Below are 56,344 nucleotides of genomic sequence, written 5' to 3'. Positions count from 1 at the left end.
GGAAGGAAGGGTCCACATGTCTGCGACGCCGGGAACTGCCCGACGAGGCTTCATACCGACCCCGGCCGGCCCGGTGCTGGTGCCCGGCCGGACCTGCTGGCGGCTTGAGAAGGCCGACCGTATGGCGGTCATCATCGACGCCGCCGCCTATTTCGCCCGGATCAAGGCGGCGATCCTCCATGCCCGCCATACGGTGATGCTGATCGGCTGGGATTTCGACACCCGGATCAAGCTCGAACCCGACGACCCGATGCCGGACGTCCCCAACGAGCTGGGCGATTTCCTGTCCTGGATCGTCCGGGTGCGGCCGGATCTGACGATCAACGTGCTGAAATGGGATTTGTCGGTCCTGAAGATGCCGTTCCGCGGCCGGACTCCGCTGGTGCTGCTCGACTGGATGAGCAGCCGGCGCCTGCGCTTCCGCCTGGACTCCGCCCATCCGCCGGGCGCCTGCCACCACCAGAAGATCGCCATCATCGACGACGCGCTGGCCTTCTGCGGCGGCATCGACATGACCACCGACCGCTGGGACACCCCCGACCATCGCGACGGCGATCCCCGCCGGGTGCGGCCGAACGGTCAGCCCTACGGCCCCTTCCATGACGTGACCACGGCGGTCGACGGCGACGCCGCGCGGGCGCTGGGCGACTTGGCGCGGGAGCGCTGGCGCCGGGCGACCGGCGAGGAACTGATCCCGCCGCCGCCGGTCGAGCCCTATTGGCCGGAGAATCTGGAGCCCGACTTCCGCGACATCCCCGTCGCCATCGCCCGCACGGATCCGATGGCCGATGATGAGGGGCGTGACAAGACGGGCAAGCGCGGCGTGCGCGAGATCGAGGCGCTGTATCTGGCCGCCATCGCCGCCGCCCGTCGGTTCATCTATCTGGAAAGCCAGTATTTCGCCTCCCAGCGCATCGTCGGTGCCATCGCCGCCCGCCTGGCGGAGCCGGATGGACCCGAGGTGGTGGTGGTCAACCCGGAGCGCACCCCCGGCTGGGTCGAGGAGGAGGCGATGGGCAGCGCCCGCTCGCTGCTGGTCCAGCGCCTGCGCGAACGCGATCCGCAGGGACGCTTCCGCATCCTGGCGCCGGTGACCGCGGGCGGGCAGGGCATCTATGTCCACGCCAAGGTGCTGGTGGTCGACGACCGGCTGCTGCGGGTGGGGTCGTCCAACATCAACAACCGCTCCCAGGGGCTGGACAGCGAGTGCGACCTCGCCATTGAAAGCCCGGACGGCGCATGCCCTGACGGCGAGCGGCCGGAGGTCTGCCGCGCCATCCGCTCCGTTCGCACCCGCCTGATGGCGGAGCATCTGGGCGTCGCGGTGGAGGAGGTGGAGCGGACGGAGGAGGCGACCGGGTCGCTGACCGCCACGGTCGACCGGCTGATGCGGCCCGACGGCCGTTCGCTCCGCCCGCTGGAGCCGGAGCCGCTGAGCGAGGCCGAGTGCCGGCTGGTCGACGATCGCCTGCTCGATCCCGACCGGCCGGAGCCGATGGCGGCGACCATCCTGCGCGGGGCGACGCTGTTCGGCGACGTGAACCGGACGGCGTGGCGCGTCGGTGCCGGGGTTGCCGCGGGGGCTGCGATTATGACGGTGGCGGCGGTTGGATTGGCGGTTCTGGCCCGCCGGAACGGGCTTGGGAAAAATTTTCGGGAAGGGTGAATTCTCTGCTTGCGGGCCGCGATCCATCCCGCTACATAAGCGCTCCCCGCGGCGCCCAACGCGGTGCGGGGAAAGCGCTTGTGGCGGAATTGGTAGACGCGCTAGGTTCAGGTCCTAGTGGCTGAAAGGCCGTGGGGGTTCGAGTCCCTCCAAGCGCACCAACACTCCAAGTGTTGGTGAAGAGGTGCAGAAGTATAGTGGGGCCATAGCTCAGCTGGGAGAGCGCTACAATGGCATTGTAGAGGTCAGGAGTTCGATCCTCCTTGGCTCCACCACTTCTGAAGGTTTGGGTTTGTTTTAGGTCTTGTCTGTCGGGGTGAAGCCTTGTAAAAGGCGCCGCTCCTCAGCGCGGGTGTAGCTCAGTTGGTTAGAGCGCCGGCCTGTCACGCCGGAGGCCGCGGGTTCAAGTCCCGTCACTCGCGCCACTTTGCGGGCGTAGCTCAGGGGTAGAGCACAACCTTGCCAAGGTTGGGGTCGAGGGTTCGAATCCCTTCGCCCGCTCCATGACTGGAGCGACAGTTTTTGGGTTCCCGTGGTCTCGTAGCTCAGCGGGAGAGCACTACGTTGACATCGTAGGGGTCACTGGTTCAATCCCAGTCGGGACCACCATTCTGAAGGCTGCCAACCGGAACGGGTTGGCAGCCTTCGCCATTTCCGGGCATCTGCCGGGCTCCGTCGAACCGTCCTGTCGGAGCGCCCCATTGGAGCGCCCCTTCGGGACCATGATGGCCGCGCCGTGGCGGGCAGCCCGTGCCATCCTGAAAATCTCCGCAGGTCTCAAATCCCCGCGGGCGGCCTGGGTTGGCTGGGCATGACCGGGATCGGACCACCGGCAACGGGAGGTGGCGCCGGCAGTGTCCGCAGCGACGCCTGGGCCGCGTCGCGCAGCGGGGAAAATCTGTCCGCCGGAAAACGGCGGATCAGCGTCTGGTAGGACGCACGCGCCACCTCCGTGCAGTTCAGAATGCGGAACTGGTCGCCCTGGCGCAGCAGGACGGCGGCCTCGTCCGTCATCGGATGGCCGGCGATGGAGGCCGCGACTCCGTACCATCGCCCATAGGCGGACCACAGGTCGCGCACCGCATCGCCGTCGCATTGGCCGGCGGTCAGCGCTTTTTCAAGGGCTTGGCGGTAATCGCTGTCGGGGGCCTGCGACAGTTGCGCGCAGCCTCCCAGGGCGAGCAGGCCAAAAGCGGCCACGGCCGCCGCAAGGACGGACGCCTTCGTTCCGGACATGGAACCTCCTCAAACACGGATGCGTGGCGACCGTAGGACATCAGGGTTAAACCAGCGTTCATGTTTGTAAGCGCCGGTTTTCAATCTCATCACTGCCGTTAACCATAGATGGCAAACGAATTAATGGTTGTTCCCGGCGATCACTCGAAATTCACGCGGAGTTTCCAAGTAAAACCCCACATGAATAAAAATTTATCCAGTCTTTAATCGAACGGAACCATTAAAACCTCGTAAAACCTGGGTCGTGCCTATGTCTATCCGGGTACCCCAATCTGTTGACACGTCGCCTTTCGATAGGTTCTTTTGAGGCTGTGATAAGCATGTGACATGGACGCAATTGCGTAAAAATCAATGCTTTATCTGCGCTTGCTCGACAATGGAGAATCCAATGCAGGCTTTGCTGATTGAGCCAGCCGATCTGATCGCCGATGCCATCGGCAAGCAACTCGCCCTGTGCAAGGTTAACCATGACCGCCTGGACCTGAATGGCCTGCGCGATCTGGTGGGCGGGCATGGCTCCGCCGACATCACCCATGATGCGATCATCATCGGCGATGTCGGCGATACCGAGGCCTGCGTCGCCATGCTGCGTGCCCGCAACGTGACCGCCGCGATCATCTGCCTCATCGAGCGGCGCTGCGCCAACACCACCGCCGGCATCCTGCGGGCGGGGGCCGACGACGTGCTGGTGAAGCCGGTGGTCAGCACCGAGATCCGTGCCCGCCTGGAGGCGATCCGCCGCCGGTCCTACGGGCTGACCAGCAATGCGGTGACGGTCGGCCGCCTGACCGTCTTCCTCGATGGCCGCGACCCGGAGGTGGATGGCGAGCGCCTGCGCCTTAGCCAGCGGGAGCATGCGATCCTGTCGGTGCTGGCCCTCAACCACCGCCGCGTGGTGTCGAAGGAGCACATCTACGAGGAGGTCTACGGCCTGTCCGGCTCCGATCCGCTCGACAAGGTGATCGACGTCTATATCTGCAAGCTGCGCAAGAAGATCGACACGGCGACCGGTGGCGGCCGCTACATCGAGACGGTCTATGGCCGCGGCTACAAGTTCGAGGCGCCGCCCGACCATGTCGCTCCCGACCGCGCCAAGCTGATGCTGGACCGCTGGTCGAACGCCGGCGCGCTGGCCGCCCCCCGCGTGCCCTTCATCCCGCCGGTGGTGCCCCGCGCCGCCACCCGTGTCACCGCCCGCTGACGATCTGCCGCCACCCGTCCGCCGAATACACCGCCCCTCCCGAACGCTTCAGATTTTTTACCCCGGCTTAAACCGGTCCGGTCATCCTCGAATTCGCCGCTCGCGCCCCCGCTTATGAAGATCGGGAAGGCCGGCGCGACCGGCCCCGGCGTCAGAAAGGCGCCATGCATCTCGCGAATGGAGATACCCATGGCCTCGATTCTGACCAATGCCTCGGCAATGACCGCCCTGCAGACGCTGCGTCACGTCACCGGTGACCTGGCGACCACGCAGGACCGCATCTCGACCGGTCTGAAGGTCAACAACGCCAAGGACAACGCCGCCTACTGGTCGATCGCCACCACCATGAAGGCCGACGTCGCCGGCTTCAAGGCGGTCAAGGAGTCGCTGGAACTCGGCTCCGGCACCACCAACACCGCGTCGGTGGCCGCCAAGAACATCGTCGAGAACCTGCAGACGCTGAAGGCGCGCGTCATCGCCGGCCAGACCAACGGCGTCGACAAGTCGCTGATCCAGAACGACGTCGACCAGCTGGTCAAGCTGATCAAGGGCGCGGCCGCCGACGCCTCGTTCAACGGCGACAACCTGCTGCGCGTCACCTACTCCAACGACGGCACCGCCAAGGACCGCAACGTCTCCATCCTGGCGTCGCTGAGCCGCAGCGACGGCACGGTCGATCCCAGCTACATCGATTTCCAGCGCCAGGACATGCGCGTCGAATCGATCGTCGGCAAGGCCACCATCGAACAGCAGGTCGACTCGACCAACGCCAAGAAGGCGTCGATCGACATCAAGTTCGGCGCCCCCGGCGACACCTTCATCGCCGGCCAGAATCTCGGCCTCGGCGCCGTGAGCCTGACCGTCACCAAGGAAGACGGCAGCAAGACCGACGTGTCGGTCGATCTGTCGTCGCAGATCTACGACACCAACCTCGCCACCACCCAGGGCAACATCGCCACGGCGATCAATGCCGCCCTGACCGCCGCCGGCGGTGACTTCCAGGTTGCCTTCACCGGCGACAATCTGGCCTTCACCGACCAGGACAAGAACGGTGACGGCAACTTCACCGCCCAGGTGTCGGGTCTGTGGGTCGGCTCGAAGGAAAGCGACGCCTTCGGCGGCCTCGCCGACCTGACCCAGGTCGACGTGGTCAACAACTCCAAGAAGTCGCTCGAAGTTATCAACAAGCTGCTCGACAACGCCATCGGCAAGGCGTCGGTCATCGGTTCCATCGAGAACCGCGTGTCGGTGCAGAACGACTTCGTGTCGAAGCTGACGGACTCGATGAACAAGGGCATCGGCGCCCTGGTCGATGCCGACATGAACGAGGAATCGAGCCGCCTGCAGGCCCTCCAGGTCCAGCAGCAGCTCGCGACCCAGGCCCTGTCGATCGCCAACCAGGGTCCGCAGAACATCCTGTCGCTGTTCCGCTAAGTCCCCTCGCGGGCGGCGTCATCGTCCGAACCCCTGGACGATGACGCCGCCCCGTCGGCCATGCCCGTTCATCCCGTCTGCGGCAATCCGGAGCGGGCATCGCCGGCGGCCATCCGCGTCCGTCACCCGAGTGCGATCGTTTCAGACGGAATCGTCCGAAACGTGAATCGCACGAAGAGTTAGAAGACCAAAACCCACCGCAGGGGTGCGCCCATGAGCATCGCCGCCTACCACCAGACCATCGCCGAGTGCGACGATCCGCGAAAGATCGAGTACCGGGTGTTCCTGCGGATCACCCTGGCGCTGGAGAACAACCGCAGCGCCGACTGGCGCTCCGCCGCGTTGAAGGACGCGCTGTGGCGGAACCTGGAGCTGTGGAACACCCTGCGCGCCGACCTGCTGGAGGACGGCAACGCCTTGCCGGAGGCCTTGCGCGCCGGTCTGGTCTCTCTGTCCTTCGCGGTGAACCGCAACACCCAGCGCGTCCTGCGCGGCGAGGGCGGCATCGACCTGCTGCTCCACATCAACCGCTCGGTGATGCAGGGGCTGCAAGGGGCGGCCCAGGGGTCGGCGCAGCCCGCGCGGGAACTGGCGACGGAGGAATTGTCCTATGGCACTTAAGCTGCGCCTGAAGCCGTGCGAGCGGGTGGTGATCAACGGCTGCGTCGTGCAGAACGAGAACCGCCGCTACACCCTGACGATCTCCAACTTTGCCCAGATCATCCGGGGCAGCGACATCCTTCAGGAGGAGGATGCGGTGACCCCGGTGCGCCGCGCCTATTTCCTGATCCAGAGCATGCTGCTCGATCCCGAGGTGGCCGCCAACGGCAGTGGTGCTGCGGCCGAGATGATGGCTCAGCTCTACACCACCTTCGTCCGCCCCGACATGCAGGACCGCATCGCCCGCGCCATGGGCCACATCGGCGAGCGCGACTATTACAAGGCGCTGTCCGCCCTGCGTCCGGTGATGGAGTATGAGGGCACGCTTCTCCCGGTGGCTCCCTCCACGCCGGCGCCGTCCATCCAGGCGGGCGGCATCGGCACTCAAGCCGGCCACCATCCGGGCCACCATCCGGGAGGTTGACGCCATGCCCACCCCCGTCACCGGCGTGGCCGGCCCGTCCGGCGAGCGGTCCACCGCCAGCGCCGACATCATCGCCGAGGCGCGCCAGCGCCAGGCCGACCGTCTCCGCGCCGCCCAGGCCGAAACGACCAAGCCGGCCGAGGTGGTGGAGCGCACCGCGAAAACCGATGGCGCGGAAACCGAGGCGAAGCGGCACGCCTCCCGGCCCTACCGCGTCACCCTCGCGCCGGGAAGCTCCCGGCTCTACACCGAGGTGCTCGACACCGCGACAGGGGAGGTCATCATGCGCATCCCCGCCGGCTACGGCTCCGAGACCGATGCGGCGGACGACAATCCCGCCATTCCGCGCGAAAGCGACGGCAAGACCGGCGAGGTCGAGGCATGACGACGCTCGTCGATCTGCGGGTGGTCAACAAGAACCATGACCGCTACGAACAGGCGATCCGCAGCCGTCCGGCGGTGCAGCGCGCCATCACCTACTTCCAGGACAACATCGGCAAGATCACCAGCACCGAAGACTTCATGAAGGACGACAAGCTCTATCGCTTCGTCCTCGATGCCTTCGATCTCGGCAGTCAGGCGAAGTCGCGCGGGCTGATCCGCAAGGTGCTGGAGGAAGGTGTCAGCGACCAGTTCTCCACCGCCAACCGGATGAGCGACACCAAGTTCCGCGAGATGGCGAAGGTCCTGGGATTCGCCGAGAACAAGGGCGAGAACCTGAAGAACCCGGCCGTCGTCCAGGCCATCGTCGACCGCTACGTCGCGGTGACGCTGGAGGTCGAATCGGAGGACAGCAACCCGGCGGTGCGCCTCGGCCTTTATTTCCAGAGGCGCTCGGCGAACATCGGCAACTGGTATCAGGTGATGGCCGACAATGCCCTGCGCAAGGTGGTCTACACGGCATTGGGGCTGCCCGAACAGACGGCTCTTCTGGACGTCGACAAGCAGAAGGCCCTGCTGGAAAAGCGGATGGACATTGCCGACCTGAAGAAGCCGGACAAGGTCGCCAAGCTGCTCGACCGCTTCGCCGCGATGTACGACATGCAGAACGGTGATGCCGGCGCCGCCGCCACGCCGTCGATCGGGCCGATTTCCCGCAGTGGGCGGGCCTCTGTCATCTCCATCGATCCGTCCATCACCATGACGCTGATGAAGTTCCCGCGCTTCTGACCGGGCTGCGGGGCTCACCCGAGCGGGAGGAGTCCAGCCGTGCAGCCGCCAGCCGGCCCCGAACAGGACCGCATTCCACAGGACCGCAGGTCCGGTGACTTGCGAGACCGCAGGTCCCGCGACCGCATCCGCCCGCCCGCCACCACCGGTGCCACCGCCGTGCTGCTGCACGGATCCCCCTCGGAGGAGGATGCCGCGCGGGACGCGCTGCACATCCTGCCGTTGTCGATCCTGCCGCTGGAAACGCCGGGACTGCGCCGGGCGCGGCTGATCAAGAATGTCCGCTTGGAGACGGTGGCGGAGCTGTTCAACGACGCCCAGACCGGCAGCGGCCAGATCGGCATCGGCCAGCTGTCGAAATGCTTCGGCGGCGATGGCTTCGGTGGGGACGGCCCGGAATTCCGCCGTGACCTGCGCAAGATCGTGCAGATCGGCGAGGCTGCCAGCTTCGATGTCTACAGCCTGCGGCTGGAGCTGCGCCGCCTGAACATCGACGTCGAGGAAGCGGGCGCGCTCCGCCTGTCGGCCGCCAAGCGGGCCGAGCTGACCAGCTACATGCGCGTTTTCACCCGGCCGCTGGTCGAGCATGTCTATGGCGTGCAGGGCACCGACATCGGCAGCATGGACGAGCTGGTCCGGCTGTTCGCCCAGCCCGATGTCGAGGAGGCGCGGCGCCGCTTGCAGCTGACCGCCGACCGGCTCGACATCCCGTTGCAGGAGATCCCGGCCTTCCTGGAGGAGTATGCCGACATCTTCCTGTCGCTGGCCTATTTCAAGCGCTGCCTGGACGATATCGTGCCCGACTTGCAGGGCTTCCTCGGCTGGATGGCTGAGCTGTATCAGGCGAGCGAGGTGCGGCGCGATGCCCGCCAGGGCCGCATGCTGGACGAGATCGGCCATGACCTGACCGACATCGCGACCTCGATCACCGGGCGGTTCGAGAGCTTCGACAGCCGCTCCCGCGACTTCTGGCGCGACATCAACCCGGAAAGCTTCCGCAGCATCCGCGACCTGATCGTCACGCACCATCTCACCATCGGTGGCGTGCTGTGCGGTCTGGCGGTGAAGATGAATCTGTGGAAGCACCGCTTTTCCCGCGGCGGCGGCCCGGTGCGCCGGCTGGAGTTCATCCGCTCCGAGATCCTGCCCGGCCTCGCCCATATCAAGACCATCGAACAGGCATCGCGCAACAATATGGGGCGGTGAGGAGGCTGTCTCAGTTCCCCTCGTCGGCGGAGGGGGTCGGTCGGGACACCACGTAGCTGCCGGCCGCGACCATCACCAGCCCGACGCCGCCGAGCACCAGATAGCCCGGCGAGGACAGGGTGAGGATGGTGAAGCCCGAAGACATGCCGGCCACGGCGAAGATCTTCGCCCTGACCGGGATGGCGCCGCGGTCCTGCCAGTTCCGCACCGCAGGACCGAAGCGCGGATCGTTGCGCATCCGCTCCCGCAGTTCGGGATTGCCGCGGGCATAGGCCCAGCCGGCGACCAGCAGGAAGGGGACGGTGGGCAGGATCGGCAGGAACGCTCCGGCGGTGGCCAGTCCGACCGCGCCATGGCCGACGAGGAGCCACAGCCGCCGCCGTCCCTTTCCCATGCCGTTGCCCTTGCCTTCCTCCACCGCCCGCCTGCCCGAATTGGAATTCCGTACTGTTCATTGAACCGCGCCCGGCGCTCCCGCGCAAGTGGGGGTGGTCGGTCACACCGCCTTCCGCGCCACCCCCGGCGCACCGGCCTTCGCCGTCGCCTCCATGCTGTAAAGCTTCGCCAACAGCTGCGGCGCCGGCTGTTCGCCCGCCGGTGCGGCAACCGTCATCGCGGTCTCCGCAGTCGGAACGGATTTGCGGCGCAAGGCTTCCGTCAGGGATTGGGAAGAGGGCAGGGACGGATCCGCGCCGTCCCCGGCACCGCTCATCCACGGCATGGCGCCCGCCGGCGCGCCCTCCGCCACGGCGGTCTCCGTCCCATCCTCCAGCAGGCTGCCGATATGACCCAGCACGCTGTCGCCGGTGATCTCCTCGAAGGCGACCATGGCGGCGCTGCCGATCAGGCCGGGCAGGCCGCCGAACAGGAAGCCGCCGGCCAGACGCGCCGGGATCGAGATGTCCTCCCCCGTCGCCTCGCGGTAGACCGACCCGACCACGGGCAGTTGCTGGAGCGGGTTGACGGCGTCGAGCAGGTCGTCGAAGCCGACGCTCATCCTGTCGGCCAGCGTTTCCTCCGGTTCGGCGGATGCCTTGCGCTGGGCGGTCGGCGGGGTGACGGCCTGGGCGGCCAGTTTCGTATTGACGCTCATGCTTGGTCTCCGATGGCGGCGAGAAGCGAGTCCAGCCGCGCGAAACTCTCGGCGGAGGGGGAGGGGTCGTCCTTGCCCTGGCGCAGGAACTCTTCCAGCTGCGGGTGCAGGTCGATGGCGGCGTCGGTCTCCGGATCGGTGCCGCGCTTGTAGGCGCCGAGCCGGATCATCTCCTTCATGCCGTCATAGCTGGCGGCGAGCGCGCGGGTGCGGCCGACGATGCGGTTCTCCCGCGCGTCGTGGCAGCCGGGCAGGCTGCGCGACACGCTGCGCAGCAGGTTGACGGCGGGATAGCGCCCCTGTTCGGCGATCTTGCGGTCGAGCACCAGATGCCCGTCGAGGATGCCGCGCACCGCGTCGGCGATCGGTTCGTCATGGTCGTCGCCGTCGACCAGCACGGTGAAGATGGCGGTGATGTCGCCGTCTCCACCGCTTTCCGGTCCCCATTCCGGACCGGGCCCGGCGCGCTCCAGCAGGCGGGGCAGTTCGGCGAAGACGCTGGGCGGGTAGCTCTTGGCGGTCGGCGGTTCGCCGGCGGCCAGCCCGATCTCGCGCTGGGCCATGGCGAAGCGGGTGACGCTGTCCATCAGGCAGAGCACATGCTTTCCCTGATCGCGCATCTCCTCCGCCACCGTCATGGTCAGCAGCGCCGCCTGCCGGCGCATCAGCGGCGGCTCGTCCGACGTGGCGACGATGAGGACGGAGCGCGCCAGCCCCTCCGGCCCCAGATCGTCCTGGATGAATTCGCGCACCTCGCGGCCGCGCTCGCCGATCAGGCCGATGACGATGGCGTCGGCCTCGGCATGGCGGGCGACCATCGCCAGCAGCGTCGATTTGCCGACGCCCGACCCGGCGAAGACGCCCAGTCGCTGCCCTCGGCAAAGGGGCACGAAGCTGTCGATCACCCGGATGCCGCTGTCCAGCCGCCTGCCCACCCGGCGGCGGGCACAGGCGGCCGGCGGCGGCTGGCGCAGGCCCCGCGGATGCTCGCCATTCAGCAGCGGCCCCTTGCCGTCGATGGGCTCGCCCAGCGCGTTCACCACCCGGCCGAGCCAGCCGGGACCGGGCCTGAGCGTGAAGGCGGTGTCGTCGGTGACGGCGGCGCAGCCCTCCGCCACGCCATCCAAGTTGTCGAAGGCCATCAGCAGCGAGCGGCCGTTGCGGAAGCCGATGGTCTCGCACAGCACCCGCCCGCCGCGGACGGTTTCCGCATGGCATTTGTCGCCGACCGACAGCACGCGCTGCAACCCGTCGACCTCCAGCGTCATGCCGGCGGCCGAGCGGATTTGCCCGCGCCACTGGCGGGTCGGCAGCCGGTCGAGTTCCGCCGCCAGGGTGGCAAGTGCCGGCATCGGTGCAGTCTCCCTCATGCCTGTCGATGACGGGCAGAGTAGAGCAGCGAATTTAAATCCGGTTTTAAACGGGCGGGATCATCGTCCGGCGCAGTGTTCCGGCGAGTTGTGAGGGAACGAGGTCGCAATGGATTTGGGTAAAATCGGTTTCTTTCAGCTCGCCGGCACGCGGCTGGACTATCTGGCGCAGCGGCAGAAGCTGGTCGCCGAGAATGTCGTGAACGCCAACACGCCCGATTACCAGGCGCGCGACCTGAAGCCCTTCGACAGCGTGATGGAGGGCATCCGCCCGGTGGAGACCGCCCGGACCTCCGGCCTGCATCTGGCGAGCACCCGCTCCACCGCCGGCTTCCGCGAGGAAGGCAAGGCCGCCCTGTGGGAATCGACCCCCAGCGGCAACGCGGTGTCGCTGGACCAGGAGATGATCAAGGGCAGCGAAACCCGCGACGCCTTCGCGCTGACCACCAGCCTGTTCCAGCGCAATGTGCAGATGCTGCGCATGGCCTGGAGAAACGGTTAAGGACGGAGACGGGCCATGATGAACGATGTCCTCGGCGCCACGCTGAAGATCGCCGGCGCCGGCCTCCAGGCGCAATCGACCCGCCTGCGCGTGGTGGCGGAGAATCTCGCCAACGCCGACAGCACCGCCACCGCCAAGGGTGGCGATCCCTACCGCCGCAAGACGGTGTCCTTCGACAGCGTGATGGATCGCGGCGTCGGGGCGGAACTGGTGCAGGTCAAGCAGATCGGCCGCGACCGCAGCGACTTCCAGCTCGCCTACGACCCCTCGCACCCGGCGGCCGACGACAAGGGCTATGTCAAGAAGCCCAACGTCCAGCCGCTGGTCGAGATGATGGACATGCGCGAGGCCGGCCGCGCCTTCGAGGCCAGCATGAACGTCATCGAACAATCGCGCGCGATGATGACCCGCGTCGTCGACCTGCTGCGCAGCTGAGGAGCCGTTCCATGATCGAGATGTCCGTCGGCCGCGTCGCCGCCGCCTACGCCGCCAACCGCAGCCCGATTGCCAGCGGCGTCGCCGAGACTCAAGCCGCCACCTCTCCACTGTCCTCCGCCAGCCAGACCGACGCGGTGGCCGCCAGCGCCGAAAGCGATTTCGGCGGCTTCCTCGACAGGTCGATCTCGCAGGCGGTCGACACGCTGAAGGAGAGCGAGCGGGTATCGCTCGCCGCCGTGTCGGGCAAGGCGAGCGCGCATGACGTGGTGCGCTCGGTGCTGGCGGCGGAGATGACGGTACAGAGCGTCGTCGCCATCCGCGACAAGATGGTCCAGGCGTATCAGGAGATCATGCGCATCGCGGTCTGAACGGGTGCGCTTGAGGAAGGATCCCCCATGAATCAGGCCGACGTGCTGGAGGTGCTGCGCAGCGGCATCTGGACGACCCTGCTGGTCGCCGCCCCGCCGCTGATCGTCGCGGTGGTGGTGGGCGTGGCGATCTCGCTGGTGCAGGCATTGACCCAGGTGCAGGAGATGACGCTGACCTTCGTACCAAAGATCGTCGCGATCCTGGTGGTGACGGTGCTGGCGCTGCCCTTCATGTACGGCACGCTCGCCACCTACGCCGACCGGCTGAGCGACCTGATCGTCGCCATCGACTGACGCGATCCATTGATGCGCCTTTCCCGGTTGCGAGCGGTCGTGTTCCCCCTTCTCGGGCTGCTCGTGAGCCCGGCCGGCGGTGCGGCGGCGCCGCCGGCCAACCTCTCGCAGATCGGCGTGTGGAGCACCGCGCTCTATGTCCCTCCCAAACAGCCCGCCCAACCCGTCCGCAAAGCCCTGCCGCCGGAAGCGCAATGCATCGCCGCCATCCTGGATGCGGAGAGGGCGGCCGGCATCGGCGACCATCTGCTGCTGGCGATGGGCTTCACCGAATCCGGGCGGAGGACGGAGGACCGGCTGTTCACCGCCTGGCCCTGGACGGTCAACACCGAAGGGCAATCCCATTACTTCCCGACGCGCGACGCGGCGATATCCTTCGTGCGGGAAACCCAGGCGCGCGGCGTCCAGTCCATCGACGTCGGCTGCCTTCAGGTGAACCTGCGCTGGCACCCCGACGCCTTCCCCGATCTGGTCACCGCCTTCGACCCGGTCGCCAACGCCCGCTATGCCGCGTCCTTCCTGTCGGCCCTGCGGCGCGACCATGGCTCGCTGGAAACCGCCATCGCCCGCTACCACTCCGCCCAGTCCGAGCGCGGCGAGGCCTATCGCCAGCGGGTGACCGGCAACCTGCGCTGGGTCGCCGGAGCGCTCGGCTATCTGGAGGCGCTGGCCGCCGGCCCCGGCAGTGACGCCCCCGTCTTCACCGCGGCGGAGCGCGGCCGTCTCAGCTTCCTGTCCGGCCTGTTCGCCGACGGTCCTGCCCGTCCGCTGCTGCCGAGCCAGTGACCGCTCGGGCATACGACGGCGTGCGCGGCGTGCGCGGCGTGCGGTGTCGGTCGTCCGGCGGCCCCTGCGCCGCTGTCAGCCTGCCCTTTGCACGGCGGGTGACGGCAGCGGCGCCGGCTTCTTCCGCGAGGCCGACAAAACGGTGATGGCCCCGGTCAGAATCGCCACCCCCGTCCACTGCATGGCGGACAGCGTCTCGTCGAACAGCAGCCAACCCAGCACCGCCGAGACCGCCACGCTGAAAAGCGCCATGGTGCTGACGACCCCCGCCGCCGCGTGCTTGTAGGCCCTGGTTTTGCAGGCGTCGGAAACCACGCTCAGCAAGCACAGGCCAAGCAATCCGGCGGCATGCGCCCCATCGGGGACGACGAGTTCACCCATCGCGATCGGCGCGGACAGGATCATCGAGAGTCCGGCGAAGTAGAGAACGATCAGATCGGGCCCGACGGAGATGGTCGCGGCCCGGACGGCGACAAAGGCGGTGCCGGCGCACAGGGCGGCGACAACCCCCACCAGAACGCCGGCCGATGTGATCGTGCCCAAGTCGCTGGGCGCGCCGCTGGGCGCGGTGATCGTCAGCGACAGCCCGGCGAAACACGCGATCATGCAGGCGACCGCTTTCAGCGGCAGATGTTCTTTCAGGAAGATACGCGAAATTATGGCGACGAACACCGGAGTGGTCCAGGTGAGCAGCATTGCGATGGTCAGCGGCAACATCGACAAGGACAGATACATCAGCGCCAGACCAGCGAACCCGACGACGCCGCGGAACACCAGGAGACGCCAAATCGGTGGCACCAAGGGGGTTCCAACCATTCGGACGGCAAAAAACATGATGATCGCAGCGGTGGCGGAGCGCAGAAAGACCTGTTCGGACACCGGGATCGCACCCGACAATCCCTTTATCAGGCCAGCCGAGAGGCCGAATGCCAAGACATGTCCAAGCATCCATCCGGACGCGGCCAACGTGTTGTCTTTCATTGGAAGAAGAGCCTCATTGGATGTGCGGCCATTTGGAGCGTGAGCGTGGAGGGGTGGTTTGACAGTCGGCGCCGGTAAACGTCTTCCCTCATGGGAAACTTCTACGAAAGCCAGAATTCCTTCTGGTGGTGATAGCGACCGACCTGGGGATTTTTCTCAGTGATTTTCGCATTCCATAATGCCTTCCCCGTATCGATCTTTCCACCCGTGAGCCAGGTGAAGGTTTCCAGATCAGTTTCATATTCGCTGGGATATTTGTATGAGAAAACTTCCTTCACCAAAATCGGGTCGATATCGTCAAACATAAGATCAAATAACTTTCCTCTCGGTTCCAGATCGATGATGAGATGAATGCGGTTGATATTTGAAAAATTGGTTACGGCATGCACGCGCCAGATGTCGAAAACCCAGGGGTGTCCGGCTTCCATATGGACATCGGTTCGGTCTTCCGGCCGGAGAACATTGCTTGTTTCCCAGATGTGGACCAGAACCTTCGGATCCGTGACAATCGGAATGTGGAGCCTGACTTTGTTATGCCAATTTGGTTGCAGATCGCGATGAGGCGTTATCTTGTGATTCGGCGGAATGGACGCGAAGCGCGTCCGATGAGGAGGCACTCCAAAAGAATAAACAACCTCTCTGGTGTACGGCAATTTGAGCAGATGCTCCGTCGGAATGAACGGAGGCAGAAGAGAGTTGTTCTGGCCTCCGGTGTCGTCAAGCAACGTCCCGTTTGTGCTTATCAGCGGAATGACGTCATGGCCGGTTTTATGGAATTCTTGCCGACTCCACGCTCTTCCATCCAATGAATTTATTTCTTCTAATATCCTTGCGCAGTCGATTGAAACCTGAAGCTTCTTAAATTTATAAGGAAGATGCATTTTACACCTTTTTTGAGAGTTAATAAAATTTCCAGGACGCATTCCATTCATGACGCGTACTTTTGGTAGAATAATTTTCCCGAAACTTCAACTTAACCAAAGTCGTATCGAATCGGAAACTCATATGTCTTTGCGCATAATTTCCTGTTCGCCAATGACCCGGCCTGCCCGCTGCCGCCGGTGCGACAGCGGGGCGCCACCGGTTTAAATCCCGGTTTTACCGCAGCCCCCTATCGTTGCCGGACCGCGTCTCTTCCACAAACCCGCCCCTCCACAAACCCGTCAGGACCCCCATGACCCTCACGGATCACGTCCGCAGCCGGTTCGGCCTGATCGGCGACATCGGCCTTGCGAACCGCGACGTGCTGTTCGCGGTCGGCATCCTGCTGGTGCTGGCGGTGCTGTTCCTGCCGGTGCCCTCCTGGTTCCTCGATCTCGGGCTGGCGCTGTCCTTCTCGGTCGCGGTGCTGGTGCTGATGGTGTCCTTGTGGATCCCGCGCCCGCTGGATTTCTCCTCCTTCCCCACGGTTCTTCTGGTCGTGACGATGCTGCGGCTGGCGCTGAACATCGCGTCCACCCGTCTGATCCTCAGCGAGGGGCACAACGGCCACGCCGCCGCCGGGCACGTCATCCAGGGCTTCAGCCAGTTCGTGATGGGCGGCAACTTCGTCATCGGCGTGGTGATCTTCTGCATCCTGGTGGTGATCAACTTCGTGGTCATCACCAAGGGCGCCACCCGCATCGCCGAGGTCGGCGCCCGCTTCACGCTCGACGCCATTCCCGGCAAGCAGATGGCGATCGACGCCGACCTCTCCGCCGGCATGATCGATGAGGCCGAGGCGCGGCGCCGCCGCAAGGAGCTGGAGGACGAAAGCACCTTCTACGGCGCGATGGACGGCGCCTCGAAATTCGTGCGCGGCGACGCGGTGGCCGGGCTGGTCATCACCGTCATCAATGTGCTGGGCGGCATGGCGATCGGCATCGCCCAGAAGGGGATGAGCTTCGAGCACGCCGCCTCGATCTACACCACGCTGACGGTGGGCGACGGGCTGGCGACGCAGATCCCGGCGCTGGTGGTCTCGCTGGCCGCCGGCCTGCTGGTCACCAAGGGCGGCAACATCGGGTCCGCCGAAAAGGCGGTGATCGACCAGCTTGGCGCCTATCCGAAGGCGCTGCTGGTGGCGTCCGGCCTGCTGGGGGCGCTGGCGATCACGCCCGGCCTGCCGATGGCGCCCTTCCTCGCCATCGGCGCCGCCTTCGCCGGTCTCGGCTGGTACGCGCCGCGCCGCAAGGCCCGCGCCGCAGCGCTGGCCAAGCTGGAGGAAAGCCGCAAGGCGCCTCCCGCCGTCGCGGAGGAGGCGGTGGAGGACATGCTGAAGGTGGACGAGGTGAAGGTGGAGGTCGGCAACCACCTCGTCCCGCTGATCCTCAACAAGAACGGTCCGCTGACCACCAAGGTGAAGACGCTGCGCAAGCGCTTCGCCACCGAATTCGGCTTCGTCCTGCCGTCGGTGCGCATCAAGGATTCCAGCTTCCTGGCGCCCAAGAGCTACGTCATCAGCATCATGGGGGTGGAGGCGGCGAAGGGCGAGGTGCGGCCCAAGCACCTGCTCGCCATCGACCCCACCGGCGGCGCCGTTCCCGACATCGCCGGCGACGCGACGCGCGAGCCGACCTTCGGCCTGCAAGCCAAATGGATCGACCCGGCCCGCCATGAGGAGGCGGTGGCGAAGGGCTACACCGTCGTCGATCCCGAAAGCGTCATCACCACCCATTTGACCGAGGTCATCAAGGACAACCTGTCCACCCTGCTGACCTTCGCCGCCCTGCAAAAGCTGATCGACGGTCTGGGCCGCGAGTACCAGAAGCTGATAAACGACATGGTGCCGAGCCAGATCTCGCTGGTCGTGCTCCAGCGCGTGCTGCAGCAGCTTCTGTCGGAACGGGTGTCGATCCGCAACCTGCCCGCCATCGTCGAGGCGGTGGCGGAGGCGGTCGGCTGGACCCGCCACATCACCCTGATCACCGAACATGTGCGGATGCGGCTGGGCCAGCAGATCCACCAGGGCTTGGCCGGCCCGGACGGCTTCGTCTCGGTCATCGCGCTCAGCCCGCGCTGGGAGCAGGCGCTGCTCGACAGCATCGTGGTGGAGGGCGACGACCGCCGCTTCGTCATGCCGCCCAGCCAGGTGCAGGAGTTCCTGACCGCCGTCCGCCTGAAAATCCAGAAGCACGCCACCTCGCAAATCTGGCCCGCCCTGCTGGTGGGGGCGGAGGCGCGGCCCTTCGTCCGCTCCCTGCTAGAGCGGGTCAGCCCGATGACGCCGGTGCTGAGCCATGCCGAGCTGCACCGCAAGGCGGCGCTCAAGACCGTCGATCAGGTGTAGCCGCCGATGGATACCCTGAGCCAGTTTCTGACGCTGGAGATCTACCGTGGCCTGCTGGTGCTGGCACGGGTGGCGGCGGCCATCGGTCTGCTGCCGGGCTTCGGCGAGGCGGCGGTGCCGATGCGGGTGCGGGCGGCGCTGGCGGTCATCGTGACGCTGGTGCTGCTGCCGGGGGTGGAGGGGCTGCCCGACCATATGCCGGACCAGCCGGTGGAGATGCTGCGGGCGCTGGCCGGCGAAACGCTGGTCGGCGCCTATCTCGGCCTCGGCGCCCGGCTGTTCATGGCGGCGCTCCAGACCACCGGCGCCCTGGCGGCCCAGGTGGTTGGCCTCAGCAACCCTTTCTCGATGGCGGCGGCTGGGTTCGAGGGCGGGTCGGTGCTGTCCGGCGTGCTGCTGATCGGCGGGCTGGCGCTGCTGTTCGCATCCGACGTGCATTACCTGATGATCGGCGCGCTGGCGCGGTCCTACGGCTCCTGGCCGGCGGGGGTGTTCCCCGACCTCGGCATGGTCGCCCAGCGCTTCGCCGAGCTGCTGGCGACCACCTTCCGGCTGGGGGTGGGGCTGGCGGCGCCCTTCATCCTCTATGGGCTGGTGGTCAATCTGGCCTTGGGGCTGGTCAACCGGGTGATGCCGGCGATGCCGGTCTATTTCGTCGCCACCCCCGGCGTTCTGATGATCGGCATGGGCCTGTTCATGGCGAGCGCCGGCGCGATGCTGACCGCCTTCGTCGCAGCGCTCGGCGGCTGGCTGTCGGGATCCTGACGCATGGCGGAGCAGGACGACGAGCAGAAGACCGAGGAACCGACAGAGAAGCGCCTGCGCGAGGCGGCGGAGAAGGGCGACGTCCCCCGCGCCCGCGACGTGGGATTGCTGTCGGCGATGGTCGCCGCCTGGATGATCGTGCTGATGGCGGTTCCCGGCGTCGCCGCGACCCTGTCGGCGCTGCTGCTGCCGCTGATCGAGAACCCGGACGACATCCGCATCGACGGCAGCGCCATCGACGTCATCCACAGCCTGTATTGGCTGATCGGCGGCGTCGCCGTGGCCCTGCTGCCGGTGCTGGGCATCCTGCTGGGTGGGGCGGTGGTGTCGGCGCTGGGGCAGGGGCAATTCGTCGTCGCCGCCGACCGCATCCGGCCGAAATGGTCGCACCTGTCGCCGGCGGCGGGCTGGAAGCGGATGGCCGGCCGTCCGGCGCTGGTCGAATTCGCCAAGAGCCTGGTCAAGCTCGCCATCATCAGCATCGCGGCGTGGAACGCGCTGGCGCCCTACATCGCATGGACGGAGGATACTGTGGGCATGGACGTCGCCGGATTGCCCGTGCTGCTGCGGGACGTGACCTTGCGGCTGCTGCTGGCGGTCCTGCTGGCGACCGTGCTGATGGCGGTGGTGGACGTGCTGTGGAACCGCCTGGAATGGCGCCGCCGCCTGCGCATGAGCCACCAGGAGATCAAGGACGAGTTCAAGCAGAGCGAGGGCGATCCCCACGCCAAGGCCCGCCTGCGCGACATCCGCCGCTCGCGCTCCAAGAAGCGGATGATGGCGAACGTCCCGCGCGCCACGGTGGTCATCACCAACCCCACCCATTTCGCCGTGGCGCTTGAATATGAGCGTGGCCGGACCGCCGCCCCGATCTGCCTCGCCAAGGGCGCCGACCTGATCGCGCTGCGCATCCGCGCCCTGGCCCAGGAGCACGGCATCCCCATCGTCGAGAACCCCCCGCTCGCCCGCGCCCTCCACGCCTCGGCCGAGGTCGACGCCACCATCCCGCTCCAGCATTATCAGGCGGTGGCGGAGGTCATCACCTATGTGCTGAAGCTGAAGGGCGGGCTGGCGCGGCGGGGGTGAGCGGGTGGGTGGACGTGCCCCCTGCCTCACAGCAGAGGATTGCCATTGCAATGTCGTTATCCGGCAGGCGCTTGCTCGCTCGCTTCCTCCAGGAAGCCAGAATCCTCAAGCGCCAGGTTTGCCATGTTGAAGCAATTGTCTTCGCAATGGACATAAAGCAGGTTTTTGACTTTATTCATGAAGTCGATCGGCTTGAGCGGCATTGAAACCAATGCGCATATTCCCGCATCCGCAATTTTTTGCGCCATTTTCGGCGTTACCGCGGAGCAGGTGATTGCGAATGGGATTATGGACATGTGCTTTGTTTTCGGCACTGGAATTGGGGTTCTTGTCTGGCGAAACCTGACCGTTTCCAAGAGTTGAAGCGCTTTCTCATGGATTGTGTCTGCATTTATGATGACAATGTCGATCTCATTCTCTGAAAGAAGCAAGAGAGCGTCTTCGGTGGAGAATGAACGGTAGATGTGCCTGAGCTTAAGACCAGAAAGGGTTCTTCCCATCAATTCGCTGGATGGGGCATTGTAGTCAACGATCAGAGCCGCGGCAGATTTAAAATTACATGCTTTTGTGCAAATGTTGCTCTCGATACCCATTGCTGCAAGGACCCGGATGTAAAGTTGTGTTGCCGAACTTTGGAAATCGGCTATTAAGATGTAATTAAGGAGTATCGGGGAAAACACTTATCTTTCTCAGCCGAAGCAATGGGAAAACCACCCGCAGGCGCCGTCCGCGATCCATCTCCGCAACTCTCCGATAGCTGCCAGATGGATTGTTCGCTGAACACTGTTCCATGCCGTTCCATCTTCCGGCGATCCCCGCCCTGTCCCGAGGCGAGGGAGGAGGCCGTTCGCGATGGCACTCTTGCCATCCCGCCAGCCGCGTGCCAGGAACGGAGCAGCCAGCCCGTGACGTGATGGGGGATCCCGATGCCGCCGCTTTCCGCCAAGCCCGCCGTTAAAGCCGCAGCGCCCAAATCGGCTGCCGGGTCGCTGGCCGGCTTCTGTTCCTGGGCGGCTGAGGACGGCGTGCGGGTCTATCTGCGCCCGGTCGGCCTGATGCCGATCGCCGCCTGGGCCAAGGGTGCTGCGGTGCCGCTGGCCGGCGGGCGCTTCGCCTTCTCCACAGCCGAACTGATCGTCCGCGATGCCGGTTCCCGCATCGACCGCGCCTTCGCGCCGCTGTCGGAGATCATGGCCTGGGGCTGGGAACGCTCGCGCGCGGTGGCGGAGGCGCTGGACCGCCAATTGGGCGCCCTGACCCGCGCCCGCGCCCCCTTCGCCGGGCTGTCGTCCGATCGGCCGCAGATCATGGGCATCGTCAACGTCACGCCGGACAGCTTCTCCGACGGCGGCGATTTCCTCGACCCCAGCGCCGCCATCGCCCATGGCGAGGCGATGCTGGCGGCCGGCGCCGACATCCTCGACATCGGTGGCGAGTCCACCCGCCCCGGCGCCGACCCCGTCCCGCCGGAGGAGGAGGAGCGGCGCGTCCTGCCGGTCATCCGCCATTTCGCCGCGAAGGGTGCCGCCGTCTCGGTCGACACCCGCCATGCCCGGGTGATGGAGTCCGCCGCCGCGGCCGGCGCACGCATCGTCAACGACATCGCCGGCCTGTCCGATCCGCAGGCCCTTCCGGTGGTGGCGCGCGCCGCCACCCCGGTGGTGGTGATGCACATGCAGGGCGAGCCCGGCACCATGCAGGCCAACCCGACCTACCGCGACGCGGCACTCGACGTGTTCGACTGGCTGGAGGAGCGGATCGCCCGCTGTGTCGCGGCCGGCGTGACCCCGGAGCGCATCGCCGTCGACCCCGGCATCGGCTTCGGCAAGACGACGGAGCACAATCTGGAGATCCTGCGCCACACCACGCTGTACCACGCGCTTGGCTGCACGGTGTTGATCGGCCTGTCGCGCAAGGGCTTCATCGGCCGGCTGTCGCGCGGGGAGCCACCGAAGGAGCGGTTGCCCGGCTCGCTCGCCGCCGGGCTGGAGACGCTGAACCAGGGCGCGCAGATTCTGCGCGTCCACGATGTCGCCGAGACGGCGCAGGCCCGCGCCTTGTGGGAGGGGTTGCATCCCCGGTAAGGGCCGCGACTGCGGCCCCGCAGGCCCATGCCTCTCGTAGGCAAGCGGCCGGACGGCCGCGCCCGCCGACCGAGGGCAAAGATGAATCACCTGTAACCCTTTCGCGCAGCCGCCGATGGGACCTTGACCCGGCCCGGCTGCCGGGTGAAGAAACATCCTAAGCTTGTTGTTTCCGGCCTCCGGTCCGACATCCGGGCTTGGAAACGGTTCCTGCACGAGGTTCTCATGACGCGACACCTGTTCGGCACCGACGGCATCCGTGGCACCGCCAACATCGACCCGATGACCGCCGAAACGGCCCTGCGCGTGGCGATGGCGACCGCGTTGCAGTTCCGCCGCGGCGACCATCGCCACCGGGTGGTGATCGGCAAGGACACCCGCCTGTCCGGCTATCTGCTGGAACCGGCGCTGACCGCCGGCTTCATCTCGATGGGGATGGACGTGGTGCTGGTCGGCCCGCTGCCGACCCCGGCGGTCGCCATGCTGACCCGCTCGCTCCGCGCCGACATGGGCGTCGTGATCTCCGCTTCGCACAATCCCTATCAGGACAACGGCATCAAGCTGTTCGGCCCCGACGGCTACAAGCTGTCGGACGAGGTCGAGGCGGCGATCGAGCGGCGCATGGCGCTGCCCTTCGCTCCCGACCTTGCCGCGCCGGCCGATCTCGGCCGCGCCAGCCGGCTGGACGACGCCACCGGCCGCTACATCGAATATGTGAAGAACACCTTCCCGCGCGGCCTGCGGCTCGACGGGCTGAAGATCGTCGTCGATTGCGCCAACGGCGCCGCCTACAAGGTGGCGCCCAAGGTGCTTTACGAGCTGGGGGCCGACGTGGTCCCGGTCGGCGTCACCCCCGACGGCACCAACATCAACAAGGGCTGCGGCGCCACCGCCACCCAGACCCTGCAGGAACAGGTGGTCGCCCATGGCGCCCATCTCGGCATCGCGCTCGACGGCGATGCCGACCGCCTCATCATGGTCGACGAGGCCGGGCGCCCGATCGACGGCGACCAGCTGATGACCCTGATCGCCACCTCCTGGGCGCGGTCGCAGACGCTCCGCGGCGGCGGCGTCGTCGCCACCGTCATGTCCAACCTGGGGATGGAGCGCCATCTCGGCGGGCTCGGCCTGCATCTGGCCCGCACGCCGGTCGGCGACCGCTATGTCGTCGAGATGATGCGCGAGCACGGCTACAACGTCGGCGGCGAGCAGTCGGGCCATGTCGTGCTGTCGGATTATTCGACCACCGGCGACGGGCTGATCGCCGCCTTGCAGGTGCTGGCGGTGCTGATCCAGGCCGACGGCCGGTCGGCCAGCGAGGTCTGCCGCGTGTTCGATCCGGTGCCGCAGAAGCTGACCAACGTCCGTTTCTCCGTCGGGACCAGGCCGCTGGAGGACGCCACCGTCCAGCAGGCGATCAAGGACGGCGAGGCGCGTCTGGCGTCGGGCGGCCGCCTGCTGATCCGCAAGTCGGGCACCGAACCACTCATCCGCGTGATGGCGGAAGGCGACGATGCGGCGCTGGTCCACAGCGTGGTCGCCGACATCGCCGAGGCCATCCAGGCCAGCGCCGCCCGCAGCCTGGAGGCCGCACAATGAGCGACAGCACCATCACTGGCCGTGTCCTGATCGTCGCCGGGTCGGATTCCGGCGGCGGCGCCGGAATCCAGGCCGACATCAAGGCGGTGAGCGCGCTCGGCGCCTATGCCATGACCGCCATCGCCGCGCTGACGGCGCAGAACACCACCGGCGTCTATGGCGTGGTGCCGGTCGACCCGGCCTTCGTCGCCTTGCAGATGAAGCTGGTGCTTGAGGATATCGGTGCCGACGCGGTGAAGATCGGCATGCTCGCCAACGCCCCCGTCATCGAGGCGGTGGCGGCGGAGTATGAGGCGCGCGCCGTCAACGTGCCGCTGGTGCTCGATCCGGTGATGATCGCCAAGAGCGGCCATCACCTGCTCGACCCCGACGCCGTTCTGACCCTGCGCAAGCGCCTGCTGCCGCTGGCCGAGGTGGTGACGCCCAACCTGCCGGAGGCGGAGGCGCTGACCGACCTGCCGATCCGCGACCTCGACGACATGCGCCGCGCCGCCGAGCTGATGCTCAGCTTCGGTCCGAAAGCGGTGCTGCTGAAGGGCGGCCATCTGGAGGACGACACCCTCTACGACCTTCTGCTGACGGAAGAGGGCGAGACGGTGTTCCAGGGCAAGCGGGTGCACACCCCGCACACCCACGGCACCGGATGCACCCTGTCGTCCGCCATCGCCGCCGGTCTGGCCCAGGGCCTGAACACCCGCGACGCGGTGGCGCGGGCGCGGCGCTATGTCGAGACGGCGATCCTGACCGCCCCCGGCTTCGGCCACGGCCACGGTCCGCTCAACCACCTGCACACGGTGCGGGAGTTTTCGTGAGGGGCAGGGGCGGGCGCCCCGTCACGGCACCCGCTTCTTCTCCAGCTTGCGCGCCAGCGTGCGCCGGTGCATGCCGAGCCGCCTTGCCGTCTCGGAGATGTTGAAGTTCGTCTCCACCAGCGTTTCGTGGATGCGCTCCCACTCCAGATTCTTGATCGAGGTGGTGCGGACGGCCGGTGCTATCGAGGTGTCGCCTTCGATGCGGTCGAAGGCCGCCTCGATGTCGTCGGTGTTGGACGGCTTGGCCAGATAATGGCAGGCGCCCAGCTTGATCGCCTCCACCGCGGTGGCGATGCTGGCGAAGCCGGTCAGCACGACGATGCGGGTCTCCTCGTCCGCCTCGTGCAGTTCCTTCACGCATTCCAGCCCCGACCCGGTGGCGAGCTTGAGGTCGATCACCGCATAGTCGGGGTCGACCGTCTGCAAAAGCTCGCGCATCTCCTCCAACCCGGCGCAGGCATGGACCTCGTAACCGCGGCGCTCGAAGGACCGCCGCAGCGCGCGGGCGAAGGACACGTCGTCCTCGACGATCAGCAGGGTGCGCAGGATCTCTTCTTCCACCTCAGTCGTCTCCATCGGCGCCTCCCGGCGACAGGGCGGACAGCGGCAGGGTCAGCGTCACGGTGGCGCCGCCGCCCGGCCGGTTCTTGGCCGAAACCGTGCCCCCCAGCTTGCGCAGCACATTCATCACCAGGAACAGGCCGAGCCCGCTGCCCGGCCGCTTCTTGGTCGAGCGGTAGGGCTTGCCCAGCTCCTCCAGGATGGCGGGGTCGAAGCCGGGGCCGCGGTCGTTGACCGCCACCACCAGATTGTCGCCCTGGCGCAGCGCCGCGACGCCGATCCAGCCCGGCGAGGCCTCCAGCGCATTGTCCAGCACGTTGAACAGCACCTGCTTCAGCGCGAGGTCGGCGATCATCCGCTCCTGCGGGCCGACGGTGTTGTCATAATCGAAGCGGCCGGGTGAGCGGCTGGACAGCCAGTCCTCCACCAGCCCGTCGAGGAAGCCCTTCACCGTCGTGCGCACGGTGCCTTCGCCACGCGCCTCGCCCGAGGACAGCAGGATGCCCGAGACGATGGCCTTGCAGCGGTCGATCTGGTTCTGCATTTCCGCCATCTCGTCGGCCAGATCGGGATCGGACTTCAGAGCCGGCATGCGGCGCCAGTCGTTGAGGATCACCGACAGGGTGGCGAGCGGGGTTCCCAGCTCATGCGCGGCACCCGATGCCAGCAGACCCATGCGGACGATGTGGGCTTCTTCCATCGAGCGCTGGCGCAGTTCGGCCAGATAGGCGTCGCGGGCGCGCAGGTTGCGGTTGATCTGGGTGAGGAAGGGCACCAGCAGGCTCGCCGCCAGCACGAAGCAGATGAACATGCCCTGGATGTGCAGGCTGAACAGTTCGCCCTCATAGGCGGGCGGCAGGGGAAGCGGCTGGTGGGTGCCGATCAGCCAGGTGAAGCCGGCGGTCGCCACCAGCACCAGCGCCCAGGCCGACCACGCCTCCAGCAGGACGGCCCCCAGCGCCACCTGAAGAAGATACAGCGAGATGAAGGGGTTGGAGGCGCCGCCGCTGAGATAGAGCTGCAGGGTCAGCGCCCAGACGTCGATCAGCAGCTCCAGGAAAAGCTGGGTGTTGGAAACGGAGGCGCTGCGGCGGATCTGGATCAGGCTGGCGATGTTCAGCGCCACCAGCACGAAGATCACCGCCGTCATCGGCAGCAGCGGCAGGCGGATGCCCATCTGGGCATGGACGATCAGGATCGTCACGATCTGCCCGACGACGGCAAGCCAACGCAGCTGCACGAGCAGGAACAGGTTTTTGCGGTCGGTGGAGTCGCGCACGAAAGACGTCCTGTTCCTCGCCCGGTTCATCAGCACATCGACTTATATAGAGAGTTACCGGCGGGAGGGGAGATTTGGAGTCTCCGTGCGATTCACGTCTGGCGCCGCCGCATCTCGCTGCGGATGACGAACAGGACCGCGCCGATCAGCATCAGGTCGAGCGCGAACCAGGTCAGCGCATAGCCGAGATGGCTGTTGGGGAAGCTGACCACCGTCAGCCCGCCCACCGGCCAGCCGCCGGGATTGCGGGTGCCGTCGGCGTCTATGAAGTATGGGGCGACATCGTTCAGCCCCGACGCCCCGGCGATGGCGGCGACGTCGCGGGAATACCAGCGCCCGGCGGGCGGGTCGTTGCTGCGCAGGAAGCCGCCCTTCGGTTCGCTGATGCGCAGCAGGCCGGTGACGGTCACCTCGCCTTGCGGCTGGGCGTCGGCGCGGGTCGCGGGGTCGCGCCTTTCCGGCGGCACGAAGCCGCGGTTGACCAGAACGGTGAAGCCGCGGTCGCTGACCAGCGGGGTCATCACCCAGAAGCCGCCGCCCAGGTCGCTGACGGCCTGGACCAGCGTTTCACGGTCGTTCATGAGCCGGCCGGTGACGGCCACCCGGCGGTATTCGTCCGAGGCGGCGGTGACCGAAGCCCAGGACTCCGGTCCGGGAGCGGGGACGGCGGAAGCATGGATGCGGGCGTCCACCCGCTCGATCAGGTCGAGCTTCCACACCCGGCGTTCGAGCTGCCAGATGCCGAGCGACGTCAGGCCGGCGATCCCGGCCAGGGCCAGAAGGCCGAAGAGGGCCAGCGCCCAGACCGGGCGGGCCCTCTTCCCCGAACCGCCCGCGGAGGGCGCGGACGGCAGTCCGGTCACGGCATCTTGCTCATGTCGTGGCTCATGCCGGGCATCATGTTGTGGTTCATGTGGTACATCACCCACAGCGAACCCGAGAACATGATGACGACGACGATGATCGTGAAGATCATCGCCAGCATCGACCAGCCGCCTTCGGCGCGGCCGTTCATGTGCAGGAAGTAAACCATGTGGACGATGATCTGGACGACGGCCAGCGCCAGGATCACGACCGTGGTGGTCGTGGTGTCCAGCGTGCCGTTCATCACCAGCCAGAACGGAATGACCGTCAGGATCACCGACAGGACGAAGCCGATCATATAGCTGCCGAAGGTGCCGTGGGCGCCTTCGGGGTGGCCGTGATCGTCATGGCCCCCATGGCCGTGCCCGTGATCGGCGTGGTGGTCGCTGTGCGCGTGGGTGCTCATCGCAGCGCTCCCATCAGATAGACGTAGGTGAAGACGCCGATCCAGATGACGTCCAGGAAGTGCCAGAACATGCTGAGGCACATCAGGCGCCGGCGGTTGGCCGGGATCAGGCCGCGGCGGGCGACCTGCACCATCAGCGTCACCAGCCACACGCTGCCGAAGGTGACGTGCAGACCGTGGGTGCCGACCAGCGTGAAGAAGGACGACAGGAAGGCGCTGCGCCACGGGCCGGCGCCCTCATGGATCAGGTGCGCGAACTCGAACAGTTCGATGCCGAGGAAGGCGAGGCCGAACAGCAGCGTGATGAACAGCCAGCCCTGGGTCTGGCCGGTGCGGCCCTTCTCCATCGCCAGCATAGCGAAGCCGTAGGTGATGGAGGACAGCAGCAGCATGGAGGTGTTCAGCGCCACCAGCGGCAGGTCGAACAGCTCCTTCGGCGTCGGGCCGGCGGCGTAGCTGGTGCCCAGCACGCCGTAGGTCGCGAACAGCACCGCGAAGATGAGGCAGTCGCTCATCAGGTAGATCCAGAAGCCGAGCGCGGTGCTGGCTCCCTCGTGGGCGTGCTCGTCCGTCACATGGAAGACGGGCGGGGTGGCGCCGCGCGGGGTGTCGTGCCCCGCGTGGCCGCCATGCATGGCTTCAACGGTCGTCGTCATGCTTTACACCTGTCCGGAGAGCAGACGGGTCCGCTCGCTCTCGGTCCGCACCACCTCATCCACCGGGATGTGGAAGTCACGGTTGTAGTTGAAGGTATGGTTGATGGCGACCGCCAGCAGGCCGATGAAGCTCAGCGCCGCCAGCCACCAGATGTGCCAGATCAGACCGAAGCCGAGCGCGGTGCTGATCCCGGCCAGGATGATGCCGGTGCCGGTGTTGCTGGGCATGTGGATCGGGCGGAAGCCGTCGAGCGGACGGGCGTAGCCGCGCTTCTTCATGTCCCACCAGGCATCGTTTTCATGGATGACCGGGGTGAAGGCGAAGTTGTAGTCCGGCGGCGGCGAGGAGGTCGCCCACTCCAGGGTGCGGCCGCCCCACGGGTCGCCGCTGACGTCGACCAGCTGCTTGCGCTTCAGGACGCTCACGGCGATCTGGATCAGGAAGGAGCCGATGCCGAGCGCGATCAGGACAGCGCCGAAGGCGGCGATCTGGAACCAGATCTGCAGCGACGGATCCTCGAACACGCGCAGGCGGCGGGTGACGCCCATCAGGCCCAGGACATAGAGCGGCATGAAGGCGAAGTAGAAGCCGATCACCCAGAACCAGAAGGACATCTTGCCCCAGAACGGATCCAGGCGGAAACCGAAGGCCTTCGGCCACCAGTAGTAGATGCCGGCGAACAGGCCGAACAGCACGCCGCCGATGATGACGTTGTGGAAGTGGGCGATCAGGAACAGGCTGTTGTGCAGGACGAAGTCGGCCGGCGGGACCGCCAGCAGCACGCCGGTCATGCCGCCGATGACGAAGGTCAGCATGAAGGCGATGGTCCACATCATCGGCAGCTCGAACCGGATGCGGCCGCGGTACATGGTGAACAGCCAGTTGAAGATCTTCGCACCCGTCGGGATCGAGATGATCATCGTCGTGATGCCGAAGAAGGAATTCACGCTCGCGCCGGAGCCCATGGTGAAGAAGTGGTGCAGCCACACCAGGTAGGACAGGATGGTGATGACGACGGTCGCGTAGACCATCGAGGTGTAGCCGAACAGCTTCTTGCCGCAGAAGGTGGCCGTCACTTCGGAGAAGATGCCGAAGCAGGGCAGGATCAGGATGTAGACTTCCGGATGGCCCCAGATCCAGATCAGGTTCACGTACATCATGGGGTTGCCGCCCATGTCGTTCGTGAAGAAATGCGTGCCGACATAGCGGTCCAGCGACAGCAGGACCAGAACGGCGGTCAGGATCGGGAAGGAGGCGACGATCAGGACGTTGGTGCAGAGCGAGGTCCAGGTGAAGACCGGCATCTTCATCATGGTCATGCCGGGGGCGCGCATCTTCACGATCGTGCAGATCAGGTTGATGCCCGACAGCGTCGTTCCGACGCCCGCCACCTGCAAGGCCCAGATGTAATAGTCGACGCCGACGTCCGGGCTGGCCTCCAGCCCCGACAGCGGCGGATAGGCCAGCCAGCCGGTGCGCGCGAACTCGCCGATGAACAGCGAGGCCATGATCAGCACGGCGCCGCCGACGGTCATCCAGAAGCTGAAATTGTTCAGGAACGGGAAGGACACGTCGCGGGCGCCGATCTGCAGCGGCACGACATAGTTCATCAGGCCCGTCACGAACGGCATCGCGACGAAGAAGATCATGATCACGCCGTGGGCGGTGAAGACCTGATCGAAATGGTGCGCGTTGAGATAGCCCTCGCTGCCGTTGAAGGCGATGGCCTGCTGGGCGCGCATCATGATGGCGTCGGCGAAGCCGCGCAGCAGCATGATGAGGCCCAGGATCATGTACATGATGCCGATGCGCTTGTGGTCGACGGTGGTGAACCACTCCTTCCACAGATAGCCCCACAGCTTGAAATAGCTGAGGGCGGCGACCAGCGCGATGCCGCCGAGCATCACCGCGAAGAAGGTCGCGACGACGATCGGCTCGTGATAGGGGAAGGACTCCAGGCTGAGGCGCCCGAAGAGGAAGGTCGTCAGTGTCTCAAGCATGCCGGTGTGCCCAATCAGGGATTGGCCAGCCGCTGCGGCCCGGCCTGGACGGCGGACGCGCTGATCGGCGTGACGGTGGGGCGCTGCACGGCGCCCGAGTTTGCGGCGGCTTCAACCGCCTCGGCGACGGTGCACAGGCCGGTCGGCTGCGTATCCGGGAAACCGGCCAGCGTGTTGGCCCGCAGGATGGCGTCGGCCGCGGCCTTGCCGCCGGCGTTCAGCCCGCCGGCGCGGTCGATGGCGGCCATGTCGCTCACGCACATGGTGCCGGGACGCACGCACAGGTTCACCACGGCGTTGAACAGCTTCGGATCGACGGTGCCGTAATGCTGGACCGGAACCGCCTCGCTCGGCTTCTCCAGCGCCAGATAGGCGTTGCGGTCGAGCGAGCCGCCCGACGACTTCACCTTGGACACCCAGCCGTCGAAATCCTGGTTCGACAGGCCGAGGAAGGCGAAGCGCATGTGCGAGAAGCCGGCGCCGCTGTAGTTGGACGAGAAACCCTTGTAGGTCCCCGGCTCGTTGATCACGGCGTGGAGCTTCGTCTCCATGCCCGGCATGGCGTAGATCATGCCGGCCAGCGCCGGAACATAGAAGGAGTTCATCACCGTCGAGGCGGTGAGGCTGAAGCGGATCTGCCGGTCGACCGGGGCCGCCATCTCGTTCACCGACGCGATGCCGTATTCCGGATAGACGAACAGCCATTTCCAGTCGAGCGCCACCACCTGCACGTCCAGCGGCTTGGCGCCGGCGGCGACGGGCTTGTCCGATGCGATGCGGTCGAGCGGACGGTAGGGGTCGAGCTTGTGGGTGGTCACCCAGGTGATGGCACCCAGGCAGATGATGATCAGCAGCGGGGCGGCCCAGATCACCAGTTCAAGCTGCGTCGAATGGTCCCAGTCCGGTTCGTAGCGGGCCGTGTTATTGGACTGACGGTAACGCCAGGCGAACAGCACGGTAAGCGCCATGACCGGGACGATGATCAGAAGCATCAGCAGGGTGGAGATGACCACAAGGTCTCCCTGCTGGCTCGCAACGTCGCCGGCCGGGTTCAGCACGACCAGGTTGCAGCCACTCAACGCCGCCATCACTGGCAGCAGGGCGATTGCGCGATAACGGCTCAAGGCAGGACCTGTATCAAAGGTTTGCTTTGGGGAGACAGCTAACGTCCATGCCCCAGCGGCGACATTGGACAATTTGTCCAATGCCCCGACTCCTGCGCGCTTGACAGATCACCGACTGTTGCGGTGACATATTGTATGATCTGCGGATCATCGCAAGCGAAATTACGCAGCCGGGGCCGACATGATGACTTCATCGATTACGGCGGTTGAACGGGATGCGAGGCTGGTGAATGCGCGGCATCACGGGGTCAATCCCGGAGAGATCGCCATCGGCGTAATCATCGGACGGACGTCCGAGTTCTTCGACTTTTTCGTCTACGCCATCGCTTCCGTGATCGTTTTCCCGAAGCTGGTGTTCCCCTATGTCGATCCGCTGACCGGGACCTTGTGGTCTTTCGCCATCTTCGCGCTGGCCTTCGTCGCGCGGCCGATCGGCACCTTCATCTTCATGGCCATCGACGAGAATTACGGGCGCAGCGCCAAGCTGACCATCGCCCTGTTCCTGCTGGGCATTTCCACCGTGGCGCTGGCCTTCCTGCCCGGATATGAGTCGATCGGCGTCGCCGCCGCGTGGCTGCTGGCGCTGTCGCGCATCGGCCAGGGCGTGGCACTGGGCGGGACCTGGGACGGTCTGGCCTCGCTGCTGGCGATGAACGCGCCGGAGAACAGGCGCGGCTGGTACGCGATGATCCCGCAGCTGGGTGCGCCCATCGGCCTGATCGTGGCGAGCGGCCTGTTCGCCTACATGGTCAACAGCCTGTCGGCCGAGGATTTCTTCGCCTGGGGCTGGCGCTATCCCTTCTTCGTCGCCTTCGCCATCAATGTGGTGGCCCTGTTCTCCCGCCTGCGGCTCGTACAGACGCCGGAGTTCGAGCGCCTGTTCCTGAACCGCGAACTGCAGCCGGCGCCCGTGGTCGAGACGTTGCAGGTGGAAGGCAAGCGCGTGGTGATCGGCGCCTTCGCCCCGCTGGCGAGCTTCGCCCTGTTCCACATGGTCACCGTCTTCCCGCTGTCCTGGATCTTCCTGAACGCGAATCAGGAGACCGGCGTCTTTCTGATGATCGAGGTGATCGCCGCCGTCTTCGGCACGCTCGCCATCATCGCTTCGGGCTACATCGCCGACCGGGTGGGGCGGCGCACGCTGCTCGGCACCTGTGCTGCGGCGATCGCGGTGTTCAGCGGCTTCGCCCCGATGCTGCTCGACGGCGGCAAGATCGGCGAGCTGGTGTTCATGGTGCTGGGCTTCGTCATCCTCGGCCTGTCCTTCGGCCAGTCGTCGGGGTCGGTGGCGTCGGGCTTCAGCCAGCAATACCGCTACACCGGGTCGGCGATGACCTCCGATCTGGCCTGGCTGTTCGGCGCCGGTTTCGCGCCTTTCGTCGCCCTGTTCCTGTCCAGCCATTTCGGGCTGATCGCATCCGGCCTCTATCTGCTGTCGGGCGCGGTCTGCACGCTGGTGGCCTTGAAGATCAACAAGACGCTGTCGTCCTGACCGACCGCCTTTACGGTGGAACCCCCCTCTCCCCCGGGGAGAGGGCATCCGGGACAGAAGCGCGTTGACGGTCAGCCGGCCGGCTGGCCAGGAGCGGACGAGGCCGGCGGCGCGCAGTTCCGGCAGGGCGCAGCCGACCTGCTCAGCCGACAGCCCGGTCGCCTCGACCAGGGCGGGGCAGGTCTGCGGTCCACTCTTCAAAGCTGCAAGGATAGCGGCGGATGTCCCGGACGCGGCCAGCGACTCGGCCGGGCGCGGTGGAGTCCGGCCGCGGGTGGCGGCGATCATGACCGCGAGTGCCCGCAACTGGCCTTGTCGGTGCATGTCCTCACCGCCAAGATCGTCGCGCAGGCTCAATGCCGTGTGGCAGCGGGCAACGGTGTGGGCGAGGGCGGCGAGGTCGTCCCTTCGGTTCGCCACCATGGCGGCCACCGCCTCCTGCGCCAGAGTCTCCAACTCGGCATCCGCGACCGCCCAGTCCCGCCGCCCGATGGCGTCGAGCAGGTCGTCGCCCACTCTTTGCAATGCCGGGCCGAGCGCGCTCATTCCCCCTTCTCCGCATCGGGCAGGGCGGGCCAGTCGGCTGGCGTCCAGCGGGCCTGGACATGGCCGGGCGCCGGATCGGACAGCGGCAGCGTCAGGCACTGGATGTGCGGGGCGCCGGCCTCGCTCGCCCGCGGCTGGAACAGCAGGGCGACGCCGCAGTCCTCGATCACCTTGTCCTCTTCGCCGTTGGCGCGGCAATAGCGGTTGAAGCGGTGCGACAGCGCCATGCTGTTGGCGACGATCACCCGGCAAGACCCGGCGCGTGACGAGGCCGCTCCCTCCTTGGCCTGCCACCGCTCTGTGGTCAGCCCGCTGTCCATCACCGGCGTGACCAGCCAGTCGACCATCATGCCGGAGGCGATCCAGGCGCTGGGCTCCGTCCGCCCCAGATCCTCGCAGATGGCGACGGCGAGCCGGCCGAGGTCGGGCAGCTCGAACAGGGTGAAGCGGTCGCCGGTTCCGATGTCCTCGCGCGCGCAGTCCAGCAACCGGCCATTGCGGTCGCGCAGGTCGTAGGAGCGGCACTGGTCGCTGTCGAGATCCCAGCAATGCAGCTTGGTCTGGCTGCCGGTCATCCGGCCGCAGCGGTCGAGCAGGATCGCGCGGTTGCGCGGCCGTCCGGCCACCCCCTCCTTCACGCCGACCAGGGCATAGCGGATCGGGCCGTCCACCGCCTGGGCGCGCAGGGCCTGCTGGATCGCGGACAGGGTGTCGGCTCCGGCGGAGACTTCGGGAAACAGGATGAACGTCGCCCCCTGCGCCGCCAGCCCGTTGACGGCGTCGGCGGCGCGGCGGCTCAAATCGCGTGGGGCGGGGTCGTACCAGTCCTCGCCGTCGCGGCGGAATTGGTGGATGGCGAGGTCGTCCTCGGCTTGCGCCAGAGGAACCACGCCGACGACCGGCGTCCAGGCCGGATCGCTCGGATCCTGGTCGGACACCGTGGCGATGCGGCGGTATTCCACGGCGATGCGGCGGTCCGGGTCGCCCTTGCGTTCGGCCTCGATTGTCAGGATCGGGGGGACGACGAGCAGGCTGGCGAACAGATCGACGGGATCGAACGCTTCGGACCCGGCATCCGGTGGCGCCGTCTCGCGGATGTTCATCGCCCGGCCGAGCAGGCCGGGGCGCAGGATCAGTTGCCCGTCGGCCGGATCGGCATTGAAACGCCCGTCGCGGTTCAGTCGCCATCGTGCCTCCAGCCGCTCGCCCGGAAGAGGATCGTCGGCCCGGAAATCGTAGCGGGAGGCCAGCGGCGCGAACCAGACGTCGATCGCCTGCGCCGCCGCCAGGGTCCGGTCCAACCGCGATCCGGCCCACGCCTCCAGCGCCGGAATACCGGTCCGCAGCCGCTCCGCCGCCTCGTCGGCCAGGTACCCGGCGCGTGCGTGGTCCGCCTCCAGCCCACGGGCCAGGGTGCGGACCTCGTCGCGCCGTTCCAGCAACCGGCGCCACAGCTCCATGAACAGGTCGGCCGGATGCGTCATCGCTGTCAGGAACTTGCGGACTGGCCGGCCGCCGGCTGGAACTGCAGGATCTTCGGCGTCCGCATGTCCTCGCCGATGGGGGCGTCGCCGGCGGCGCCGCGCATGGCGGAGACCGGGCGGGGGAAGCCGCTGCGGTCGCTGTAGTCCGGCACCGGCAGGCTGCGGTAATAGGCCTCCTCCCGGTGCAGCTTCTGGACGCAGACCACGTCGAGCACCGTCGTCGCCATCACCGCGCCGAAGGCGATGCGGGCGTTGCCGGCGCGCGGGTTGTCTTGAGATCCAGGGGCCATGCCCGCCGCCAGCGTCCCCATGTCGACGGCGTCGCCGGCGATGCGGCTCCAGATCCAGGGCTTCGGATCGCCGAGCGCCAGCAGGCCGACGCCGGCGGTGATCTCCCGCACGCCATAGGCGCGGATCAGGGCGGTCTTGTCCTCCATCCCCATCCAGCGGGCGAGGCTGCGGCCGGCCATCAGCTCGGCGACGCCGAGGCCGATGCTGAACCAGCCCAGTCCGCGGGCGAGATTGTCTCCGGCCGAGGAGCGGTCGTAATAGGCCATGTCGTCACCTCAGGGCTTGAGAACCACCTTGATGCAGCCGTCCCGCTTGTCGCGGAAGGTCTTGTACATCTCGGGGCCCTGGTCGAGCGGAACGGTGTGGGTGATGACGAAGGACGGGTCGATCTGCCCCTCCTGGATCCGGTTCAGCAGATCGTCGGTCCAGCGGTTGACGTGGGTCTGGCCCATGCGCCAGGTCAGTCCCTTGTTCATCGCCATGCCGAAGGGCAGCTTGTCGATCAACCCGCCATAGACGCCGGGGATCGACAGGGTGCCGGCCGGGCGGCAGACATAGATCATCTCGCGCAGCACATGGGCGCGGTCCGATTCCAGCATCAGCGCCTGCTTGGCCCGGTCCATCATGCTGTCGAGCGTGGCGGTGGCGTGCGCCTCCATGCCGACGGCGTCGATGCATTTCTCCGGACCCTTGCCGCCGGTCAGCTCGTTCAGCCGTTCGACGACGCTGTCCTCCTCGAAATTGATGGTGATGGCGCCGCCGGCCTTCGCCATCGCCAGCCGTTCCGGCACCCGGTCGATGGCGATCACCTGTCTGGCGCCGAGCAGGATGGCGCTGCGGATCGTCATCTGCCCGACCGGGCCGCAGCCCCAGATCGCCACGCTGTCGGTCGGCTGGATGTCGCACTGGGCGGCGGCCTGCCAGCCGGTGGGGAAGATGTCGCCGAGGAACAGCACCTGCTCGTCGGTCAGCCCGTTGGGGATCTTGATGTGGGTGCGGTCGGCCATCGGCACCCGCACATATTCGGCCTGACCGCCGGCATAGCCGCCGGTCAGGTGGGTGTAGCCGAACAGCCCGGCGGTGGTGTGGCCGAAGACCTTGTCGGCCAGCGCCTTGTTGCGGTTGGAGCGCTCGCAGACCGAATAGTTGCCGCGCTTGCACTGGTCGCACTCGCCGCACCAGATGGTGAAGGGCACCACCACCCGCTCGCCGATCTTCAGCGCGCTCTTGGCGTCGGCGCCGACCTCCACCACCTCGCCCATGAACTCATGGCCGACGATGTCGCCCTTCTCCATGCCCGGCATGACATGGTCGTGCAGGTGGAGGTCGGAGCCGCAGATGGCGCAGGTCGTCACCTTGACGATGGCGTCGCGCGGATGCTCGATCTCCGGGTCCGTGACCGTGTCGCAGCGGATGTCGTTGGCGCCGTGCCAGACCAGTGCTCTCATGGACGTCTTTCCTCTTCGGCCACCTCGTTGGTAGCCTGGGCAACAGGGCCGGCCGACGGAGCGTTCCGCCGCCGGCCGGCCCCTTGTCTTCAGGGGAAAGTCAAAGGATCAGTGCCTTCTCGCGGGCGACGCCGCCGGACATGATGGCGGTCTGGCCGTCGTCCAGGCTGTTGCGCAGGGCCGGGAAGTCGATCTCCTCCTCCTGCCGGATGTGTCCGTCGATGATGCGTTTCAGATCCAGGGCGACGGCGAGCCAGCGCGGGTCGTCCTTCGGCGTCCGTTCCAGAATGAACAGGTGCATCTTGATCTCGGCATGCTCGCCGTAGAGATGCCTGGCGTCCTCCTCCTTCCGCGCCTCCTCGTGCAGCAGCGGATAGACGACGTCCTCCTCCGCCATGGCATGGGCGGCCAGCCGGCGCTTCAGCCGCAGCAGCAGCTGGGTGCGGCGCGCCGGTGCGTCCATCGGGGTCTGCACCATTTCGACCAGCAAATCCTGGATGTGGCGGTGGTCGTCGATCAGCGCGTCGATGCCATCGCGCCCCGCGGCATGGCGGGCGGTTCCTGCCAGCTGGGCCACCACCGGCGGCAGCAGCCGGCTCGCCACCAGCGCCAGCGCCGCCCCGCCGGCCATCATCACCAGCCCGCGCGCCGACAGCCAGCCCGTGCCGTCTTCCTGCGAATAACCTGCTTGCGAGTAACGAGGCATGCCGGAACTCCTTCCTGCCGGTTGGGTCATCTGGCCCACCAACAGTCGCGCGAGCCCCGGCGTTCCGGCGGGTGGTCAGGACGGCCGGGCCGGCTTCGGTGTCTCGGCGGTCGTCACCAGCAGGTGGAGCAGCATCAGCGCGGTGAAGAACAGGTAGGATTGCAGGATGTTGAAGGAGGTGTCGGCAAGCTCGCTCAGGGGATGGAAGAAGTCGTTGCTCAGGATGGCGAAGCTGGCGCCCAGCAGCAGAAGCTTGCCCAGTCCCCGGTCCTTTCTCGTCCGGTCGATCAGCACGAACAGCAGATAGGCGCAGACCGGCAGCAGCACGCCGTAATGCGGCACCCAGGCGATCGGCGTGCCGATGGTGAAGCAGGTGCCCGCCACCAGGAAGGAGGCGATCGGCTGCCGCCCGCCATTCCGGATCCGCCACAGCAGGCCGAACAGGACGAACGCCACGCCGGAGACCAGCGTCGCCACATGGACCAGCGGATGGTAGGGGGCGAAGGCGCTGCCCCGCCATTCGGTGTCGCCGTTGCTGGTCGACATCAGGTTGGGACCGTTGTGCAGCAGCCGGTGCAGCAGCCCGTTGACGGTCTGGTTGGAGTAATAGCTCTCGCCATGCTGGCCCAGGAAGGACAGCACGTCGAGGTAATGCAGCGACGGGCCGAAGCCGTAAAGCAGGCAGGCGGCGGCGAAGCCGGGAACCACCACGGCGGCCCAGCCGATGGCGAAGCCCCATTCCCGGCGCAGCAGCGCCCAGATCAGGAACAGCGACATCTGCGGCTTGATCAGCGTCGAAGCACCCAGCAGGGCACCGGCGAGCGCCCGCTGGTTCCGCAGATAGAACAGGGTGGCGAAGACGAAGGCGGCATTCAGCCAGACCTGGATCTGGCCGACGGCGAAGGCCTTGACCACCGGATAGAAGCACAGTGCCGCCACAGCACCCAGGGCGGCCAGGGTCAACTGGCTGACCCCGCCGCGCACCGCCCGGTCGAAGCCCATCCGTTGCGCCAGGTCGCGCATCAGCAGCGCCATGCCGCCGATGGTTGCGACCACCATCAGCAGGTTGATCAGGGCATAGATGCGCAGATGCAGCAGGCCGACCGCCGACAGCGCCTCCATCACCAGCAGCGAGGTCAGAGGATACTGGAATTTCACATGCTGGGTGAAGAAGACGGCGTCATAGACATTTCCCCTCCCATGCTCGCGCAGCCAGGTGAAGGCCGTCATCATCGGTTCCCAGGAATCGAGCGGCAGCCGGTCCGGCGACCGGCCCAGCACCAGCAGCAGGACATCCCAAACCGTGGTGTCCCCGGTGCCGCCGTCCAGATAGGGCCGGAAGACGACGCCAAGCAATGTGTCGGCGCAGAGAACGAACAGAAACGCCGCCGTCAGCGTCCAGGCGGCGAAGCGGTCCGTCGCCAATGGATCGAGCGCTGCGGTCCTGTTTCCGCCCAGCGGCCCCTCCAGCGTTCCTTCCGCTACGCGCGAGAAGTCCTTCGATGTCATCGGCGCTCACTCCCCGGCATCACGTCCCGGCTTTCACCGCCGGCAAGTCCGCGAAACTATGCCAGAGCGGTGCGGTCGGGGAATGTGCCCCACCCGTGCCGGACCGGAGTAATGCCATTATGCGCCGGTCACCCGCGGCGGTAGCCCACTACCCCGCCGCGTCCGGTGCCGGCGCGTTCGGGCGGGGGAGCGGGCACTTGTCCGATGGGGAGGGGCAGGAACGGCCATCGGCAGCCGAGGTTTTCTGGTTGCGGTGCGCCTGGTGAACGCTGCGCCGCCGCAGATGAGGGAGGCACCATGACTGCCGAGCGTCCACCCACCTATCCGCCGCCCCAGAGCCCCGGCCTCAGCGCGGTGCTGGAGCGCAACATCCAGGCGCTCCAGGCCCGCCGCAAGCGGGAGGAGGTCGAGGCGACCTTGCAGGACCGCATTGCCGACGCGGTCACCCGCTTCACCGGCAGCATGCGCTTCGTCTATCTGCACCTGTTCCTGTTCGGCGGCTGGATCCTGATCAATCTGGGCTGGCTGCCCTTCGCCAAGCCGTGGGATCCGTCCTTCGTCGTGCTGGCGATGATCGCGTCGGTGGAGGCGATCTTCCTGTCCACCTTCGTCCTCATCAGCCAGAACCGCATGGCCGTGGTGTCGGACAAGCGTGCCGATCTCGACCTTCAGATCAGCCTGCTGGCCGAGCATGAGGTGACGAAGCTGGTGACCCTGGTGTCTTCCATCGCCGACCATCTCGGGGTGAGGACGGAGGTCGACAGCGAACTGGACATCATCCGGCAGGATGTCGCGCCGGAGGCGGTGCTGGACGAAATCGAAGCGACCCAGGCAAAGAACCGCAAGGAGTGAATCGCCGGCCTGCGACAGCCCGCCGACAACCCGTCGTTGCCGAATGCATGGAGGTTATGCGTTTACGGAATCCCTTGTTTCTACTTGGCTTATTGTTCTGGAGCCGGAGAGTATTCTAAGGTCAGGCTACCCCCATTCCGGGTCCGGCCAGACGCCGTCCCGACAGAGACCAGCTTCAGGCCCCCGGTGACCCGACGGTGATGGCGTCTTCTCACATAATCGTCGGTGGCGCCACCTGGTTCTACCTGTCGAGCCGGTATGGGATGACCTTCGACGCGGTCGCTTTCGGGGCGGCGATTCTGGGGGCGCTGGCGCCGGACATCGACCATCCGAAATCGACGCTCGGCCAACTGGTCAAGCCGCTGTGCACCGCGATCTCCGGCATCTTCGGCCATCGCGGCGTCACCCATTCGGCACTCGCCATTGCCGGCTGCCTGTGGGTCCTGCACGAACATGCCGCCTACCAGCATGTGCTGATCCCCTTCATCGTCGGCTATCTCACCCATCTGGCCGGCGACCTGTTGACCCCGGCCGGCCTGCCGCTGCTGTGGCCGGTCAAGCGGCGGCGCAATTTCGCCCTGCCGATTTTGAAGACCGGCGGCTTTTCCGAACAATTGGCGGTGACGCTGATGGCAGGCTGGATGATCTCCGGCCTGTTTGCCGGCGGCTGGCCGGAGTTTCCGCTGCAACGTCCCTGGCGTTCTGTCGTCGCCATGGCGCAGACCTATCTGGGCGAGGGCGGCATGGAGAAGGCGGCCCCTCCGCTCCCCATGCGCAAGCCGCCGGAAGCCAGCCGGACCAAGCCGCTGAAGGGCTGAGGTCCGGCCGTTCGGCCATTCCACCAGCCTCCCATCGAATCCGCGGAAGCAGCGCCGATCCCTTCTGGATCGTCGGTTCATGTGGGGCATCGCCGACTTTTATTCGGAAAAATCGATCCGAACGGAAATGCATTCCTGGAAACCGGTCGAATGTTCTGAAATTTTGGCAGGGTAATCGTTATTTGTTCGACTGATTCATAGAAAATCAGAATTTAAATTGGCAAAGCGGCATAAATACCAGTTGGAAAGGATCCCGGAAAATCGGTTAGCCTGACAGGCATCGGATCGGCCTCCGCAGCCCGCCGGATGGTGCCGTCCAGCCCCCCGACCAGAGCCAGCCACGCGATGAACCAGATGATCGACCCGAGCGTTGCCCCCGCCTCCGAGCCGTCCTTCTCCAGCGGCACCGGTCCCTTCGCCGCCTTCGCCCCCGTCGTTCGTCCGGCCAGTCCGCTGCGTCAGGCGATCACCGCCGCCTATCGCCGGCCGGAGGCGGATTGCGTGGCGTGGCTGGTCGATCAGGCGGCGCTGCCGGCGGAGGTGACCGATGCGGCGGCGCAGACCGCGCGCACGCTGATCTCGGCGCTGCGCGCCAAGCCGCAGGGCCGCGGGGTGGAGGGGCTGATCCACGAATACAGCCTGTCGAGCCAGGAGGGCGTGGCGTTGATGTGTCTGGCGGAGGCGCTGCTGCGCATTCCCGACCGCGCCACCCGCGACGCGCTGATCCGCGACAAGATCGCCGGCGGGGACTGGCGCGCCCATCTCGGCAACAGCCCGTCGCTGTTCGTCAATGCCGCGACCTGGGGGCTGCTGGTCACCGGCAAGGTGACGGGCGTGCTGGCCGACGGCTTCGGCGGCGAGCAGGCGCTGTCCTCCGCCCTGACCAGGCTGATCCTGCGCGGTGGCGAGCCGCTGATCCGCCGCGGCGTCGACATGGCCATGCGGATGATGGGCGAGCAGTTCGTCACCGGCCAGACCATCGACGAGGCGCTCTCCAACAGCCGCAAGATGGAGGCGGAAGGCTTCCGCTATTCCTACGACATGCTGGGCGAGGCGGCGACCACCGCCGCCGACGCCGACCGCTATTACGCCGACTATGAAAAGGCGATCCACGCCATCGGCAAGGCCTCGGCCGGGCGCGGCATCTATGACGGCCCCGGCATCTCGATCAAGCTGTCGGCCCTGCACCCGCGCTATTCGCGGGCTCAAGCACAGCGCGTCATGGCGGAGCTGCTGCCGCGCGTCACCGAGCTGGCCCGGCTCGCCCGCAGCTACGATATCGGCCTGAACATCGACGCCGAGGAGGCCGACCGGCTGGAGCTGTCGCTCGATCTGCTGGAATCGCTGTGCTTCGACCCGGACCTCAAGGGCTGGGACGGCATCGGCTTCGTCGTCCAGGCCTATGGCAAGCGCTGCCCCTATGTCATCGACTTCGTCGTCGATCTGGCCCGGCGCAGCGGCCACCGGCTGATGGTCCGTCTGGTGAAGGGCGCCTATTGGGACAGCGAGATCAAGCGCGCCCAGGTCGATGGCCTGGAGGATTTCCCGGTCTATACCCGCAAGCTGCACACCGACGTGTCCTATGTCGCCTGCGCCCGCCGGCTGCTGGGCGCCCCCGACGCGGTGTTCCCGCAATTCGCCACCCACAACGCCCAGACCCTGGCGACCATCTACCGGATGGCGGCGCATCTGAACGGCGCCTTCAAGGTCGGCCAGTACGAGTTCCAGTGCCTGCACGGCATGGGCGAGCCGCTCTACAAGGAGGTGGTCGGCCCGCTGAAGCGGCCCTGCCGCGTCTATGCCCCGGTCGGCACCCATGAGACGCTGCTGGCCTATCTGGTCCGCCGCCTGCTGGAGAACGGCGCCAACAGCTCCTTCGTCAACCGCATCGCCGACAAGAGCGTGTCGATCGACGATCTGGTCGCCGACCCGGTGGCGCTGGCCCGCGCAGCATTGCCGGTGGGTGCGAAGAACCCGCTGATCGCCCTGCCGGCGGATCTCTACGGCGCGGAGCGGGCGAACTCCGCCGGTCTCGACCTGTCGAACGAGACCGTCCTGGCCGACCTGTCCGCAGCATTGCGCGACAGCGCCACCGTCGCCTGGACCGCCGCCCCGCTGCTGGCGGACGGCGAGCGCCAGGGCAAGGCCCAGCCGGTGTTGAACCCGGCCGACCATCGCGACGTCGTCGGGCGTTGCGTCGAGGCCGGCCCGGCCGACATTGCCGACGCCTTCCTGTTCGCCGAGGCCGCCGCTCCGGTCTGGGCCTCCACCCCGCCGGCCGAGCGCGCCGCCTGCCTGTTCCGCGCCGCTGACGCGATGCAGGCGCGCCTGCCGACCCTGCTCGGCCTGATCATCCGCGAGGCCGGCAAATCCACAGCCAACGCCATCGCCGAGGTGCGCGAGGCCATCGACTTCCTGCGCTATTACGGCGCCCGGGTCCGTGATGGCTTCGCCAACGACACCCACCTGCCGCTGGGGCCGGTGGTCTGCATCAGCCCGTGGAACTTCCCGCTCGCCATCTTCTCCGGTCAGGTCGCCGCGGCGCTGGCAGCCGGCAACCCGGTGCTGGCCAAGCCGGCGGAGGAAACCCCGCTGGTCGCGGCGGAGGCCGTGCGCCTCCTCCACGCCGCCGGCGTTCCGGCCGGTGCGGTCCAGCTGTTGCCCGGCGCGGGGGAGGTGGGTGCGGCCCTGGTCGGTCATGCCGGCACCCGCGCGGTGATGTTCACCGGCTCGACCGAGGTGGCCCGCCTGATCCAGCGCCAGCTGGCCGAGCGCCTGTCGCCGGAAGGCGCGCCGATCCCGCTGATCGCCGAGACCGGCGGCCAGAACGCCATGATCGTCGACAGCTCCGCCCTGGCGGAGCAGGTGGTCGGCGACGTGATCGCCTCAGCCTTCGACAGCGCCGGCCAGCGCTGCTCGGCTCTGCGCATCCTCTGTTTGCAGGAGGATGTCGCCGACCGCACCCTGGCCATGCTGAAGGGCGCGATGCGCGAGCTGCGCGTCGGCAGTCCCGACCGTCTGGCCGTCGATGTCGGCCCGGTCATCACGGCGGAGGCGCGCGACGGCATCACCCGGCACATCGAGGCGATGCGGGCCAAGGGCTGCCGGGTCGAGTCGCTGCCGCTGCCGGCCGAGACCGCCGACGGCACCTTCGTCGCGCCGACCATCATCGAGATCGACGGCATCGCCGATCTCCAGCGCGAGGTGTTCGGGCCGGTCCTGCACGTCCTGCGCTTCCGCCGCGACGATCTGGACCGGCTGGTCGACGCCATCAACGGCACCGGCTATGGCCTGACCTTCGGCCTGCACACCCGCATCGACGCCACCATCGACCGGGTGACGAGCCGGATCGAGGCCGGCAACCTGTACGTCAACCGCAACACCATCGGCGCGGTGGTCGGCGTACAGCCCTTCGGCGGCCATGGCCTGTCCGGCACCGGCCCCAAGGCCGGCGGCCCGCTGTACCTGTCGCGCCTGCTGTCCGTACGTCCGGTGCTGGAGCTGGGTGTGCGTGGCGGTGACGCCGTACGTGCGCCGGCACAGCTCTTCGCCGACTGGCTGGCCGACCAGGGCAGGGCGGAACTCGCCACCGAGGTGCGCGCCCTGGCGAAGCAGTCCCCCGTCGGCGGCAGCATCGAGCTGGCCGGCCCGGTGGGGGAGCAGAACATCTACAGCCTGATCCCGCGCGGCCGCATCCTGCTGCTGCCGCAGACGGAAGACGGTCTCTACCGCCTGCTGGGGGCGGCGCTCGCCACCGGCAACGAGGTGGTGGTGGATGGCGACGCCACCGTCACCGCCGGCTTGAAGGCCCTGCCGCCGGAGCTTGCCGCCCGTGTGCGGGTGTCGGCGAACTGGCAGTCCTTCGGGGCGTTGGCCGGTGCGCTGGTGGAAGGCGACACTGCCCGCCTGCTGGCCGCCAGCCGCCGCATCGCCGAACTGCCCGGCCCCATCGTCCTGACCCAGGGCGTCCCGGCCGGCGGCATGGGGGTGGAGATCGCCTGGCTGATGAACGAGCGCTCCGTCAGCACCAACACCACCGCGGCCGGCGGCAACGCCAGTCTGGTGGCGATGAGCTGAGAGCGGGATAAGGATTCCCCCTCTTCCCCCGGGGAGAGGGTCGGGGTGAGGGGGATGCATAGCGTGGCTCTGGCAGGGAACCGAGAGCGGTCGGTCCTTGAAGATCCTCGCCGCGCACCCCCCTCACCCTAACCCTCTCCCCGGGGGGGAGAGGGGATTTCGGAAAGCATCCGACTCAACCGAGCCGCCGTTTCGGCATCGGCCGGAAAGAAGGCCTCGATCGCCAGTTCCGACAGGGTGACGTCGACCGCCGTCCCGAAGACGGTCGTCGTACTGAACAGGCTTAGCAGGCCGAACGACGTGTGCAGCCGCAACGGCACCACCACGTCCGGATGATGCCCCTCCGCGCCGCCATCATCCGCGGCGGCCGGCGGCGCCGGATAGCCCTGCAACTCGCTGCGCAGGGCCACCAGCACCGGATCGGCGCTCGCCTCGATCTGGCGGGTCAGGCGGGTCAGCACATGCTCCCGCCACTGTGCCCAGTTGCCGATGCGGCCGGCCAGCCCGTCGGGATGCAGGCTGAGGCGCAGCACGTTGACCGGCCCGGCCAGCAACGCCGCCGATACCCCCTCCAACAGCGGGGCCACCGCCCGGTTCGCCGCCAGCAGCTGCCAGTGCCGGTCCACCGCCAGCGCAGGAAACGGTTCGTGCCCGGTCAGCACCAGATCGACCGCCTTGCGCGCCGCCCGCATCTCCGGACTGTCCAGGTTGTGCTCGCTGTAGACCGGGGCGAAACCGGCGGCGACCAGCAGGGCGTTGCGGTCGCGCAAGGGCACGTCCAGCCGTTCCGCCAGATGGATCAGCATGCCGCGGCTGGGCTGCGACCGCCCGGTCTCCAGGAAGCTGACATGCCGGGTCGAGATGTCGGCCTCGCAGGCGAGGTCGAGCTGGCTCAGGCCCCGGCGCTGCCGCCAGGAGCGCAGCAGGGCGCCGACCGGAGGCGGGGCCGGAGCCCGGCCGTTGCGGCTGGTGGTCTGCGGGGTGCCGTGGGGCATGGGGCTTGGCTCCGTACCGGTATTGCCGCCTATGGTTGCCGTCATCCGCGGGCGAAGGCCAGCAGTTCCGCGTTGAAGCGGTCGCGATGGGTGATGAACAGGCCGTGCGGCGCCCCCTCGTAGAAAGAGAGGGTGGCGTTCGGCATCAGCGCCACCGTGCGTTCGGCGAGCGACAGCGGCGTGGTCACGTCGCGGTCGCCATGGACGACCAGCGTCGGCACCGTGATGGCCGGCAGTTCCGCCCGGAAATCGGCCGAGGTGATGGCGCGGTTGCACTCCAGCAGGGCCAGCAGCGAGGATTGCAGGGCCATTCCGGTGATCCAGCCCTTCATCTCCGCCGAGGTTTCCGCGTTGACGAAGGGGTCGATGTTGTCGCCGAGCCATTTCGGGAAATCGCGCAGCAGCTGCTCCGTGCGGAAGGCCTCGAACAGCGCCGGATCGACACCCTCGGGGTTGTCGTCGGTCCGCGCCATCAGCGGCGTGATCGTCCCGACCATCACCACCCCGGCGACCCGTCCGCAGCCATGCCGGGTCAGGTAGCGCACGATCTCCCCCGTCGCCATCGAATGGCCGACCAGGGTCACGTCGCGCAAATCCAGCCCGTCGATCAGCGTGGCGATGTCGTCCGCCAGCCGGTCGAAGCCGTAGCCGGACGGCGATTCGTCGGACTTGCCATGGCCGCGGCGGTCGAAGGCGATGCAGCGGCATCCCTGCTCGGACAGCGGCGCCATCTGATAGGCCCAGGCGTCGGAGGTCAGCGACCAGCTCGACACGAACAGGATCGGGCGCGCGCCGTCTTGATTGCCCCAATCGCGATAGAACAGGCGCACGCCGTCGTCGGTGTGGATGAAGCCCATGACTTTCCTCCCTTTCCTGGACGCCGGATTGTCCCGGCGAACCCAGGATCGCCCGGCGGAGGGAGCCGAATCGATTACGTGGCAGGTAATGCCGTGCACGAATGATCCTGCGGGAAGCGCATGCCTGCCATCACCGCCGCACTGCGGTACGGGACTGCGCGATGCGGTTAAGGTCCACAACCATCACCTTCGCCGTCACCGTTGCCGTCCGGATCCTTCATGCGCCTGATTTTCCTGCTCGGCCTCGCCGGCTTCGCCAGCGCCTTTTCCCTGCGCACCACCGATCCGATGCTGACGCTGATCGCCGACGACCTCGGCGTCACGGTCCGGCAGGCCGCGCTGCTCGCCTCGGCCTACACGCTGCCCTACGCGCTGATGCAGATCGTGCTGGGGCCGGTGGGTGACGCGATCGGCAAGTCGCGGCTGGTCCGGCTGGCGCTGACGGTGCTGACGGTCGGTCTGGCGCTGTCCACCATCGCGCCCAGCTACGGCACGGTGATGGCCGGGCGCATCCTGGCCGGCGCCTTTGCCGGTGGCATCATCCCGGCCTCCATGGCGCTGATCGGCGACCGCGTGCCCTATGAGGAGCGGCAGATCGCCATCAGCCGCTTCCTGCTGGCGGTGATCCTCGGGCAGATGTCGGGTTCGGCGGTGTCGGGGGCGCTGGCGGAGGCCTTCGGCTGGCGCGCCGTGTTCGGCCTGTCCACCGGGCTGACCGCGCTGATTTGTGCGGCATCCCTGATCGGGCTGGCGCGGGAGGTGGAAACCCGTTCGCCCTTGTCGGTTGCGGAGGCGCAGCGGCGCTATGCCACCGTGCTGACCAACCCGGCCTCGCTGTTCGTCTTCGCCACGGTGGCGGCGGAAGGGCTGCTGATCTTCGGCGTCTTCCCCTTCGTGGCGCCGGTGCTGATCGAACATGGCGCGGCCGGCGCCTTCCAGGCCGGGCTGACCATCGCCGCCTTCGCCATCGGCGGCGTCGTCTACAGCGCGGTGGTGCGGCGGCTGATCGCCTCGCTCGGCCAATGGGGCATGATGAAGGCCGGCGGGCTGGCGGCCGGGCTGGCCTATCTGGTCATCGCCTTCCCGGTGCCCTGGCCGGTGGTCAGCCTCGCCTTCCTGGTCGCCGGCTTCGGCTTCTACATGCTGCACAACACCATGCAGACCCAGGCGACGGAGCTTGCGCCCACCGCCCGCGGCTCGGCGCTGGCCCTGTTCGCGTCGAGCTTCTTCATCGGCCAGGGGATCGGGCCGGTTCTGTACGGCTATGTCTCGACCCACACCGGCTTCGCCCCCCTGTTCCTCGGCGTCGGCGCGCTGACCGCCGGGCTGGGCTTCGCCTCGACCCGGCTGATCCGGCGCCGGTAGGGTGGGCTAAATGCAGGCCCGGATGTAGGGCCGGTTCGCCTCCCACAGCTCGTCCAGGATGGCGGCCGCCGCCGTGCTGGAATTGATGACCGGGTCGATCAGCAGCGCCTGCAAGGCCAGCTCCTTCGACCCGTGCAGCGCCGCCTCCACCGACAACTGCTGCACGTTGGCCTGGACCGACAGCAGCTTGACGATGCCGTCGGGCAGACGGCCGAGCGACAGCGGATGGACGCCGGCGGCATCGGCGACCAGCGGCACCTCGACCGCCAGTTCGTCGGGCAGGCCGGGGATGACGCCGCGGTTGATGACGATGCCGCTTTCGATGAAGCGCTTCTGGTTGTGCAGGATGCCGGCGATCACCGCCACCGCCCGCTCGCCCCAGGATGGCCTGGTCCAGTCATCGGGGATCGGTTTGCTGCCATCGATGACGCCGTCCATCAGGTCGCGCAGGATGACGCGGCCCTCCTCGTCATGCTTGAAGTCGAAGCCGTGCTCCCCGGCTTCCCAGCCATAGGGCAGGAATTCGCCGGTGTGGTCGTCGCTGGGGGTGACCCACAGGCCGAAGGCGTGGAACAGACGGCGTGCCAGCGGGGTGAAGAACGGGTCGTGCGTCGCCTCCCGTTCGCGCAGCAGGGGGTAGAGGTCGCGCCCCGTCGCCTTTTCGCGGATGGCGGTCAGCCATTGGAAGTGGTTCAGCCCGGCGCCCCAGACATCGACCTCCTTTTCCGCGATGCCCAGGATCTGGCAGATGAACCAGCGCGCCAGGAAGATGCCGTGGCAGAGCCCCAGCGTCCGCACCCCGGTGCAGCGCGACAGCCCCAGGACGATGCGGCTTTCCGGGTTCGACAGGTTGATGAACAGCGCGTCCGGGCAGATCGCCTCGACGTCGCGGGCGATGTCGACGATCAGCGGCAGGGTGCGGAGCGTGAAGAACAGCCCGCCGGGGCCGCCATTCTCACCCAGCGTGTGGCGGATGCCATGTTTCTTCGGCACCTCGAAATCCAGCTTCCACAGCCGGTTGCGGTCGATGGCGATGGCGCACAGCACGAAGCCGGCGCCCTGGAGGGCGGCCTTGCGGTCGGTGGTCTTCTCGATGGTGAGGCCGGCTTCCCCGCGCCGGTTCAGCACGTCGGCCAGCGCCGCCATGCGGTCGAGAGCCTCCACATTGGTGTCGACCAGCGTCAGGGTGCTGCCGGTCAACTCGCGGGTGGAGAACAGGTCCTGGAACAGGCTGAGCCCGAAGGCGGCGCTGCCGGCGCCGATGAAGACGATCTTTGTCGTGTTGGGCTTGGTGGTGTTGGGCATGGTTGGTTTCCTCCGCAAACGGAGCGGCTGGCCGCCGTCTTTGGGAACAAGGCTACGCCGTTCGGATGGGTCTGCAAGTCCCTCCGCGGGCAACCACCCCCGGCTGCGCCACCGCGTCGCGTCTTCTTCATTCGTATGCTTGTCCCATGGCGAAGCGGGCCCGGCTGGGGCATGCTGGGGAAAACGAAACATCCCCGTGGGAGGAAAAGAATGGACAGCTTCAGCCAGCCCGTTTCCCAGGCCGCCGATGCCAAGCCGCTGAGTTTCCCACCGGATTTCCGCTGGGGCGCCTCCACCGCCTCCTACCAGATCGAAGGGGCGCTGGACGCCGACGGTCGCGGGCCCTGCGTGTGGGATACCTTCACCGCCCAGGGCCGCATCATGGACGGCAGCAGTGCCGCGGTGACCTGCGACCACTATCACCGTTACTCCGAGGACATCGCGCTGATGAAGGCGGCCGGCTTCGACAGCTACCGCTTCTCCATCGCCTGGCCGCGCATCCTGCCGACGGGAGCCGGGGCGGTGGAGACGCGCGGCCTCGATTTCTACGACCGGCTGGTCGATGGCCTGCTGGAGGCGGGGATCACGCCGATGGCCTGCCTCTACCACTGGGACCTGCCGCAACCGCTGGAGGATGCCGGCGGCTGGCAGGGGCGGGAGATCATCGGCCCCTTCGCCGAGTATGCCCGCATCGTCACCGCCCGCTTGGCCGACCGGGTCAAGACCTGGATGATGCTGAACGAGCCGAACGTCGTCGCCATCTTCGGCTATGGCGTCGGCGAGCATGCCCCCGGCCACCGGCTGGGCGAGCAGGGGATCCTGCGCGCCCTGCACCACCAGAATCTGGCGCAGGGGGCGGCCTTGCGCGCCATCGCGGCGGAGCGGTCCGGCCTGACGCTGGGCACCGTCCTGAACCTGCAACCCACGGTCCCCGACAGCGACCGGCCGGAGGATGTCGCCGCCGCCGCCCGCTGGGACGCGGTGTGGAACCGGGTGACGCTGGACGGGCTGATGCGCGGAGAAATCCCGGCGCTGCTCGCCGACAGGATGGCCGGCTTCGTGCTGCCCGGCGACGAGGAGGCGATCCGCCATCCCATCGACCTGCTGGGCATCAACTACTATTCCCGCATGACGATGAAGCATGAGGAGGGGCGGCCCTTCGACGTCGGCTGGGGCGAGGCGCGGTGCCGGCGCTGGACCGGCATGGCCTGGCCGGTGCAGCCGGAGGGGCTGTACGACCTGCTGAGCGAACTCCGCACCGATTACGGCAACCCGGCCGTCTACATCGCCGAGAATGGCTGCGCCTATGACGACGTGGTGACGCCGGACGGCCAGATCCATGATGCCGAACGGGTGCTGTTCTACCGCGAGCATCTGGAATCGGTGGCGCAGGCGCTGGCCGACGGCTGCAACGTCAAGGGCTATCTGTGCTGGAGCCTGCTGGACAATTTCGAATGGGCCTTCGGCCTGTCGAAACGCTTCGGCATCGTGCGGGTCGATTACGACACGCTGGAACGCACGCCCAAGGACAGCTACCGCTTCCTGGCCGAGGTCGTGAGAACCGGCAGGCTTTAACCCTTCTTTCGCCCCTGCCCCTGTACTTTCGGCCTGTCGCGTCCTATTCGTTGGTTATACGGACGTTGAAGGAATGAGGGCGGAGGCCCGGAATGGGCGGGATGACCGACGATAGAGGCAGCGGCAAGGGCAGCAGCAAGGACGACGGCAAGGACGGGGGCAAAACCGGCGGCGACACCTCCGGCTTCGCCCGCCGCTTTCTGAAGCTGGCCGGCGGCTATTGGCACGGGCGGTCACGGGTGACCGTCTGGGCGCTGACCGTGGCGCTGGTGGTGCTGACGGTGGGGCAGGTCTCGGTCCCCGTCCTGATCAATCTGTGGAGCGAGCGGCTGTTCGACGCGCTCGAACAGCGCTCCATGGACCGCTTCCTGACCATGATCGGTCTGGTCGGGCTGATCATCCTCTACAACATCGTCATCGTCGTCCTGCACCTGCGGGTGAAGCGCCGGCTTCAGATGGGCTGGCGCGACTGGCTGACGCGCAAGCTGCTGGAGGACTGGCTTCGCCGCGGCCGCCACCACCAGATCGCCTATATGCCGGGCGAGCACGACAATCCCGACGGCCGCATCGCCGAGGACATCCGCATCACCGCCGAGATGGCGATCGACCTCGGCCATTCGCTGACCTACTGCGCGCTGCTGCTGATCAGCTTCACCAACATCCTGTGGATGCTGTCCGGCACCCTGTCGGTCACGCTGTTCGGCACCGAGCTGGCGGTGCCGGGCCATCTGCTGTTCGTGGCGCTTCTCTATGCCGCGGTCGGCACCACCATCGCCATGCTGATCGGCCAGCCGCTGGTCAACGCGGTCAACCGGCGCCAGGGCTACGAGGCCGATTTCCGCTTCGCGCTGGCCCGCATCCGCGAGAACGGCCAGACCATCGCCCTGCTGCACGGGGAATCGGCGGAGCGCGGCCATCTCGCCGGCCTGTTCGGCGGGGTGGTGCGGGGCTGGACCGGCCAGACCCGGGCGCTCAGCCACATGATGGTCTTCAGCGCCAGCTATTCCGTGCTGTCCGCCGCCTTCCCGATCCTGGTCGCCGCCCCGCGCTACATCGCCGGCACCATCACGCTGGGCGTGCTGATGCAGACGGCGCAGGCCTTCCAGCAGACGGTCGGCGCCCTGTCCTGGCCGATCGACAACCTGCCGCGCGTCGCCGAATGGCGGGCGTCGGTGGAGCGCGTGCTGAACCTGCACGACGCCCTGGTGCGGCTGGACCGCGACGTCTGCGACGTGCCGGACGGCCACATCCAGCTGGTGCGCGCGGACGAGCACAGCACCCTGACCTTCCGCGGCGTCGCCATCGACGAGCCGAACGGCACCCCGGTGGTGCATCCCTTCGATCTTCAGGTGCGGCCGGGCGACCGCGTGCTGATCGGCGGCGACGCCTCGGCGACCATCCGCCTGTTCCGGGCGGTGGCCGGCGTCTGGCCCTGGGGCCGCGGCCTGATCACCCTGCCGGCCCACACCCGCGTCTTCTTCATGCCCGAACGCCCCTATCTGCCCCATGCCAGCCTGCGGGCGGTGCTGGCCTATCCCGGTGCCGCCTCGTCGGTCGGCGACGACCAGGCGGCGCAAGCCCTGGTCAGCGTCGGGCTGCCCGAACTGGTCGAGCGGCTGGACAGCGTCGATCATTGGGACGAGGCCCTGTCGGTGCCCGAGCGCCAGCGCCTGGGCTTCGCCCGGCTGCTGATCCGCCGTCCCGACTGGATCTTCCTGGAGGACGCCACCGACAGCCTCGATCCCCCGGCGGAGGAGGAACTGCTGACCCTGATGGAGCGGGAGCTGCCGCACGCCACCCTGCTGACCATCGGCCATCACGCCGGGCTGGACGCCCACCACAGCCGCAAGCTGGTGCTGGAGCGCACCAACGGCGCCGTCACCCTGCGCGAGGAGATGAGGGAAGTCCCGCCCGTGGCCGAAAGCGCGGCGTAGAGGTTCCCCGGAACCTTGGAACCCATCCGAAAAGCTGCCACACTGCGGGCCGGACACCGTTCGTACCCACAGCATCGCCGCCCCGCACCATCATGGACATGAGCGTGAAGAAGACCAGCATCAACGCGGCGTGGCGGGGGCTGGCGAATTGCCGGGGGTGCGGAATCCGGGACTCGGCGCTGTTCGCCGACCTGACGGAACCCGATTTCAACCTGATCCATCTGCCGATCGACGAGATGACGGTGGCGCCGGGGGCCGCACTCTACCATGTCGGCGACGAGCCGGCGGCGCTCTACACCGTGCGCGGCGGGCTGGTGAAGCTGGTGCAGTATCTGCCCAACGGCGGCCAGCGCATCGTCCGGCTCCTGCGCACCGGCGACACCGCCGGGCTTGAGGCGGCGCTGGGCGAGCCCTATCGCCACACCGCCATCGCCATCCATCCCGTCCTGACCTGCCGCATCCCGCGCGCGGTGATCCAGCGCCTGTCGGAGGAGACGCAGCACCTGCATCAGCAGCTGATGCGGCGCTGGCATCAGGCGGTGGAGCGGGCCGATGCCTTCCTGGTCGAACTCGGCACCGGCAGCGCCCGCGCGCGGGTGGCCCGGCTGTTCCTGACCCTGGTGGACGACCAGGGCGAATGCGACTTCTTCGGGCGGGAGGATGTCGGCGCCGTGCTGGGCATCACCACCGAGACCGCCAGCCGCGTGGTGGCGGAACTGAAGCGGCAGGGCCTGCTGGACGAGCTGCGGCCCAACCGCTTCCGCTGCGATACCGACGCCCTGCGCGAGCTGGCGGACGGGCCTTAAGCAGCCCGCATCTCTCCCACCAGCCCGTCGACCTGACCGGCCAGCGTCCGCAGCTGGTCCTGCACGGTGGAGGAGGCCGACAGGACGCGGTTGGCCGACTCCCCCGACTCCCGCGCCGCCTCGGCGACGCTGTCGATGTTGCCGCGCACATGCTGGGTGCTGTCCGCCGCCTCGCCGACATTGCGGGCGATCTCGCGGGTGGCCGCACTCTGCTGCTCGACCGCGGCGGCGATGGTGGCGGCGATCTCGTTCACCTCCCGGATGGTGCCGGCGATGGAGCGGATGGCGTCCACCGCCTCCTGCGTCACCGACTGCATGGCGGCGATCTGGGCGGAGATGTCCTCCGTCGCCTTCGCCGTCTGGGTGGCGAGCCCCTTCACTTCGGATGCCACGACCGCGAAGCCCTTGCCGGCCTCCCCGGCGCGGGCCGCCTCGATGGTGGCGTTCAGCGCCAGCAGGTTGGTCTGGCCGGCGATCGACTGGATCAGCCCGACGACCTCGCCGATGCGGCCGGCGGTCTGGGCCAGCCCCTCCACCGTGCGGTCGGTGCGTTCCGCCTCGTCGGCCGCCTTGCGGGCGATCTGGCTGGAGGCGTGGACCTGGGTGCCGATCTCCTGGATCGAGGCCGACAGCTCCTCCGTCGCGGCGGCGACCGCCTTGACGTTGCCTTCGGCCTGCTGCGAGCTGCCGGCGGCGGTCGTCGCCTCCCCGGCGGTCAGGTCGGCGCTGCGGGTCATGCGTTCGGCCATGTCCTGCATCTCGCCGGCCGCCTGGGCGACGCGGTCGAGCACGCCGCGCACGCTGCTCTCGAAATTCTCCGCCATCTCGACCATGGCGCGGCGGCGTTCGCCGGCGGCACGGCCGCGCTCGGCCTCGGCCCGCGCGTTGGCGGCCTTCGCCTCGTTGGCGGTGTCGCGGAAGACCATCAGGGCGCGGGTCATGTCGCCGATCTCGTCCGCACCGGCGGCGGGGATCGGCGCGTCCAGCCGGCCGTCGGCGATCGCCCGCATGGCATCGGACAACGCGCTCAGCCGGGCGACGATGTGGCGGCCGACCACCAGCCAGGCCAGCGCGGCGGCGCCGATCAGACTGCCGACCGCGAACAGGATCAGCATGTGGCGGCCGGCGGCGATGGTGCCGTCGGTGCCGGCGACCGCGGCCTTGGCCTCTTCGCGCATGGCGGCGATCTTGCGGTCGACGGTGGCGGCGAAGCGCTGGGCCAGCTGCCGGTTCTCGGCGAGCATCCGCTCGGTGTCCGCCATCGCCGCCAGCTCGCCGCGGCGGAGCGCGATCACCCCCTCCTCGCCGCGGCCGAAGCCGATCAACGCCTTCACCAGGGCGGCCAGCACCTCGGTGCCGGCGGCGTTGTCGCCCGCCTGGGCGCGCAGCGTGCCGATCCGCTCATAGAGCGACGAGGAGGCGGCGGTGAAGCGCTTTTCCAGCAGGTCGAGCCGGGCGGCATCGGGGGCCTGCGCCGCCTCGTTCAGGGCGCCGGTCAGGGCGGTGCCGTAGGTCGACAGCTCCAGGTTCGTGCGGAACTGCTCCAGCCCGCGGCCCAGCAGATCCTGCACCGCCTCCTGCACCTGGGACCGGATGTCGAAGTTGGCGCGCTTGATGTCGCTCTGCACCTTGCGCAGCGGCGCCTTCAGCCCGTCGAGCAGCTGGGTGGCCTGGGTCCGGGCGGCGGCCAGCCGATCGGCCAGCCGCCGGTCGGCCAGGCCGGCGCTGTTCTCGGTGCCGTCCAGTGCTGCGCGGCGCAGGTCGAACACATTGTCCTTGCCGTAGCCGAACAGGAACAGCGCGTCGATCCTGCCGGCGGTGTCGGCCGGCAGGCGGTCGCCCAGCGTGCCGAGCGTGCCCGTCACCTGGGACGACGATTCCAGATAGGCCTGCTGCAGCTCGCCGATGGTCTTGGTGTCCTGCGCCGTGCCCGACCGGTTCATGGCGTCGAGCGCGCCGGCGATCCCGCCGCGCAGGTCGTAGAGCGCGATCATCGACCGCACCGCGTCCGACAGCGTCGCCATGTCGCGGTCGGTGCCGCCGTCGAGCGCCATGCCCTTTTCCTGCAAGGCCTGACCGGCGCCATCCACCAGCGGCGCCAGGGTCTTGAGGAAGCCGTCATAGGTCTGGGCCAGCCGGGTGGAGGCCGCCTCGCGCCGGTCGTGCAGGGACAGGCGCCGCGCCACGCCATCATTGATGCGGTCCAGCGTGGCGATCAGCGCGTTGCCGGTCTCGCGCACCTCCGACAGCAGCGGGTCCTGCGGCCGGCGGCCGGCCAGCCCGTCCACCAGCGACAGGAAATTGCGGGCGCGCGCCTGCGCGTCCGCCAGCAGGCTTTCCCGCTCCTCCTGGCTGCCGGCCCCGTCCAGCATGGGAGCGGCCGAGGCGATGGCGCCGCTCTCGCCGGCGAGCCGGGTCGCCAGCTCCATCTCCGGCAGGCTGGTGTCGGCGATCTGCGCCATCGGTTGTTCGACCGCGGAGAAGGACATCAGGCCGACCGCGCTGGCCGCCACCGTCATCGCCGCCATGCCGGCGAAGGCCAGCATCAGCTTCGCCCGCACACCCATCCGCAGGCCCGCCTTGGCGTCCGGGCGACGCCCGGCACCCCTGCCGGAGAAGTCAGCGGAGGAGGTGGACCCCAGCTGCGGGGCGGCGGGTGCGGCGGTGGTCATGGCGTCGGTTCCCCTGAAAGGCGGGTTGGTCGCTGGTCGATCTGCACGAAAAAGAAGCCGGCACGAACCCTGGCCCAAACGAACTCTGGCCGGGCGTCGGCGGCCTCCGTGAGGCTGCAAGTCCGCATTGTGCGCAATCATGGCAATGCAAGCGCCAAGGGGTGCTTGCGACCATCGGCCACACCGGTCATTGCATGCTTTTCGACAGGGGGATTGCCCGTCAACCTCTTTTCCGCTGACAAGAAAAGATAGTCGTCATTCTTCCGACATACGGAAGA

At 67.5% G+C, this 56,344-nt stretch carries 50 protein-coding genes, 5 tRNA genes and 1 pseudogene; 32 read left to right on the top strand and 24 right to left on the bottom strand.

Annotated elements, in window-relative coordinates:
- Positions 1-16 precede the first annotated feature (16 nt).
- From E6C72_RS28345 to E6C72_RS28320, 6 genes are all read left to right on the top strand, one after another.
- Entirely contained in the window at positions 17-1,666 is a 1,650-nt protein-coding gene (locus E6C72_RS28345) for a phospholipase D-like domain-containing protein (protein WP_109865390.1), read from the top strand.
- A gap of 74 nt (positions 1,667-1,740) precedes the next feature.
- Positions 1,741-1,827 (top strand) — tRNA-Leu (locus E6C72_RS28340).
- Between the two features lie 38 nt (positions 1,828-1,865).
- Positions 1,866-1,941: transfer RNA gene (locus E6C72_RS28335), tRNA-Ala, on the top strand.
- 73 nt (positions 1,942-2,014) lie between these two features.
- Positions 2,015-2,091, top strand: a tRNA-Asp gene (locus E6C72_RS28330).
- A gap of 4 nt (positions 2,092-2,095) precedes the next feature.
- Positions 2,096-2,170, top strand: a tRNA-Gly gene (locus E6C72_RS28325).
- A 30-nt stretch (positions 2,171-2,200) separates the two neighbouring features.
- Positions 2,201-2,275: transfer RNA gene (locus E6C72_RS28320), tRNA-Val, on the top strand.
- Positions 2,276-2,443: 168 nt separating this feature from the next.
- Here E6C72_RS28320 and E6C72_RS28315 read toward each other — a convergent pair.
- Positions 2,444-2,902, bottom strand: coding sequence for a hypothetical protein (locus E6C72_RS28315; RefSeq protein ID WP_109444066.1), 459 nt, complete (start codon positions 2,900-2,902; stop codon positions 2,444-2,446).
- 388 nt (positions 2,903-3,290) lie between these two features.
- Here E6C72_RS28315 and E6C72_RS28310 point away from each other — a divergent pair, with 388 nt between their 5' ends.
- From E6C72_RS28310 to E6C72_RS28280, 7 genes are all read left to right on the top strand, one after another.
- Positions 3,291-4,103: a response regulator transcription factor gene (locus E6C72_RS28310; protein WP_109444067.1), complete on the top strand. Its 813-nt coding sequence runs from the start codon at positions 3,291-3,293 to the stop codon at positions 4,101-4,103.
- 189 nt (positions 4,104-4,292) lie between these two features.
- Positions 4,293-5,537 carry a flagellin gene (locus E6C72_RS32670; protein ID WP_109444068.1) on the top strand — a complete coding sequence of 415 codons (1,245 nt, stop codon included), beginning with the start codon at positions 4,293-4,295 and terminating at the stop codon, positions 5,535-5,537.
- A gap of 213 nt (positions 5,538-5,750) precedes the next feature.
- Complete coding sequence (locus E6C72_RS28300) at positions 5,751-6,158, top strand: flagellar biosynthesis regulator FlaF (protein WP_109444069.1); 408 nt, start codon at positions 5,751-5,753, stop codon at positions 6,156-6,158.
- Positions 6,148-6,621 carry a flagellar biosynthesis repressor FlbT gene (locus E6C72_RS28295; RefSeq protein WP_247876066.1) on the top strand — a complete coding sequence of 158 codons (474 nt, stop codon included), beginning with the start codon at positions 6,148-6,150 and terminating at the stop codon, positions 6,619-6,621. The genes E6C72_RS28300 and E6C72_RS28295 overlap by 11 nt, the downstream gene beginning before the upstream one ends.
- Positions 6,622-6,625: 4 nt before the next feature.
- A complete protein-coding gene (locus E6C72_RS28290) occupies positions 6,626-7,006 on the top strand; it encodes a hypothetical protein (protein WP_109444070.1) in 381 nt (126 codons plus the stop codon).
- Entirely contained in the window at positions 7,003-7,791 is a 789-nt protein-coding gene (locus E6C72_RS28285; RefSeq protein ID WP_109444071.1) for a DUF1217 domain-containing protein, read from the top strand. The genes E6C72_RS28290 and E6C72_RS28285 overlap by 4 nt, the downstream gene beginning before the upstream one ends.
- Positions 7,792-7,890: 99 nt before the next feature.
- A complete protein-coding gene (locus E6C72_RS28280; protein ID WP_247876067.1) occupies positions 7,891-8,997 on the top strand; it encodes a hypothetical protein in 1,107 nt (368 codons plus the stop codon).
- Between the two features lie 10 nt (positions 8,998-9,007).
- Here E6C72_RS28280 and E6C72_RS28275 read toward each other — a convergent pair whose 3' ends face one another.
- The 3 genes from E6C72_RS28275 to fliI form a co-directional block, all read right to left on the bottom strand.
- Positions 9,008-9,415: a YbaN family protein gene (locus tag E6C72_RS28275; protein WP_247876068.1), complete on the bottom strand. Its 408-nt coding sequence runs from the start codon at positions 9,413-9,415 to the stop codon at positions 9,008-9,010.
- Between the two features lie 78 nt (positions 9,416-9,493).
- Entirely contained in the window at positions 9,494-10,090 is a 597-nt protein-coding gene (locus tag E6C72_RS28270) for a hypothetical protein (protein WP_109444072.1), read from the bottom strand.
- The gene (fliI, locus tag E6C72_RS28265) at positions 10,087-11,442 is read right to left on the bottom strand and encodes a flagellar protein export ATPase FliI (RefSeq protein WP_109444073.1); all 1,356 of its coding nucleotides are present in this window, start codon (positions 11,440-11,442) and stop codon (positions 10,087-10,089) included. Before fliI ends, E6C72_RS28270 begins: the two co-directional genes overlap by 4 nt.
- Before the next feature lie 127 nt (positions 11,443-11,569).
- Here fliI and E6C72_RS28260 point away from each other — a divergent pair, with 127 nt between their 5' ends.
- The 5 genes from E6C72_RS28260 to E6C72_RS28240 are packed head-to-tail and all read left to right on the top strand — an operon-like array spanning position 11,570 to position 13,848.
- A complete protein-coding gene (locus tag E6C72_RS28260; protein WP_109444074.1) occupies positions 11,570-11,962 on the top strand; it encodes a flagellar biosynthesis protein FlgG in 393 nt (130 codons plus the stop codon).
- A 15-nt stretch (positions 11,963-11,977) separates the two neighbouring features.
- The gene (flgC, locus tag E6C72_RS28255) at positions 11,978-12,397 is read left to right on the top strand and encodes a flagellar basal body rod protein FlgC (protein ID WP_085940669.1); all 420 of its coding nucleotides are present in this window, start codon (positions 11,978-11,980) and stop codon (positions 12,395-12,397) included.
- A gap of 11 nt (positions 12,398-12,408) precedes the next feature.
- Positions 12,409-12,768: a flagellar hook-basal body complex protein FliE gene (locus E6C72_RS28250; protein ID WP_109444075.1), complete on the top strand. Its 360-nt coding sequence runs from the start codon at positions 12,409-12,411 to the stop codon at positions 12,766-12,768.
- Positions 12,769-12,795: 27 nt separating this feature from the next.
- Entirely contained in the window at positions 12,796-13,062 is a 267-nt protein-coding gene (fliQ, locus tag E6C72_RS28245; RefSeq protein WP_042690077.1) for a flagellar biosynthesis protein FliQ, read from the top strand.
- A gap of 39 nt (positions 13,063-13,101) precedes the next feature.
- Positions 13,102-13,848, top strand: coding sequence for a lytic transglycosylase domain-containing protein (locus E6C72_RS28240; RefSeq protein ID WP_247876069.1), 747 nt, complete (start codon positions 13,102-13,104; stop codon positions 13,846-13,848).
- 75 nt (positions 13,849-13,923) lie between these two features.
- Here the strand turns inward: E6C72_RS28240 and E6C72_RS28235 are convergent, their stop codons facing one another.
- Positions 13,924-14,829 carry a DMT family transporter gene (locus tag E6C72_RS28235; protein WP_109444077.1) on the bottom strand — a complete coding sequence of 302 codons (906 nt, stop codon included), beginning with the start codon at positions 14,827-14,829 and terminating at the stop codon, positions 13,924-13,926.
- A gap of 101 nt (positions 14,830-14,930) precedes the next feature.
- Positions 14,931-15,710 (bottom strand): aspartyl/asparaginyl beta-hydroxylase domain-containing protein, encoded by a 780-nt coding sequence (locus E6C72_RS28230; protein ID WP_158280235.1) that lies wholly within the window; start codon positions 15,708-15,710, stop codon positions 14,931-14,933.
- A 293-nt stretch (positions 15,711-16,003) separates the two neighbouring features.
- Here E6C72_RS28230 and flhA point away from each other — a divergent pair, with 293 nt between their 5' ends.
- Genes flhA through flhB form a run of 3 tightly spaced genes read left to right on the top strand, consistent with a single transcriptional unit; the run spans position 16,004 to position 19,948 of the window.
- Positions 16,004-18,097 (top strand): flagellar biosynthesis protein FlhA, encoded by a 2,094-nt coding sequence (flhA, locus tag E6C72_RS28225; protein WP_109444079.1) that lies wholly within the window; start codon positions 16,004-16,006, stop codon positions 18,095-18,097.
- A gap of 6 nt (positions 18,098-18,103) precedes the next feature.
- Positions 18,104-18,862: a flagellar biosynthetic protein FliR gene (locus tag E6C72_RS28220; RefSeq protein ID WP_109444080.1), complete on the top strand. Its 759-nt coding sequence runs from the start codon at positions 18,104-18,106 to the stop codon at positions 18,860-18,862.
- Positions 18,863-18,865: 3 nt separating this feature from the next.
- Positions 18,866-19,948, top strand: coding sequence for a flagellar biosynthesis protein FlhB (flhB, locus tag E6C72_RS28215; protein ID WP_109444081.1), 1,083 nt, complete (start codon positions 18,866-18,868; stop codon positions 19,946-19,948).
- Between the two features lie 56 nt (positions 19,949-20,004).
- Here the strand turns inward: flhB and E6C72_RS28210 are convergent, their stop codons facing one another.
- Positions 20,005-20,541 (bottom strand): hypothetical protein, encoded by a 537-nt coding sequence (locus E6C72_RS28210; protein WP_136700865.1) that lies wholly within the window; start codon positions 20,539-20,541, stop codon positions 20,005-20,007.
- A 333-nt stretch (positions 20,542-20,874) separates the two neighbouring features.
- Here E6C72_RS28210 and folP point away from each other — a divergent pair, with 333 nt between their 5' ends.
- From folP to thiD, 3 genes are all read left to right on the top strand, one after another.
- Entirely contained in the window at positions 20,875-22,032 is a 1,158-nt protein-coding gene (folP, locus tag E6C72_RS28205) for a dihydropteroate synthase (RefSeq protein WP_109444082.1), read from the top strand.
- A gap of 225 nt (positions 22,033-22,257) precedes the next feature.
- Positions 22,258-23,631: a phosphoglucosamine mutase gene (glmM, locus tag E6C72_RS28200; RefSeq protein WP_109444083.1), complete on the top strand. Its 1,374-nt coding sequence runs from the start codon at positions 22,258-22,260 to the stop codon at positions 23,629-23,631.
- The gene (thiD, locus tag E6C72_RS28195; RefSeq protein WP_109444084.1) at positions 23,628-24,443 is read left to right on the top strand and encodes a bifunctional hydroxymethylpyrimidine kinase/phosphomethylpyrimidine kinase; all 816 of its coding nucleotides are present in this window, start codon (positions 23,628-23,630) and stop codon (positions 24,441-24,443) included. The genes glmM and thiD overlap by 4 nt, the downstream gene beginning before the upstream one ends.
- A gap of 21 nt (positions 24,444-24,464) precedes the next feature.
- Here the strand turns inward: thiD and E6C72_RS28190 are convergent, their stop codons facing one another.
- The 7 genes from E6C72_RS28190 to cyoA all read right to left on the bottom strand — a co-directional run bounded on the left by E6C72_RS28190 (position 24,465) and on the right by cyoA (position 31,334).
- Positions 24,465-25,019, bottom strand: coding sequence for a response regulator transcription factor (locus E6C72_RS28190; RefSeq protein ID WP_109444085.1), 555 nt, complete (start codon positions 25,017-25,019; stop codon positions 24,465-24,467).
- Positions 25,006-26,283, bottom strand: a complete 1,278-nt coding sequence (locus tag E6C72_RS28185) for an ATP-binding protein (protein WP_247876070.1) — start codon at positions 26,281-26,283, stop codon at positions 25,006-25,008. Before E6C72_RS28185 ends, E6C72_RS28190 begins: the two co-directional genes overlap by 14 nt.
- A 92-nt stretch (positions 26,284-26,375) precedes the next feature.
- Positions 26,376-27,146, bottom strand: coding sequence for an SURF1 family protein (locus E6C72_RS28180; protein ID WP_109444087.1), 771 nt, complete (start codon positions 27,144-27,146; stop codon positions 26,376-26,378).
- Complete coding sequence (cyoD, locus tag E6C72_RS28175) at positions 27,143-27,553, bottom strand: cytochrome o ubiquinol oxidase subunit IV (RefSeq protein WP_109444088.1); 411 nt, start codon at positions 27,551-27,553, stop codon at positions 27,143-27,145. Before cyoD ends, E6C72_RS28180 begins: the two co-directional genes overlap by 4 nt.
- A complete protein-coding gene (gene cyoC, locus E6C72_RS28170) occupies positions 27,550-28,209 on the bottom strand; it encodes a cytochrome o ubiquinol oxidase subunit III (protein ID WP_371298559.1) in 660 nt (219 codons plus the stop codon). The genes cyoD and cyoC overlap by 4 nt, the downstream gene beginning before the upstream one ends.
- A gap of 3 nt (positions 28,210-28,212) precedes the next feature.
- Complete coding sequence (gene cyoB, locus E6C72_RS28165; protein ID WP_109444089.1) at positions 28,213-30,210, bottom strand: cytochrome o ubiquinol oxidase subunit I; 1,998 nt, start codon at positions 30,208-30,210, stop codon at positions 28,213-28,215.
- 14 nt (positions 30,211-30,224) lie between these two features.
- Positions 30,225-31,334 carry a ubiquinol oxidase subunit II gene (gene cyoA / locus E6C72_RS28160; RefSeq protein WP_169055321.1) on the bottom strand — a complete coding sequence of 370 codons (1,110 nt, stop codon included), beginning with the start codon at positions 31,332-31,334 and terminating at the stop codon, positions 30,225-30,227.
- 181 nt (positions 31,335-31,515) lie between these two features.
- On the opposite strand from cyoA, the gene E6C72_RS28155 reads away from it, so the two are divergent.
- Positions 31,516-32,826, top strand: a complete 1,311-nt coding sequence (locus E6C72_RS28155) for an MFS transporter (protein ID WP_109444090.1) — start codon at positions 31,516-31,518, stop codon at positions 32,824-32,826.
- A 90-nt stretch (positions 32,827-32,916) separates the two neighbouring features.
- Here the strand turns inward: E6C72_RS28155 and E6C72_RS32435 are convergent.
- The 6 genes and pseudogenes from E6C72_RS32435 to E6C72_RS28125 all read right to left on the bottom strand — a co-directional run.
- Positions 32,917-33,114 (bottom strand): annotated as a pseudogene (locus E6C72_RS32435) (hypothetical protein); the annotation flags it as partial.
- A 254-nt stretch (positions 33,115-33,368) separates the two neighbouring features.
- A complete protein-coding gene (locus E6C72_RS28145) occupies positions 33,369-34,856 on the bottom strand; it encodes a nitrilase-related carbon-nitrogen hydrolase (protein ID WP_109444092.1) in 1,488 nt (495 codons plus the stop codon).
- A 5-nt stretch (positions 34,857-34,861) separates the two neighbouring features.
- Positions 34,862-35,413 (bottom strand): cyclase dehydrase, encoded by a 552-nt coding sequence (locus tag E6C72_RS28140; RefSeq protein WP_109444093.1) that lies wholly within the window; start codon positions 35,411-35,413, stop codon positions 34,862-34,864.
- A 9-nt stretch (positions 35,414-35,422) separates the two neighbouring features.
- Positions 35,423-36,595, bottom strand: a complete 1,173-nt coding sequence (locus E6C72_RS28135) for a zinc-dependent alcohol dehydrogenase (RefSeq protein WP_109444094.1) — start codon at positions 36,593-36,595, stop codon at positions 35,423-35,425.
- 100 nt (positions 36,596-36,695) lie between these two features.
- Positions 36,696-37,301, bottom strand: coding sequence for a hemerythrin domain-containing protein (locus E6C72_RS28130; protein WP_109444095.1), 606 nt, complete (start codon positions 37,299-37,301; stop codon positions 36,696-36,698).
- A 75-nt stretch (positions 37,302-37,376) separates the two neighbouring features.
- Entirely contained in the window at positions 37,377-38,810 is a 1,434-nt protein-coding gene (locus tag E6C72_RS28125) for a glycosyltransferase family 87 protein (protein WP_109444096.1), read from the bottom strand.
- A 297-nt stretch (positions 38,811-39,107) separates the two neighbouring features.
- Here E6C72_RS28125 and E6C72_RS28120 point away from each other — a divergent pair, with 297 nt between their 5' ends.
- From E6C72_RS28120 to putA, 3 genes are all read left to right on the top strand, one after another.
- Entirely contained in the window at positions 39,108-39,662 is a 555-nt protein-coding gene (locus E6C72_RS28120) for a DUF1003 domain-containing protein (RefSeq protein WP_109444097.1), read from the top strand.
- Between the two features lie 200 nt (positions 39,663-39,862).
- Entirely contained in the window at positions 39,863-40,480 is a 618-nt protein-coding gene (locus E6C72_RS28115; protein WP_109444098.1) for a metal-dependent hydrolase, read from the top strand.
- A gap of 354 nt (positions 40,481-40,834) precedes the next feature.
- Positions 40,835-44,557 carry a trifunctional transcriptional regulator/proline dehydrogenase/L-glutamate gamma-semialdehyde dehydrogenase gene (putA, locus tag E6C72_RS28110; RefSeq protein ID WP_109444123.1) on the top strand — a complete coding sequence of 1,241 codons (3,723 nt, stop codon included), beginning with the start codon at positions 40,835-40,837 and terminating at the stop codon, positions 44,555-44,557.
- A gap of 128 nt (positions 44,558-44,685) precedes the next feature.
- Here the strand turns inward: putA and E6C72_RS28105 are convergent, their stop codons facing one another.
- Both E6C72_RS28105 and E6C72_RS28100 read right to left on the bottom strand, forming a co-directional pair.
- Entirely contained in the window at positions 44,686-45,552 is an 867-nt protein-coding gene (locus E6C72_RS28105; RefSeq protein ID WP_169055320.1) for a helix-turn-helix domain-containing protein, read from the bottom strand.
- A gap of 41 nt (positions 45,553-45,593) precedes the next feature.
- Positions 45,594-46,409 (bottom strand): alpha/beta fold hydrolase, encoded by an 816-nt coding sequence (locus tag E6C72_RS28100; protein WP_109444099.1) that lies wholly within the window; start codon positions 46,407-46,409, stop codon positions 45,594-45,596.
- Between the two features lie 219 nt (positions 46,410-46,628).
- On the opposite strand from E6C72_RS28100, the gene E6C72_RS28095 reads away from it, so the two are divergent.
- Positions 46,629-47,774: an MFS transporter gene (locus E6C72_RS28095; protein WP_109444100.1), complete on the top strand. Its 1,146-nt coding sequence runs from the start codon at positions 46,629-46,631 to the stop codon at positions 47,772-47,774.
- 6 nt (positions 47,775-47,780) lie between these two features.
- On the opposite strand, the gene E6C72_RS28090 is transcribed toward E6C72_RS28095, so the two are convergent.
- Complete coding sequence (locus E6C72_RS28090) at positions 47,781-49,079, bottom strand: alpha-glucosidase/alpha-galactosidase (RefSeq protein ID WP_109444101.1); 1,299 nt, start codon at positions 49,077-49,079, stop codon at positions 47,781-47,783.
- Between the two features lie 210 nt (positions 49,080-49,289).
- Between E6C72_RS28090 and E6C72_RS28085 the strand changes: the two genes are divergently transcribed.
- From E6C72_RS28085 to E6C72_RS28075, 3 genes are all read left to right on the top strand, one after another.
- Positions 49,290-50,654: a GH1 family beta-glucosidase gene (locus E6C72_RS28085; RefSeq protein ID WP_109444102.1), complete on the top strand. Its 1,365-nt coding sequence runs from the start codon at positions 49,290-49,292 to the stop codon at positions 50,652-50,654.
- 101 nt (positions 50,655-50,755) lie between these two features.
- Positions 50,756-52,588: an ABC transporter ATP-binding protein/permease gene (locus E6C72_RS28080; RefSeq protein WP_247876071.1), complete on the top strand. Its 1,833-nt coding sequence runs from the start codon at positions 50,756-50,758 to the stop codon at positions 52,586-52,588.
- Positions 52,589-52,686: 98 nt separating this feature from the next.
- Positions 52,687-53,394 (top strand): Crp/Fnr family transcriptional regulator, encoded by a 708-nt coding sequence (locus E6C72_RS28075; protein WP_247876072.1) that lies wholly within the window; start codon positions 52,687-52,689, stop codon positions 53,392-53,394.
- Here the strand turns inward: E6C72_RS28075 and E6C72_RS28070 are convergent.
- A complete protein-coding gene (locus E6C72_RS28070) occupies positions 53,391-56,066 on the bottom strand; it encodes a methyl-accepting chemotaxis protein (RefSeq protein ID WP_109444105.1) in 2,676 nt (891 codons plus the stop codon). The genes E6C72_RS28075 and E6C72_RS28070 overlap by 4 nt on opposite strands.
- Positions 56,067-56,344 lie beyond the last annotated feature (278 nt).

The organism is Azospirillum sp. TSH100 (assembly GCF_004923295.1).
Taxonomy (GTDB): domain Bacteria; phylum Pseudomonadota; class Alphaproteobacteria; order Azospirillales; family Azospirillaceae; genus Azospirillum.
Note: the sequence above shows the minus strand (reverse complement) of the source record. Positions and strands in the feature narration are given on the sequence as shown.

Bases quoted from the DNA above. Each gene is read 5' to 3' on its own strand.
- E6C72_RS28345 (WP_109865390.1), top strand. From the start codon at position 17: ATGTCTGCGACGCCGGGAACTGCCCGACGAGGCTTCATACCGACCCCG.
- E6C72_RS28315 (WP_109444066.1), bottom strand. From the start codon at position 2,902: ATGTCCGGAACGAAGGCGTCCGTCCTTGCGGCGGCCGTGGCCGCTTTT.
- E6C72_RS28310 (WP_109444067.1), top strand. From the start codon at position 3,291: ATGCAGGCTTTGCTGATTGAGCCAGCCGATCTGATCGCCGATGCCATC.
- E6C72_RS32670 (WP_109444068.1), top strand. From the start codon at position 4,293: ATGGCCTCGATTCTGACCAATGCCTCGGCAATGACCGCCCTGCAGACG.
- E6C72_RS28300 (WP_109444069.1), top strand. From the start codon at position 5,751: ATGAGCATCGCCGCCTACCACCAGACCATCGCCGAGTGCGACGATCCG.
- E6C72_RS28295 (WP_247876066.1), top strand. From the start codon at position 6,148: ATGGCACTTAAGCTGCGCCTGAAGCCGTGCGAGCGGGTGGTGATCAAC.
- E6C72_RS28290 (WP_109444070.1), top strand. From the start codon at position 6,626: ATGCCCACCCCCGTCACCGGCGTGGCCGGCCCGTCCGGCGAGCGGTCC.
- E6C72_RS28285 (WP_109444071.1), top strand. From the start codon at position 7,003: ATGACGACGCTCGTCGATCTGCGGGTGGTCAACAAGAACCATGACCGC.
- E6C72_RS28270 (WP_109444072.1), bottom strand. From the start codon at position 10,090: ATGAGCGTCAATACGAAACTGGCCGCCCAGGCCGTCACCCCGCCGACC.
- fliI (WP_109444073.1), bottom strand. From the start codon at position 11,442: ATGCCGGCACTTGCCACCCTGGCGGCGGAACTCGACCGGCTGCCGACC.
- E6C72_RS28260 (WP_109444074.1), top strand. From the start codon at position 11,570: ATGGATTTGGGTAAAATCGGTTTCTTTCAGCTCGCCGGCACGCGGCTG.
- flgC (WP_085940669.1), top strand. From the start codon at position 11,978: ATGATGAACGATGTCCTCGGCGCCACGCTGAAGATCGCCGGCGCCGGC.
- E6C72_RS28250 (WP_109444075.1), top strand. From the start codon at position 12,409: ATGATCGAGATGTCCGTCGGCCGCGTCGCCGCCGCCTACGCCGCCAAC.
- fliQ (WP_042690077.1), top strand. From the start codon at position 12,796: ATGAATCAGGCCGACGTGCTGGAGGTGCTGCGCAGCGGCATCTGGACG.
- E6C72_RS28235 (WP_109444077.1), bottom strand. From the start codon at position 14,829: ATGAAAGACAACACGTTGGCCGCGTCCGGATGGATGCTTGGACATGTC.
- E6C72_RS28230 (WP_158280235.1), bottom strand. From the start codon at position 15,710: ATGCATCTTCCTTATAAATTTAAGAAGCTTCAGGTTTCAATCGACTGC.
- flhA (WP_109444079.1), top strand. From the start codon at position 16,004: ATGACCCTCACGGATCACGTCCGCAGCCGGTTCGGCCTGATCGGCGAC.
- E6C72_RS28220 (WP_109444080.1), top strand. From the start codon at position 18,104: ATGGATACCCTGAGCCAGTTTCTGACGCTGGAGATCTACCGTGGCCTG.
- flhB (WP_109444081.1), top strand. From the start codon at position 18,866: ATGGCGGAGCAGGACGACGAGCAGAAGACCGAGGAACCGACAGAGAAG.
- E6C72_RS28210 (WP_136700865.1), bottom strand. From the start codon at position 20,541: ATGGGTATCGAGAGCAACATTTGCACAAAAGCATGTAATTTTAAATCT.
- folP (WP_109444082.1), top strand. From the start codon at position 20,875: ATGCCGCCGCTTTCCGCCAAGCCCGCCGTTAAAGCCGCAGCGCCCAAA.
- glmM (WP_109444083.1), top strand. From the start codon at position 22,258: ATGACGCGACACCTGTTCGGCACCGACGGCATCCGTGGCACCGCCAAC.
- thiD (WP_109444084.1), top strand. From the start codon at position 23,628: ATGAGCGACAGCACCATCACTGGCCGTGTCCTGATCGTCGCCGGGTCG.
- E6C72_RS28190 (WP_109444085.1), bottom strand. From the start codon at position 25,019: ATGGAGACGACTGAGGTGGAAGAAGAGATCCTGCGCACCCTGCTGATC.
- cyoD (WP_109444088.1), bottom strand. From the start codon at position 27,553: ATGAGCACCCACGCGCACAGCGACCACCACGCCGATCACGGGCACGGC.
- cyoC (WP_371298559.1), bottom strand. From the start codon at position 28,209: ATGACGACGACCGTTGAAGCCATGCATGGCGGCCACGCGGGGCACGAC.
- cyoB (WP_109444089.1), bottom strand. From the start codon at position 30,210: ATGCTTGAGACACTGACGACCTTCCTCTTCGGGCGCCTCAGCCTGGAG.
- E6C72_RS28155 (WP_109444090.1), top strand. From the start codon at position 31,516: ATGATGACTTCATCGATTACGGCGGTTGAACGGGATGCGAGGCTGGTG.
- E6C72_RS28145 (WP_109444092.1), bottom strand. From the start codon at position 34,856: ATGACGCATCCGGCCGACCTGTTCATGGAGCTGTGGCGCCGGTTGCTG.
- E6C72_RS28140 (WP_109444093.1), bottom strand. From the start codon at position 35,413: ATGGCCTATTACGACCGCTCCTCGGCCGGAGACAATCTCGCCCGCGGA.
- E6C72_RS28135 (WP_109444094.1), bottom strand. From the start codon at position 36,595: ATGAGAGCACTGGTCTGGCACGGCGCCAACGACATCCGCTGCGACACG.
- E6C72_RS28130 (WP_109444095.1), bottom strand. From the start codon at position 37,301: ATGCCTCGTTACTCGCAAGCAGGTTATTCGCAGGAAGACGGCACGGGC.
- E6C72_RS28125 (WP_109444096.1), bottom strand. From the start codon at position 38,810: ATGACATCGAAGGACTTCTCGCGCGTAGCGGAAGGAACGCTGGAGGGG.
- E6C72_RS28120 (WP_109444097.1), top strand. From the start codon at position 39,108: ATGACTGCCGAGCGTCCACCCACCTATCCGCCGCCCCAGAGCCCCGGC.
- E6C72_RS28115 (WP_109444098.1), top strand. From the start codon at position 39,863: ATGGCGTCTTCTCACATAATCGTCGGTGGCGCCACCTGGTTCTACCTG.
- putA (WP_109444123.1), top strand. From the start codon at position 40,835: ATGATCGACCCGAGCGTTGCCCCCGCCTCCGAGCCGTCCTTCTCCAGC.
- E6C72_RS28105 (WP_169055320.1), bottom strand. From the start codon at position 45,552: ATGCCCCACGGCACCCCGCAGACCACCAGCCGCAACGGCCGGGCTCCG.
- E6C72_RS28100 (WP_109444099.1), bottom strand. From the start codon at position 46,409: ATGGGCTTCATCCACACCGACGACGGCGTGCGCCTGTTCTATCGCGAT.
- E6C72_RS28095 (WP_109444100.1), top strand. From the start codon at position 46,629: ATGCGCCTGATTTTCCTGCTCGGCCTCGCCGGCTTCGCCAGCGCCTTT.
- E6C72_RS28090 (WP_109444101.1), bottom strand. From the start codon at position 49,079: ATGCCCAACACCACCAAGCCCAACACGACAAAGATCGTCTTCATCGGC.
- E6C72_RS28085 (WP_109444102.1), top strand. From the start codon at position 49,290: ATGGACAGCTTCAGCCAGCCCGTTTCCCAGGCCGCCGATGCCAAGCCG.
- E6C72_RS28080 (WP_247876071.1), top strand. From the start codon at position 50,756: ATGACCGACGATAGAGGCAGCGGCAAGGGCAGCAGCAAGGACGACGGC.
- E6C72_RS28075 (WP_247876072.1), top strand. From the start codon at position 52,687: ATGAGCGTGAAGAAGACCAGCATCAACGCGGCGTGGCGGGGGCTGGCG.
- E6C72_RS28070 (WP_109444105.1), bottom strand. From the start codon at position 56,066: ATGACCACCGCCGCACCCGCCGCCCCGCAGCTGGGGTCCACCTCCTCC.